General features: G+C 61.2%; 38 protein-coding genes and 3 pseudogenes (1 of these 41 running past the window's edge). 25 read left to right on the forward strand and 16 right to left on the reverse strand.

Annotation, left to right across the window (positions count from 1 at the left end; genetic code table 11):
• Positions 1 to 575, forward strand: partial view of a UDP-3-O-(3-hydroxymyristoyl)glucosamine N-acyltransferase gene (lpxD, locus tag ABIB91_RS17455; RefSeq protein ID WP_354164202.1) — the 3' portion only. It extends 493 nt beyond the left edge of the window; 575 of the gene's 1,068 nt are visible here — the last part of the coding sequence; the start codon falls outside the window, past its left edge; it ends in the stop codon at positions 573 to 575.
• Positions 572 to 1,033: a 3-hydroxyacyl-ACP dehydratase FabZ gene (fabZ, locus tag ABIB91_RS17460; protein WP_354059046.1), complete on the forward strand. Its 462-nt coding sequence runs from the start codon at positions 572 to 574 to the stop codon at positions 1,031 to 1,033. Before lpxD ends, fabZ begins: the two co-directional genes overlap by 4 nt.
• 6 nt (positions 1,034 to 1,039) lie before the next feature.
• On the opposite strand, the gene ABIB91_RS17465 is transcribed toward fabZ, so the two are convergent.
• A complete protein-coding gene (locus tag ABIB91_RS17465) occupies positions 1,040 to 1,384 on the reverse strand; it encodes a KTSC domain-containing protein (protein WP_354164206.1) in 345 nt (114 codons plus the stop codon).
• 175 nt (positions 1,385 to 1,559) lie between these two features.
• Between ABIB91_RS17465 and lpxA the strand changes: the two genes are divergently transcribed.
• From lpxA to lpxB, 3 genes are read left to right on the forward strand one after another with little or no spacing between them, the layout of a single operon-like run.
• The gene (gene lpxA / locus ABIB91_RS17470) at positions 1,560 to 2,351 is read left to right on the forward strand and encodes an acyl-ACP--UDP-N-acetylglucosamine O-acyltransferase (RefSeq protein WP_354164209.1); all 792 of its coding nucleotides are present in this window, start codon (positions 1,560 to 1,562) and stop codon (positions 2,349 to 2,351) included.
• A gap of 19 nt (positions 2,352 to 2,370) precedes the next feature.
• A complete protein-coding gene (locus ABIB91_RS17475; RefSeq protein WP_354164212.1) occupies positions 2,371 to 3,228 on the forward strand; it encodes an LpxI family protein in 858 nt (285 codons plus the stop codon).
• Entirely contained in the window at positions 3,225 to 4,409 is a 1,185-nt protein-coding gene (lpxB, locus tag ABIB91_RS17480) for a lipid-A-disaccharide synthase (RefSeq protein ID WP_354164215.1), read from the forward strand. The genes ABIB91_RS17475 and lpxB overlap by 4 nt, the downstream gene beginning before the upstream one ends.
• Before the next feature lie 218 nt (positions 4,410 to 4,627).
• Here the strand turns inward: lpxB and ABIB91_RS17485 are convergent, their stop codons facing one another.
• The 9 genes from ABIB91_RS17485 to gltX form a co-directional block, all read right to left on the reverse strand.
• Complete coding sequence (locus ABIB91_RS17485; RefSeq protein WP_198288288.1) at positions 4,628 to 6,757, reverse strand: sensor histidine kinase; 2,130 nt, start codon at positions 6,755 to 6,757, stop codon at positions 4,628 to 4,630.
• 240 nt (positions 6,758 to 6,997) lie between these two features.
• On the reverse strand, positions 6,998 to 7,765 hold the full coding sequence (locus ABIB91_RS17490) for an SDR family NAD(P)-dependent oxidoreductase (protein WP_354164218.1): 768 nt from the start codon (positions 7,763 to 7,765) through the stop codon (positions 6,998 to 7,000).
• The gene (locus tag ABIB91_RS17495) at positions 7,762 to 8,871 is read right to left on the reverse strand and encodes an ABC transporter ATP-binding protein (protein WP_219682189.1); all 1,110 of its coding nucleotides are present in this window, start codon (positions 8,869 to 8,871) and stop codon (positions 7,762 to 7,764) included. Before ABIB91_RS17495 ends, ABIB91_RS17490 begins: the two co-directional genes overlap by 4 nt.
• Positions 8,872 to 8,881: 10 nt before the next feature.
• A complete protein-coding gene (locus ABIB91_RS17500; RefSeq protein ID WP_354164221.1) occupies positions 8,882 to 9,739 on the reverse strand; it encodes a carbohydrate ABC transporter permease in 858 nt (285 codons plus the stop codon).
• Positions 9,732 to 10,655, reverse strand: coding sequence for a carbohydrate ABC transporter permease (locus tag ABIB91_RS17505; protein ID WP_354164224.1), 924 nt, complete (start codon positions 10,653 to 10,655; stop codon positions 9,732 to 9,734). Before ABIB91_RS17505 ends, ABIB91_RS17500 begins: the two co-directional genes overlap by 8 nt.
• On the reverse strand, positions 10,652 to 11,938 hold the full coding sequence (locus ABIB91_RS17510) for an ABC transporter substrate-binding protein (protein WP_354164227.1): 1,287 nt from the start codon (positions 11,936 to 11,938) through the stop codon (positions 10,652 to 10,654). Before ABIB91_RS17510 ends, ABIB91_RS17505 begins: the two co-directional genes overlap by 4 nt.
• 57 nt (positions 11,939 to 11,995) lie before the next feature.
• Positions 11,996 to 13,174 (reverse strand): ROK family transcriptional regulator, encoded by a 1,179-nt coding sequence (locus ABIB91_RS17515; RefSeq protein ID WP_354164326.1) that lies wholly within the window; start codon positions 13,172 to 13,174, stop codon positions 11,996 to 11,998.
• Between the two features lie 177 nt (positions 13,175 to 13,351).
• On the reverse strand, positions 13,352 to 14,656 hold the full coding sequence (gene gltA / locus ABIB91_RS17520; protein WP_007603656.1) for a citrate synthase: 1,305 nt from the start codon (positions 14,654 to 14,656) through the stop codon (positions 13,352 to 13,354).
• A 195-nt stretch (positions 14,657 to 14,851) separates the two neighbouring features.
• A complete protein-coding gene (gene gltX / locus ABIB91_RS17525) occupies positions 14,852 to 16,282 on the reverse strand; it encodes a glutamate--tRNA ligase (RefSeq protein WP_354164232.1) in 1,431 nt (476 codons plus the stop codon).
• A 67-nt stretch (positions 16,283 to 16,349) separates the two neighbouring features.
• Between gltX and ABIB91_RS17530 the strand changes: the two genes are divergently transcribed.
• The 16 genes and pseudogenes from ABIB91_RS17530 (at position 16,350) to ABIB91_RS17605 (ending at position 33,160) form a co-directional block, all read left to right on the forward strand.
• Complete coding sequence (locus ABIB91_RS17530) at positions 16,350 to 16,937, forward strand: NAD(P)H-dependent oxidoreductase (protein WP_354164235.1); 588 nt, start codon at positions 16,350 to 16,352, stop codon at positions 16,935 to 16,937.
• A gap of 79 nt (positions 16,938 to 17,016) precedes the next feature.
• Complete coding sequence (locus tag ABIB91_RS17535; protein ID WP_354164238.1) at positions 17,017 to 18,693, forward strand: glutamine--tRNA ligase/YqeY domain fusion protein; 1,677 nt, start codon at positions 17,017 to 17,019, stop codon at positions 18,691 to 18,693.
• A 19-nt stretch (positions 18,694 to 18,712) separates the two neighbouring features.
• Positions 18,713 to 19,098, forward strand: a pseudogene (locus ABIB91_RS17540) (YybH family protein).
• An 85-nt stretch (positions 19,099 to 19,183) separates the two neighbouring features.
• On the forward strand, positions 19,184 to 19,417 hold the full coding sequence (locus ABIB91_RS17545) for a DUF2171 domain-containing protein (RefSeq protein ID WP_007610829.1): 234 nt from the start codon (positions 19,184 to 19,186) through the stop codon (positions 19,415 to 19,417).
• Between the two features lie 95 nt (positions 19,418 to 19,512).
• Positions 19,513 to 20,730, forward strand: a pseudogene (locus tag ABIB91_RS17550) (ComEC/Rec2 family competence protein); the annotation flags it as partial.
• A 263-nt stretch (positions 20,731 to 20,993) separates the two neighbouring features.
• On the forward strand, positions 20,994 to 21,191 hold the full coding sequence (locus ABIB91_RS17555) for a hypothetical protein (RefSeq protein ID WP_354164242.1): 198 nt from the start codon (positions 20,994 to 20,996) through the stop codon (positions 21,189 to 21,191).
• Between the two features lie 750 nt (positions 21,192 to 21,941).
• Complete coding sequence (locus tag ABIB91_RS17560) at positions 21,942 to 22,109, forward strand: hypothetical protein (protein ID WP_354164245.1); 168 nt, start codon at positions 21,942 to 21,944, stop codon at positions 22,107 to 22,109.
• 231 nt (positions 22,110 to 22,340) lie between these two features.
• Positions 22,341 to 23,729 (forward strand): AAA family ATPase, encoded by a 1,389-nt coding sequence (locus ABIB91_RS17565; protein ID WP_354164248.1) that lies wholly within the window; start codon positions 22,341 to 22,343, stop codon positions 23,727 to 23,729.
• 789 nt (positions 23,730 to 24,518) lie between these two features.
• Entirely contained in the window at positions 24,519 to 25,514 is a 996-nt protein-coding gene (locus ABIB91_RS17570; RefSeq protein ID WP_354164251.1) for an ABC transporter substrate-binding protein, read from the forward strand.
• Positions 25,515 to 25,644: 130 nt separating this feature from the next.
• Entirely contained in the window at positions 25,645 to 28,209 is a 2,565-nt protein-coding gene (locus ABIB91_RS17575) for an ATP-binding protein (RefSeq protein ID WP_354164254.1), read from the forward strand.
• On the forward strand, positions 28,206 to 28,595 hold the full coding sequence (locus ABIB91_RS17580) for a response regulator (protein WP_354164257.1): 390 nt from the start codon (positions 28,206 to 28,208) through the stop codon (positions 28,593 to 28,595). Before ABIB91_RS17575 ends, ABIB91_RS17580 begins: the two co-directional genes overlap by 4 nt.
• Entirely contained in the window at positions 28,592 to 29,842 is a 1,251-nt protein-coding gene (locus ABIB91_RS17585; RefSeq protein WP_354164260.1) for an adenylate/guanylate cyclase domain-containing protein, read from the forward strand. The genes ABIB91_RS17580 and ABIB91_RS17585 overlap by 4 nt, the downstream gene beginning before the upstream one ends.
• Before the next feature lie 228 nt (positions 29,843 to 30,070).
• Entirely contained in the window at positions 30,071 to 31,150 is a 1,080-nt protein-coding gene (locus tag ABIB91_RS17590; RefSeq protein WP_354164263.1) for an ABC transporter substrate-binding protein, read from the forward strand.
• A 624-nt stretch (positions 31,151 to 31,774) separates the two neighbouring features.
• The gene (locus ABIB91_RS17595; protein WP_354164329.1) at positions 31,775 to 32,320 is read left to right on the forward strand and encodes an ABC transporter substrate binding protein; all 546 of its coding nucleotides are present in this window, start codon (positions 31,775 to 31,777) and stop codon (positions 32,318 to 32,320) included.
• Positions 32,320 to 32,640 (forward strand): ABC transporter substrate binding protein, encoded by a 321-nt coding sequence (locus ABIB91_RS17600; protein ID WP_354164266.1) that lies wholly within the window; start codon positions 32,320 to 32,322, stop codon positions 32,638 to 32,640. Before ABIB91_RS17595 ends, ABIB91_RS17600 begins: the two co-directional genes overlap by 1 nt.
• Before the next feature lie 316 nt (positions 32,641 to 32,956).
• Entirely contained in the window at positions 32,957 to 33,160 is a 204-nt protein-coding gene (locus tag ABIB91_RS17605; RefSeq protein WP_354164269.1) for a hypothetical protein, read from the forward strand.
• Positions 33,161 to 33,521: 361 nt separating this feature from the next.
• On the opposite strand, the gene ABIB91_RS17610 is transcribed toward ABIB91_RS17605, so the two are convergent.
• Positions 33,522 to 34,412 (reverse strand): MBL fold metallo-hydrolase, encoded by an 891-nt coding sequence (locus tag ABIB91_RS17610; protein ID WP_354164272.1) that lies wholly within the window; start codon positions 34,410 to 34,412, stop codon positions 33,522 to 33,524.
• A gap of 2 nt (positions 34,413 to 34,414) precedes the next feature.
• Positions 34,415 to 35,404 carry a Bug family tripartite tricarboxylate transporter substrate binding protein gene (locus ABIB91_RS17615; RefSeq protein ID WP_354164275.1) on the reverse strand — a complete coding sequence of 330 codons (990 nt, stop codon included), beginning with the start codon at positions 35,402 to 35,404 and terminating at the stop codon, positions 34,415 to 34,417.
• A 30-nt stretch (positions 35,405 to 35,434) separates the two neighbouring features.
• On the opposite strand from ABIB91_RS17615, the gene ABIB91_RS17620 reads away from it, so the two are divergent.
• Complete coding sequence (locus ABIB91_RS17620) at positions 35,435 to 36,370, forward strand: IclR family transcriptional regulator domain-containing protein (protein ID WP_354164278.1); 936 nt, start codon at positions 35,435 to 35,437, stop codon at positions 36,368 to 36,370.
• Positions 36,371 to 36,424: 54 nt separating this feature from the next.
• On the opposite strand, the gene ABIB91_RS17625 is transcribed toward ABIB91_RS17620, so the two are convergent.
• Complete coding sequence (locus ABIB91_RS17625) at positions 36,425 to 37,330, reverse strand: AraC family transcriptional regulator (protein WP_354164281.1); 906 nt, start codon at positions 37,328 to 37,330, stop codon at positions 36,425 to 36,427.
• Positions 37,331 to 37,456: 126 nt separating this feature from the next.
• Here ABIB91_RS17625 and ABIB91_RS17630 point away from each other — a divergent pair, with 126 nt between their 5' ends.
• Complete coding sequence (locus tag ABIB91_RS17630) at positions 37,457 to 37,936, forward strand: YybH family protein (protein ID WP_354164284.1); 480 nt, start codon at positions 37,457 to 37,459, stop codon at positions 37,934 to 37,936.
• Positions 37,937 to 38,420: 484 nt separating this feature from the next.
• Here the strand turns inward: ABIB91_RS17630 and ABIB91_RS17635 are convergent, their stop codons facing one another.
• Entirely contained in the window at positions 38,421 to 38,999 is a 579-nt protein-coding gene (locus tag ABIB91_RS17635) for a dioxygenase family protein (RefSeq protein ID WP_354164287.1), read from the reverse strand.
• 8 nt (positions 39,000 to 39,007) lie between these two features.
• The gene (locus ABIB91_RS17640) at positions 39,008 to 39,886 is read right to left on the reverse strand and encodes a tripartite tricarboxylate transporter substrate-binding protein (RefSeq protein WP_354164290.1); all 879 of its coding nucleotides are present in this window, start codon (positions 39,884 to 39,886) and stop codon (positions 39,008 to 39,010) included.
• Positions 39,887 to 40,108: 222 nt separating this feature from the next.
• Here ABIB91_RS17640 and ABIB91_RS17645 point away from each other — a divergent pair, with 222 nt between their 5' ends.
• Positions 40,109 to 41,068 (forward strand): LysR family transcriptional regulator, encoded by a 960-nt coding sequence (locus ABIB91_RS17645; protein WP_354164293.1) that lies wholly within the window; start codon positions 40,109 to 40,111, stop codon positions 41,066 to 41,068.
• A gap of 62 nt (positions 41,069 to 41,130) precedes the next feature.
• Positions 41,131 to 41,643: pseudogene (locus ABIB91_RS17650) on the forward strand (transposase); the annotation flags it as partial.
• 268 nt (positions 41,644 to 41,911) lie between these two features.
• Here the strand turns inward: ABIB91_RS17650 and ABIB91_RS17655 are convergent.
• A partial coding sequence (locus ABIB91_RS17655) for a transposase (RefSeq protein WP_354164296.1) occupies positions 41,912 to 42,400 on the reverse strand: 489 nt, incomplete at its 5' end.

The raw sequence follows: 42,400 nt of genomic DNA on the forward strand, positions 1-42,400 counted from the left end.
TCAAGATCGGCCGGGACTGCAATGTCGGCGCACGCACCGCCATCCAGTGCGCGCTGATCGGCAACGACGTACTGATCCACCCCGGCTGCTCGATCGGCCAGGACGGCTACGGCTTCATCTTCTTCGGCCCCGAGGGCCACCTGAAAGTGCCCCAGACCGGCCGCGTGCTGATTCAGAACAACGTGGAGGTCGGCGCCGGCACCACCATTGATCGGGGCTCCTTGCGCGACACCGTGATCGGCGAGGGGACCAAAATCGACAATCAGGTCCAGATCGGCCACAATGTGACCATTGGCCGGCACTGCCTGCTGGCAGCCCAGATCGGCCTTGCCGGCAGCCTCACCCTCGGCGACAACGTGGCGCTGGGAGCGAAGGTGGGCATCAACAATCACGTCAAGATCGGGGATGGAGCTCAGGTGACTGCCATGAGCGGCGTCAAGGACGACGTCCCTCCCAACGGACGTTGGGGTGGTTTTTTTGCCAAGCCGACCAGGCAGTGGTTCAAGGAAATTTTGGCGGTCGAGCGCCTGGCGCGCGACAGCAAGGCCGATCCGAAGCAGGAGGAACGGGAGTGACGGACGAAGCACCGATCAGGTTCGAGCTTGTGGACATCAACATGATCCTGCAAACGCTCCCGCACCGTTTTCCGATGCTGCTGATCGATCGCGTGATCAACATCCGCACCGATTACAGCGGCATCGGCATCAAGAACGTCACCTTCAACGAACCGCCGTTCCAGGGCCACTTTCCTGATCGCCCGGTCTACCCCGGCGTCATGATGATCGAAGCGATGGCGCAGACTGCCGGTGTGATCGGCATCAAGTCGGTCGAGGGCACCGACAAGCCGCGCGCGGTGTATTTCCTGACCATCGACAAGTGCAAGTTCCGCAAGCCGGTGCTGCCCGGCGATACCATCGAATACCACATGCGCTCGATCGGCCGCCGCAAGGCCATGTGGTGGTTTCACGGCGACGCCAAGGTCAACGGCCAGGTGGTTGCGGAGGCCGATGTCGGCGCCATGCTGACCGACTGAGCGGGATCAACTCCTCTGGATGCGCTGGCGTGCAGGACACGCGTAGCGGCCGCCGCTGACCTCGCGCTTGATGTTCTGGTTGAAGAACTGGCCCATGGACGGTGCGCCCAGCAGGCGCTCAACCGTGTCGACCGGCACGCCGCAATAGCGGTCATGAGCGCCGTGCACTGCCACGACGAGGGCCTGCTGCGCCCGGTCGTAACAGACCCGATGGAGCACCGTGCTGCGGGTAATGTCGCGGCATTCGAATGTCTTGAGATCGACGAGGCGGTGTTCGCCGGTCTCGATCGTCTCGGGCACGATCGGCGCGACGGCGAGCTGTGCGAATAGAAGTGCCAGGGCCCCGACCACGATACCTGAAGCTCCGCGTGAACTTGATGACGAACTGGGAAGGCTGCCTCATCCGGCACTTGAAACAGGGAGAGATCATACGTCACTGGACAGATCGGGCATAGTCGCGCTAACCAGCGGAAAACCGAGCGACTTCAACACCTAATCAGACCTTCTTGATGAGTCAGATTGCTTGATGAGTAAGATTGATCCCACCGCACGGATCGCGGACGGCGCCGTGATCGGCGAGGGCACCGAGATCGGACCCTATTGCATCATCGGTGCGCATGTCGTGATCGGCAGTAACTGCAAGCTGATCGGACAGGTCACCGTCATCGGCCACACCTCGATCGGAGATGGCTGCGTGATCTCGCCGTTCGCGGTGCTGGGCGGCGCGCCCCAGGATCTCAGCTACAAGGGCGAGCCCACGAAGCTTGAGATCGGCTCGGGCTGCACCATCCGCGAAGGCGCGACCATGAATGTCGGCACCATCAAGGGCGGTGGCCTGACGCGCGTCGGCAACGACGGCTATTTCATGAACAACAGTCATGTCGGGCATGACTGCATGGTCGGCAACAACGTGATCTTCGCAACCTCGGCGACGCTCGGCGGCCATTGCGAGATCGGTGACGCCGTCTATATCGGCGGCCTGTCCGCAGTGCATCAGTTCACCCGCATCGGCCCCTATGTGATGGTTGGCGGTGTCTGCGGCGTGCGCGACGACGTCATCCCGTACGGGCTGGTCAACGGCCAATATGCGGTGCTTGAGAGCCTCAACCTGATCGGCATGAAGCGGCGCAAGTTCACCAAGCAGCGGCTTGCGACCGTGCGCGCGTTCTATCAGAAGCTCTTCCATGGCCCCGCTACCTTTGCCGAACGCCTGGAGGCGGCGCGGCCGCTCGCCGGTGAAGATCCGGCGATCGGTGAAATCCTCGACTTCATCGGCAAGGGCAAGCGCCCGCTCTGTCTTCCCGCCATCGCGAAGTGATGATGGGATGGCCCCGGGCATGACATCGGCGGCTTCGGAAATTTCATCGACGGTCGGCGTCGTCGCTGGCGGCGGCGCAATGCCGTTCGCTGTTGCCGAATCGCTCGCCGCCCGCGGCATCACGCCGGTGCTGTTTCCTCTTCGTGGCGCCTGTGACCCGGCACGGGTGGAGAAATTCCGTCATCGCTGGATCTCGGTCGGCCAGCTCGGCCGCGCCATGCGGCTGTTTCGCGAGGAGGGCTGCCGCGACCTGATCTTCATCGGCACGCTGGTACGGCCTTCGCTCTCGGAGGTCCGGGTCGACTTCACGACGCTCCGGCTGCTCGGCAATGTCATCCGCGCTTTCCGCGGCGGCGACGATCATTTGTTGTCCGGCGTCGGGCGCATTCTCGAGCAGGGCGGCTTTCGCATGGTCGGCATCAAGGATGTCGCGCCCGATCTCTTGATGCCCGAGGGCTGCATCAGCCGCGCCTGGCCGAGCGACACCGGCAAGACCGACATCGAGCGCGGGCGCGCGGTGCTGACCGCGCTCGGTCCGTTCGACATCGGCCAGGCCGCGGTCGTGATCGACGGCCATGTGGTGGCGGTCGAGGACATCGAGGGCACCGATGCGCTGCTCGCGCGCGTGGCGCGCCTGCGCGAAGAGGGCCGCATCCGCGCCGCCACCGGGCGGGGCGTGCTGGTGAAGGTCCCAAAGAGCGGGCAGGATCTGCGCTTCGACCTGCCGACGATCGGCCCGCGCACCCTCGAGGGCGTCGCCGCCGCAGGGCTGGCCGGGATCGCCGTCGTTGCCGGCAACACCATCGCCGCCGAGCCGGAGGCGATGATCGCGCTCGCCGACGCCAAATATCTCTTCGTCATCGGCCTGCCGGCGTGATGCAAGGCCGCGATCCCAAGCGCAAGATCTTCCTGATCGCCACGGAGGAATCCGGCGACCGGCTCGGCAGCGCCTTGATGAAGGTGCTGCGCCAGCGCCTCGGCGACGGCGTGCAGTTCGTGGGCGTCGGCGGCCACACCATGGCGCGCCAGGGGCTGGAGACGCTGTTTCCGATCGAGCAGCTCTCGATCGTGGGCTTCGCCGCGGTCGTGCAGCAACTGCCGAAGATCCTGCGGCTGATCCGCGAGACCGCGGAGGCCGTGACCGAAGCCGCGCCGGACGCGCTCGTCATCATCGACAGCCCCGACTTCACCCACCGTGTCGCCCGCCGCGTGCGGGCGCGCAATCCGGCGATCCCGATCGTCGACTACGTCTCGCCGCAGCTCTGGGCCTGGCGGCCGGGGCGGGCGCGGACCATGCTCGGCTATGTCGACCATGTGCTCGGCCTGTTGCCGTTCGAGCCGGAGGAATATCGCAAGCTCGGCGGTCCGCCATGCAGCTATGTCGGCCATCCCCTGATCGAGCAATTGCCCTCGTTGCGGCCGAACGCCGACGAGCGGGCGCGCCGCGACGGCGAGCCGCCGGTGTTGCTGGTATTGCCCGGCAGCCGCCGCAGCGAGATCAGGCACCATCTCGACGTGTTCGGCGCGACGCTCGGCCGATTGCAGACGGACGGCCGCGCGTTCGAACTGATGCTGCCGACCATGCCGCATCTCGAAGCCAGTATTCGCGAAGGCATCGCGAACTGGCCGGTCAAGCCTCAGATCGTGGTCGGCGAGAACGAGAAGCGCGCCGCCTTCCGCATCGCGCGCGCGGCCCTGGCAAAATCCGGCACGGTGACGCTGGAGCTCGCGCTGTCGGGCATCCCGATGGTGACGGCCTATCGCGTCGGCGCGATCGAAGCCTTCATCCTGCGCCGCGCGATCCGCGTCTCTTCGGTGATCCTCGCCAATCTCGTGATCGGCAAGGATGTCATCCCGGAGTTCCTGCAGGAAGACTGCACGCCGGAGAAGCTGGCGCCCGCGCTCTCGGAGCTTCTGACCGATTCACCACTGCGCCGGCAGCAGGTGGAAGCGTTCGCCCAGCTCGATACGATCATGTCGACCGGCAACAAATCGCCGAGCGTGCTCGCCGCCGACATCGTGCTGGCGACGATGCGAAAGGGCAGGCGGGCTAGCTAGGACGTGTACTCACAAGCGGCCCTAGTCCGCTTGGATCCAGCCATTCCAGCATTCAAACCCTCGCTATCCGATTTGGCAAAGAGGCGTTAATCCGAGCTTGAAGCCACATTAGAATTGAGGTCGGTGTCTCCTTGTGGCGCCAGGGCTGACCTGCCTCGCGCAGCCGGTCGAGGACTCGTGCCCCTGAACGGACATCGCGGATATCCAAATTCTTAATATCAATGGCGCTGCGGTAGCCCAGCAACTGAATGGGATGATGTCCTCGCAGTGGTTAATAGCTTCTCCTGGCCTCTCAGAGCGTCCAGCAGTTCGTCGGCCGAGAAGGGCTTGATCAGGACAGTGAGACCTTGCGCGGAGATCAATTTCATCGTTTGCGACCTGATGTCGCCCGTCATCACGACGGCCGGTAGGTTCAAGCCAAGGGCGACACGCAGGCTCTTAATGGTCTCGATGCCATCCGATGAGCCACGAAGGTTGTAGTCACACAGCAGTACATCCGGGCGCAGACCCTGCTCTTTGATCAGGGTCAAGGCTTCGCTCGCCGTTGCGATAACGGTGGCGTCAATCCCTCTTGCCTTCAACGATCTCTGCAGCGCCGATCGCAGGGACGCCTCGTCCTCTATCGCGAGAACGCTGCCCAGGAAGGCACCACTGCAAGGGGGCACCAGCGACGCCGCTTCTGGCGCATTGGCGCCGGATCGAGCGCGCGGAACCTCGATGAAAAACCGTGTGCCCCTCCCTGCGATAGAACGCACCTCGACCTTGTGATCCAGCATTTCTCCAAGCCGCCTTACGATCGCGAGGCCCAGCCCAAATCCGCCCCGTTCCGCGCCATCAGTCCCCTGATAGTACTCATCGAATATGTGCGGAAGTTGATCTTCGGTGATACCGATTCCGCTGTCCCACACTTCGATGCGAACCTTGTCACCGACTCGTCGGCATCCAAGCAAAATTTGTCCCCGGTCAGTGTATCGGACTGCATTTGATAAGAGGTTGCGGATCATCTCCGCAAGCATTCGGCTGTCGCTGCGGACGATGAGCCCGGAACGTGCAACGCGCAGTCGGAGTCCTCTTTCCTGCACAGACGCGGCGAAGTCTCTAGCGAGCGGCTCGAAAATTTCAACTAGAGAAAATTCACTCACGGATGGACGCAGTTTTCCGGATTCCAGCTTGTTCACATCGAGCAGGCTGGAGAGGATGCTGGTCATGGTATCCAGCGATTTCCGAATGTCAGCGACAAGATTGTGCGCTTCACCGCTTGAATGGAGCGATTCAAGCGCTGCCTGCAGAAGCTTCAGGGTCTGCAATGGCTGGCGCATGTCATGGCTTGCCGCAGCAAGAAAGCTCGATTTGGCGCGATCGGCTAATTCTGCCGCTTCTAAAGCGCCCTGCAATCGGGACTCCCTTTCCAGAATGGCGTGATGGTGAAGCCTCCGCTCGCTAAACAGGGCAGCAAGAACAAGAGCACCTAATGTGATCGCCAGAATGGTAGCTTGAGCAGTCAGCACGCGATCTTCGATCGACAGACGTGCGTCCCCGAAAATGCCGATGGTGAAGATTGTCGTCCAGACGACCGTAGTCGAGCATAAGAACGTGGCAATCGCCGTGAACGCTGAACGAAGGCGAGCCGCGATCCAGAGCAGAAGTGGACAAAGTGCGCTGACCGCCAGCACCGCAGTCCAGGGCTCATTGCGCAAGAAAGCCAGCAGCGCGCATATGAGAGACACCACGCCGAGCGCAAGAACGCCCTCCGCAACTTCCCCCCGCGGCGGGGGAGCGCGCGCTAGCGACGCCAGGCCAATTGCGAGCGGCGTCACCGCAATCGTCCCTGTTGCGGCAGATGAAACCCAGTGAAGCCAGATCACCGCCGGGGACGCAGCCGACCCGTGAAACAGCGCAAATACTGCCGTACCACCAAGGCCGGAAAGGCTCGCTGCAATACCGGTCGCGGCAAATAGCGCAAGTACGCTGCGCAGTTCATTCAACTCGAATGGAGATCCACAAAAGCGGTGGATCAGGCCCGCGATGATGACGACTTCACCGGAGTTCGTGACAGCAAAGAACAACGAACTCCAGATGTTGCGATCGCCTAGCAGGTTAGCCGCAATCGTTGCAGCGACCACTCCGAGCACGACAGGCAGCTGTGCCGCAGGACCAAGCGCGATCAAAATCCCCGAAGCCACCCCCCCCGCTGGCCAGAATAGGGCAACACCATCGGCCGGGTCCAGCAATGCAAGGCTCAGCCGCGCGGTGAGAAAATAGGCGAGTGCCACTGCGAATGTCAAAAGAACGTCTGCGCCGCTTGCGAGCGGGCGGCGAGCCACCATCTGTTTTGCGGTAATCCCCAATGCCTTCCACCACTCGTCTGGGCCCATATCCCTGACGCGCAAAGCCTTCCGGGGCCGCCGCGACGTCGCCAACTCGGCGGCTCTAGCGAGTATAGGCCAGATTTCCGCTCAAGCCATCATGTTGTCTTGCATTAGTCTTCCTGTGGCCCAACTCGGACCCAAGGTGAGATACGCCAACCCGACTGCTATCGGATACGGAGCGGACCTCTATGAGGGAGCTCGGGTGTGTCAGTACACGCTCTAGCCGAGACCAGCGTCGACCTGAAAACATTGGCGCGTGATGCGCTGGCTCTCATCGGAGGCGAGGAACAGCGCCATGTTGGCGATGTCGTCGGGCGTTACCGCGTCGGGAATGGCCTGGCGGGTGCGCAGTTCGGCGATCGCCTGGTCGTCCGGATACCACAGCCGGCGCTGACGCTCCGTGATCACCATCCCCGGCGCTATCGCGTTGACCCGGATGCGGTCGGGCCCGAGCGACCGGGCCAGGGAGTTGGTGAAGCCGACGATCGCGGCCTTTGCCGCGGCGTAGACCGGCAGCCCTGGCGCGCCGCGCATCCAGGCAATCGACGACATGTTGATGATCGAACCGCCGCCTCGGGCCTGCATCTGTGGCACCACCGCTTGCGCGGCAAAGAATACGTGCTTGAGGTTGACGCCGATCATCCAGTCGAACTCGGCCGGGGTGACCTCGCCCAGCACCTGACGCTGATCATTGGCGGCGTTGTTGACGAGGACCGCGGCATCGCCAAGCGATCCGTGCACCTGCGCCATGGCGCCGCGCAAGGCGTCGATGTCGAGGAGGTCGCACGGCACGAACAAGGGTACGGTCCCGGCCGCGGCCTTCACTTCCGCGACCAGCGCACGGCCGGCTGCTTCATCGAGATCCAGGAACGCGACGCGCGCTCCTTGCGCCGCGAACGCCCGCACGAAGGCGGCACCGATGCCGCTGGCGCCACCGGTGATCAACACCACGCGATCCCTAAGACCGGCATAGCTCGTTCTTGTCATGCGATCAGTCGCTCCGTCTCGGGGTCGAACAGGCAGATGCGGCGGGTGTCGAGCGCGAACGGGGCGGCGGCGCCCGGTGTGGGGCGGATATCCGGCGTGATGCGCGCCAGCGCAGGCTCGCCGCCAAGCCGCAGCAGCACGATCGTTTCGGCTCCCGTCGGCTCGACCATCTCCACCGGCGCGTTGACGACGACGGGCGGATCGGCGGAAAATACGCGGCTGCCCTCGGCGATGCATTCCGGCCTGATCCCGACCACCACGTCTCGGCCGACAAAGGGGGCCGCCGCATCATATTGGCCAAGGCGGAGGCGGACCTCGTCCGGCCGTCCCGCGCCGATCACGACCACCGGCCCGCTGGCGTCAGCCTCCAGCCGTGCCGGCATCGTGTTCATCGGCGGCGAACCCATGAAACGGGCCACGAACAGATTGGCGGGATAGCGATACACGGTGTCCGGATCGGCAAACTGCTGCACCACGCCTCGATGCATCACGGCGATGCGCGTCGCCATCGTCATCGCCTCGATCTGGTCGTGGGTGACATAGACGATGGTGGCGCCGATGCGCTGGTGCAGACGCTTGATTTCCATTCGCATCTCGACACGCAGCTTGGCGTCGAGGTTGGAGAGCGGCTCGTCGAACAGGAAGAGCAGGGGATCGCGCACCAGCGCCCGGCCCATCGCCACACGCTGGCGCTGGCCGCCGGAGAGCTGCGACGGCTTGCGGCCGAGTAGCGGCTCGATCTGGAGCAGCCTTGCCACATTCGCCAGCGCCTTTTCCTGCTCCGCCTTCGCTACGTGGCGGCATTCCATGCCGAAGGTGATGTTCTGGCGCACCGTCATCGACGGATAGAGCGCGTAGGACTGGAACACCATGGCGATGTCGCGGTCCTTCGGCGGAATGTCGTTGACGACACGTCCGCCGATTTCCACGGTGCCTGAGCTCGGGAGGTCGAGCCCGGCGATGATGTTGAGCAGCGTAGACTTGCCGCAGCCGGATGGGCCGACGAGCACGGTGAATTCACCGCTCTCGATGTCGAGATCGATGCCCTTCAGCACCTCCAGATTGGCGTAACGCTTGGACAGGGCGCGAATGCTTAGGGCTGCCATGACGATCCGATCATTTCACGGCGCCGGCGGTGAGGCCGCGCACGAAATACTTGCCGCCGATCAGATAGATCAGCAGGGTTGGCAGGGCGGCGATCATCACCGCCGCGCTTTGCACGCCATGCTGCGGGATGTCGGCAACGGCGGCCGATAGCGCGATCAGTGCGGCGGTGACCGGCTGCTGCTGACCGGTCGTGAATGTCACGCCGTAGAGAAACTCGTTCCAGATATGCGTGAACTGCCAGATCACGGTGACGACCAGAATAGGCGGCGAGAGCGGCAGGATGATGCGCCAGAAAATGCGAAAGAACCCAGCGCCATCGATGCGCGCAGCTCTTATCAAATCCTGCGGGATGGCAGTGTAGTAGTTTCGGCAGAACAAGACGGTAAAGGAGAGTCCCTGGATCGTGTGGATCACGACCAGGCCCGTGAGCGTGTTCATCAGGCCCGTATCGCGCAACACGATGGTCCAGGGAAGCAAGCGCATCTGCTGGGGAAGGAAGAGGCCAAGAGTCACGATGCCGTAGATCCAGCTATCGCCGCGAAAACGCCAGAGCGAAATGGCGTAACCGGCGACAGCACCGAGCAGGGTGGAGAAGATCGTCGCGGGAATCGTGACCAGCGCGGAGTTCAGCATGTACGGCCGGATGCCGGCGCAGGTCTCGGCGACGCAGAAACCGCTCCAGGCCGCGGCGTAGTTGCTCCATGCCCATTGCTTCGGCCAGCCGATCATCGAGGCCTGCGCGATCTCCTCGTTGGTGCGGAGCGAGTTCAGCACGACAACGGCCAATGGCGCGAGCCATGCCGCAGCGATCAGCGACACCACGAAATAGATCAGAATCCGGCCTGGCGCGATGGTTCGCTCACGCATGGATCGCCCGCCGCCGCTGGACATAACGCCACGCTGCATAGGGCAGCAGAACCGCGAGAAGAATGAGCAACATGAGCACCGCCGCCGCCGCTCCCCGTCCGAGCAGGCTCCGCTGGAACATGAGGTCGTAGACGACGAGGGCCGGCAGCTGGGTGGCGATCCCGGGACCGCCGTTGGTGAGCGCGCGGACGAGGTCGAAGGTCGAAATCGCGAACTGCAGCTGGATGACGATGACGGTGATGGTGATCGGCCAAAGGGTCGGCAGGATGACCCGCCGGTACATTCGGATCGGTCCGGCGCCGTCGATTTGCGCGGCCTTGATCAGGTCGGCGTCGACGGAGCGGAGGCCGGCCAGGAACAGCGCCATGGCAAAACCGGAAGATTGCCAGATCGCGGCGATGACAATGGTCCAAATGGCCATGTCGCGGTCGATCAGCCAGTCGAACCGGAAGGTGGTCCAACCTAGGTCGCGAACCAGCTTCTGGATCCCGAGGCCGGGATTGAGCAACCAACTCCAGACCGTGCCGGTGACCACGAATGACACCGCCAGAGGATAGAGGAAGATCGACCGCAGCAGGTTCTCGCCGCGAATACGCTGATCGAGCAGGATCGCAAGAATGAGACCGGTCGCCAGGCTCAGTAATACGAAGGCGCTGCCAAACAGCAGCAGATTGTCCAAGGCAATCTGCCAGTTCCGCGATGCTGCAACCGAAGAATAGTTACGCAAACCGACCCAGCCCGAGACCGGGACCAGAGTGGACGGCGTGAACGATATCCAGATCGTCCACAGCGTAAACGCAATGAGATGCGCGGCGGACAGCAGCAGCGGCACCCAGATCGTCAAATATTCGGGCAGCCGGCGTACCCAGTCAGGGGCCGCCGGCCGGCGCGGTGTTGTCGAGACGGCGATGGTCAACGTGAGCTCTCGACGGCCTCGGCGAGGCGTATGGCCGCTTGCTCCGGCTTGATCGTCTTGTTCTTCACGTACTCCGTGATCACGTCGATCATCGCTGCGGTCATGCCGTTTTCCTGCGCCATGTTGTGCGCAAGACTGAGGACGGCCTGATTGCTGGCGATCGCGTCTTTGAGGGCTGCTGCGGTCCGCCGTTGACCGTCCGACCAGCCTTCGCCCGACAGATCGACATCGGTGCGCACGGGGATCGATCCCGTGATCTGCGAATACATGGTCTGGATCGCAGGATCCATGACGAGCTGGGCCATCAGCGTCTGGCCGGCCTGCAGGTCGGGCTCCTTCCGCTGCCAGAATATGAAGGCATCGGCATTCAACAGGAAGACCGGCTTGCTGTTGTCGCTCGGGCCGGGAGCGATCATGAAGTCCTCGAACTTGAAGCCGGCGTTGCGCAAGACGCCCTGGGCCCACCCGCCCATGATCATCATGCCCATGTCGCCCTCGACAAAGCGCTTCAGGTTGGTCGAAAAGTGCTGGGCGCCGACGTTGGGGTCCATCCAGTCGGCAATCTTGCGGACCTGGACGAAGGCAGCCTTTATCTCGGGGCCCTCCAGGGCCTTCTTGTCGAGATTCATGATGGCTGCGCGGTATGCGGCGGGACTGATGCCTGCCAAAGCGGCCTCGAATTTCTGGCCGTCGTCCGGGCGGGTGCCACCGTTGGCGATGGGATAGGGGACTCCGCCTGCTTTCATCTTCTCAGCGAGGTCGTTGAACTCAGCCCATGTGACGGGGACCTTGTCAGCCTTGGCCTTGTCCATCGCGCGTTTGGAAAGAAACAGCATGTTGGTGCTGTAGATCTGCAACGGCAGTGCAATCCACTTGCCTCCCGGTTTGTGCAATTTTGCAAGGTCAGGCGCGACAACCTTTTCGTAGCCGGCGGCAGCGACGACGGCATCGAGATCGACGGTTGGGGCAATCTTCGACCAGGCCGCGATCTCGGGGCCCTTGAGCTGCGAGCAGGCCGGTGGGTCGCCGGCCATGATCTGGGCACGCAGCTTGTTCATCATCTCGGTGGTGAAGCCGGGGACGGGCGAGTGCTGCCAAACCCCGCCTTTCTCTTCGAACTTCTTGCCGAGCGCCGTGATGGCGGCCCCATCGCTGCCTGCGGACCATTGCGAGATCGCAGTCAGACGCGGCTTGATCGCGCCTTGCGCGCGGGCAAATGCCGGCAGCGCAAGGGCAGCAGCGGATCCGGCGAGCAGTTGGCGCCTTGTTGTGGTGATCGGCATGGCAAGTTCCTCCCGGTGTGAACTCTTTCGCGCGAGAGCCGCGCGGCATCAGGTGTCTCAGGCGGCCTCGATCGATGCGCCCGGCATGCCGCCGCGGCAAGCGAGGCAGAAAGCCGCGAATGCCAGCGCCGCCCGCGGATCGTTGCCATTCGACGGCGGTACGAAAGCGAGCGACACTTGCGCGTGATTGCGGCCGCCCAACAGACAGGCGTCGATCCCCTCGACGAGCGCGCTGCGATCGTCCTCGGCGAGGAGCGACGGCCAGCCGCTGATCGCGACGCCCTTGCATGGCTTCACGTTCAGCGTGTTGCCGATCGCAAGTCCAAGCCGGAACAGCCGCTGGCGCAATTCCTGCCGCACGCGCGACGAGAGCGGTATCGCGGTCACCCATTCGCTGCCGAGTTGAAGCAACTCGGCTTCCGCGACGCCAAGAAGCTCGGCCAGGGCGGGAAGCGACGTATAGGCCTCGACGCAGCCATGATGACCACAGCGGCAAATTGGTCCGTCGGCTTCGAACACCATGTGGCCGAGCTCGACCGGCTGGAGGGCATCGTCCTCGACCGGATCATCCATCCAGGTGCCCGCAACGCCCTGGCCGACGAAGACGAAGAGATGTGCGCCGCTGAAGGGATAATTCTCCGTGCGGCAGCGGTGAAAGATGGCGTGCGCGACGACCGAATTGGTGAACTCGACCGGCACCCCGGCAAACGCCTCGCCGAACATCTCGTTGATACGCCCGATGTCGCAGGGAATGATCGGATTGCTTGGCGCGCCCAGCCGGCTGAGACCCGGAATGGAGACACCGATCTGTGCGAGGGGGATGCGTCGGCGCCGCGTCCACTCGCGCAGCAATGTCATCGCCTCGCGAAACGCCTGGCCTACGGCCGCGACGGTCGGCGTCTTCGGCAGCGGCACATGCCCGGTATAGCGCAGCTCATCCGACAGGCCCCCGACGCCGACGCTGAGCCGCTGGGTGGTCAGCTCAAACGCCGCGAGCGCCACCGCTTTATCGAGCGACACGAGGCCGGTCGGGCCACCGACGTAAGGGGCAGGGCGCCGGACTTCTTCGATCAGGCCTTCGGCCTTCAGGTCGAACAGGATGCGCGACAGGCTCGCTTCCGACAGGCGCACGGTCTTGGCCAGCGGCGGGCGAAACGACCCGCCTGACTGAAGCAGATGAGTCAAAATGGCAGCACGCGTCTGCCGCCGACTTCTCGGCTGCTCCGGCATTTCCATCCCTGTCGGCATTCTTACTTAGTGTAAGAATGCGCGCGGAGCATTTCGGCTGTCAAGCGATCGCCGACGCATTGCGCCGACTTGTTGTTGTGCGCGGCAGCAAGATTGTGTCGGCGCAAAACAAAAACGGCGCCATCCGGAGATGGCGCCGCTTCGAAAGCCGTGATGGGCTCGACCTTACTTGCGGTTGTTGATCGCGACGTAGTCGCGCTTGGTGACACCGGTGTAGAGCTGGCGCGGACGGCCGATCTTCTGCTGCGGATCCTCGATCATCTCGCTCCACTGGCTGATCCAGCCGACGGTGCGGGCGACCGCGAACAGCACGGTGAACATCGAGACCGGGAAGCCCATCGCCTTCAGCGTGATGCCCGAATAGAAGTCGACGTTCGGATAGAGCTTGCGGTCGATGAAGTACTGGTCGCTGAGCGCGATCTTCTCGAGCTCGAGCGCCACCTTCAGCATCGGATCGTCGCCATGGCCGGTCTCCTTGAGCACGGCGTGACACATCTTCTGCATGATCTTGGCGCGCGGATCATAGTTCTTGTAGACGCGGTGACCGAAGCCCATCAGGCGGACTTCAGAGTTCTTGTCCTTCACCTTGGCGATGAATTCGGGGATCTTGTCGACCGAGCCGATCTCGGCGAGCATTGCCAGCGCTGCTTCGTTGGCGCCGCCATGCGCCGGGCCCCACAGGCAGGCGATGCCGGCGGCGATGCAGGCGAACGGGTTGGCGCCGGAGGAGCCGGCGATACGCACCGTCGAGGTCGAGGCGTTCTGCTCGTGGTCGGCGTGCAGGATGAAGATTTTGTCCAGCGCGTCAGCCAGCACCGGGTTGATCTTGTACTCCTCGCACGGCACGGCGAAGCACATGTGCAGGAAGTTCTCGGCGAACTTCAGCGAGTTTTTCGGATACACGAAGGGCTGGCCGACTGTGTACTTGTAGGCCATCGCAGCCAGCGTCGGGATCTTGGCGATCATGCGCATGGAGGCGATCATGCGTTGCTTCGGATCGTTGATGTCGGTTGAGTCGTGATAGAACGCGGCGAGCGCGCCGACAGCCGCCACCATGATCGCCATCGGATGGGCGTCGCGGCGGAAGCCTTGGAAGAAGCGGGCCATCTGCTCGTGCACCATCGTGTGATGGATCACGCGATCGTCGAAATCCTTCTTCTGCGCGGCGGTGGGAAGCTCCCCGAACAGCAGCAGATAGCAGGTCTCGAGGAAGTCGCCGTTCTCGGCGAGCTGCTCGATCGGATAGCCGCGGTATTCCAGCACGCCCGCGTCACCGTCGATATAGGTGATCTTGGACTGGCAGCTCGCGGTCGAGGTGAAGCCCGGGTCGTAGGTGAACAGGCCGGACTGGCCGTAGAGCTTGCCGATATCGATGACGTCGGGCCCGACGCTGCCGCTGTGGATCGGAAGATCGAAATTCTTGTTTCCGACCGTCAGTGTGGCGGTCTTATTGCTTGGTTTTGCGTCCATCAGAGGTCCCCGATGTATGGTGAAACGGGCCGGACCCGGAGGCCCCGATGAGATATCGCGGGGCAGGCCGGATGTTCCAGAAGGTACGGCTGAGATGGGTATATTATTGCTGTGTGCGCTGCAAGATGGCGCCACGCATGGTCGACTTACGTCGTAGCCTGGTTCTTGGCCCCGGTCCTTAGCGCGGTCCTCGGCCTATTCCGTGGCCTGATCTTTAAGCCGGCCCAGGCTTTCCTGGCGTCCCAGGACGTCCAAAACCTCGAATATGCCGGGCGACGTCGTCCGTCCGGTCAGCGCCGCCCGCAGCGGCTGGGCGACCGCGCCGAGCTTGAGACTGTTTTCCTCGGCAAAGGCGCGCAGCGCGGCTTCCGTGGCGGCGCCGCTCCAAGTCTCGACTTTCTCCAGCGCGGAATGAAGCTGGCCGATCAGCTTGCGGTTCTCGGGCGTCAGCAGCGCTGCCGCCTTTGGATCAAGCTCCAGCGGCCGGTCGGCGAAGATGAAATAGGCGCTGTCGATCAGCTCGATCAGCGTCTTGGCGCGCTCCTTCAGGGCCGGCATGGCCTTCAGGAGCTGCGCGCGCGTGGCGTCGTTTAACTTGGCCTTAATCTCGTCGCGGCTGGGCACGACGTGGTCGAGCACGTCCTCGAACATCTTCACGAGTGATTGATCGTCGGCATTGCGGATGTAGTGGCCGTTGAGGTTTTCCAGCTTGGCGAAATCGAAGCGCGCTGCTGCGCGGCCGACGCTGGCGAGGTCGAAGGCTGCGATCATCTCCTCGGTCGAGAAGATTTCCTGGTCGCCATGGCTCCAGCCGAGCCGGACGAGATAGTTGCGGAGCGCGGCCGGGAGGTATCCCATGGCGCGGTAGGCATCGACGCCAAGCGCGCCGTGCCTTTTGGAGAGCTTCGAACCGTCCGGGCCATGGATCAGGGGGATGTGAGACATGCTCGGCAGCGTCCAGCCCATCGCGTCGTAGATCTGCTTTTGGCGGGCCGCGTTGATCAAATGGTCGTCGCCGCGGATGACATGGGTGACGCCCATATCGTGGTCGTCGACCACCACTGCGAGCATGTAGGTCGGGTTGCCATCGCCGCGCAGCAGGACGAGATCGTCGAGGTTTTCGTTCTGCCAGACCACGCGACCCTGGACCTGGTCTTCGATCACGGTTTCGCCGGTCTGGGGCGCGCGGAGCCGGATGGTGGGCTTCACGTCGGTTGGGGCCGTCGCCGGATCGCGGTCGCGCCACAGGCCGTCATAGAGGCGGGTGCGCCCCTCTGCGCGCGCCTTCTCGCGCATCGCGGTGAGCTCCTCGGCGGTGGCGTAGCAGCGATAGGCCTTGCCCTCGGCGAGCAGCTGCTCGGCGACTTCGCGGTGGCGGGCGGCGCGGCTGAACTGGTAGATGACATCGCCATCCCAGCCGAGCTCCAGCCATTTCAGCCCGTCGAGGATGGCGCCGATCGCCGCCTCCGTGGAGCGCTCCCGGTCGGTATCCTCGATCCGGAGCAGCATCTTGCCGCCGTGCTTCTTCGCATAGAGCCAGTTGAACAGGGCCGTGCGCGCGCCCCCGATATGGAGGAAGCCGGTCGGCGAGGGAGCAAAGCGGGTGACGACGGGAGAGGTGTTCATTGACCGCGCGGGATAAGGGAGGTGGCTGATTGGCGACCGTGTATCATAGGCGCGGGAGATTGTGCCAATGCTAATCCAGGTCGTTCATAGCCATCCGCTCGCGGACAGTTACAACCATGCACTGTTCCATACCATCGTCGAGACGCTGAAAACTCGACACGAAGTGATCGCGACTGACCTTTACCGCGAGGGGTTTTCCCCGGAGATGACCGAGGCGGAGCGGCGCAGCTACTATCACGGCCCCTATGCAGAGGACGCGGTGGCGAGCCTCATCGAGCACGTACGGCGCGTCGACGGCATTATCTTCTGCTTTCCGCATTGGTGGTTTTCGATGCCTGCCATGCTCAAGGGCTATTTCGACCGGGTCTGGGCGCCGGGTACGGCGTTCGCCCACGATCTGAAGGGTGGGCGCATCAAGCCGCTGCTGACCAACATCCGCCTGTTCGGCGTTGTGACGAGCTACGGCTCACCGTGGTGGTTGAGCCGGATCGTCATGCAAGACCCCGGCCGCAAGGTGTTGCTTAGGGCACTGAAACCGATGTGTGGATCCGGCGTTCGGTCGTTCTATTTGGCGCACTACGATATGGATCGCTCCACCTTGGCATCCCGGGCTGCCTTCATCGAGCGCGTGCGTGCCAAAATCGCCGAAGTTTGACCGGACGGTGGGCATGGGGCTTGGCCTAGGGGCTCGAATTTGGCAGAAGGGCCGCTGATTTCCCTACAGGATTTTCGTAATGACAGAACCGGTGGCGAACGAGGTTGGGCGCGATTTCATTCGTGACATCATCCAGGCCGACCTCGATCAGGCCAAATACAAGGAGATCGTGACCCGGTTCCCGCCGGAGCCGAACGGCTATCTCCATATCGGCCACGCCAAGTCGATCGCGCTCAATTTCGGCATCGCCCAGGAGTTTCCGGGCCGCTGCCATCTGCGCTTCGACGACACCAACCCGGTCAAGGAAGAGCAGGAATATATCGATTCCATCCAGGCAGACGTGCGCTGGCTCGGCTTCGACTGGGGCAAGAACCTGTTCTTCGCCTCGGACTATTTCGACCGCCTCTACGAATGGGCGGAGCAGCTGATCCGCGACGGGCTCGCCTATGTCGACGACCAGACCCAGGAGGAGATTCGTCTTGCGCGCGGCACGCTGACCGAGCCCGGCAAGAACTCGCCCTTCCGCGATCGCACCGTGGATGAAAACCTCGACCTGTTCCGCCGCATGAAGGCGGGCGAATTCCCGAATGGGGCGCGCGTGCTGCGGGCCAAGATTGACATGGGTGCGGGCAACATCAATCTGCGCGACCCCGTGCTGTACCGTATCCTGCATGCGCACCATCCGCGCACCGGGACCAAGTGGAGCATCTATCCGAGCTACGACTATGCGCACGGCCAGTCGGACGCGATCGAGGGTATCACGCACTCGATCTGCACGCTGGAGTTCGAGGACCATCGGCCGCTCTACGACTGGTTCATCGACAAGCTGCCGGTGCCATCGAAGCCGCACCAGTACGAATTCGCGCGGCTGAACCTGACCTACACGCTGCTGTCCAAGCGCGTACTGACCCAGCTCGTCCGCGAGGGCCATGTCGCGGGCTGGGACGATCCGCGCATGCCGACGATGGCGGGCATGCGCCGCCGCGGCGTGCCGCCGGCCGCCCTTCGCGAATTCGTCAAGCGCATTGGCGTGGCGAAAGCCAACAGCGTCGTCGACGTCGGCATGCTCGAGTTCTGCATTCGCGAGGAGCTGAACCGGACGTCACAGCGGCGGATGGCGGTGCTGAAGCCGCTAAAAGTCGTGATCGAGAATTATCCGGAAGGGCAGACCGAGGAGCTCGAGGCGATCAACCATCCGGACGATCCCTCTGCCGGCACCCGGAAGGTCACGTTCGGCCGTGAGCTCTACATCGAGCAGGACGACTTCATGGAGAACCCGCCGAAGAAGTTCTTCCGTCTGTCGCCAGGCAACGAGGTGCGGCTGCGCTACGCCTATTTCGTCAAATGCACCGGCGTGATCAAGAACGATGCCGGCGAGGTGGTGGAGCTGCGCTGCACCTACGATCCCGCGACCAAAGGCGGTAACGCGCCCGATGGCCGCAAGGTCAAGGCCACCATGCACTGGCTGTCGGCGGCGACATCCGTGCCCGCGGAAATCCGCATCTACAACCAGCTGTTTGCCAACCCGAGCCCGGACGCCTCGAACTTCGCCGCCGATCTCAATCCGCAGTCGCTGGAAATTCTAGCTGATGCCCGCGTCGAAGCATCGGTCGCCGAGAGCAATTCGACCGAGCCGATGCAGTTCGAGCGTCAGGGCTATTTCGTGCGCGACAAAGACTCGACGCCCGGCAAGCCGGTATTTTCCAGGACCATTGGTCTGCGCGACACGTTCGCGAAGGAAGTCGCGAAGGGCTGAAAAGGGCTGCGAGACCACAATGAGCGACGAAGCCGACGCCACCGTTTCCGCCATCATCGCGAAATGGCGCGCCGGCTTCGCAAGGCTCGACGCCGCGGCGCTCTCGTCTCTGTATTCGAAGAACGCCTTCTTCTTCGGCTCCAACCCAAAGCTCTATCGGGGCAGGGATGGCGTCGCAGACTATTCAACGGCCTGCCGCGCTGGCGCCAGCCGAGCGCGGTCTTCTCCGAGGTGTATGCGGCGCAGGCAGCTCCTGATCTCATCAATATGGCCGCAACCATCTCGTTCAATCTCGCCGGCGAACGCCCCGATTTCTCGGTCAAGATGAGCTGGGTCATCATGCGCGAGGACGGCGACTGGAAGATCGTCAATCACCATGCTTCGTCGCAGACGCCGCTGATCTGACCAGCGGGGCACACGGCTTCGTCATTCTCGTGAGAGAACGAATGTGCACCTCGCGCGTTGGGGTGGGCCCAACAAGGAACCCACCATGCAGAACATCGCAGAACACATGGAAGTCATCGGCGCCGACGGCGTCCACATCGGCACGGTCGACAAGGTCGAAGGCAATCGCATCAAGCTGACCAAGAAGGACAGCGGCGAGGGCAGCCACAAGGGGCATCATCACTTCATCGACAAGGGCCTCGTCGCCGACATCGAGGGCAACAAGGTCCGGCTGTCGGCCAAGGCGGATGTCGCGGTGACGATGGAAGAGGAAAAGTAGGGGGCGCGCCCTTTCGTTCCTGATCCGTACCGCTATCCGCCCGCCTGCACGTTCCGGTAGCTTCGGCCTTCGTTGCGTATCATCGAGTGCAGGGAATGGCGGAGCCGGGCCGGCCAGTACGGTCGCAGGGGATTGCGGGGACGTGGCCCGCGGGCCGCGCCGCGTCCGCGGGCGGCCTCGCGCCTGCAGGCCTCGACCTCTGGACATCGCTGGCCGAGACCCTCCGCGCGTGGCTACGCGCCGAGGCCGGCGCCGGGCGGCTGTTGCCGTGGGTGCCCGTAGCGTTTGGCTGCGGCATCGCGCTTTATTTCTCCGCCGATCATGAGCCGGTGCTGTGGGTCGTCGCTGCGACCGCCATCGCGCTCCTGCTTGGCGCGGCTCTGTTGCGGCGGAGCCGGCTGTTCGCCCCGGCCATCATGATCGCGGCGGTCGCGGCCGGCTTTGCCGTCGCGACCTGGAAGACGGCGCGCATCGCTCACCCGGTGCTGGCAAAGTCGCTCTATTCGGTATCGTTGTCGGGCTTCGTCGAAGCCCGCGACATCCGCGAGCGTACCGACAGGTTCGTGCTGCGCGTCACCGCGATGGAGGCGCAGCGCAGCGACGTCAGGCTCGAGCGCGTGCGCCTGTCGGTCCGCAAGGGCACGGCGCCGGAGGTCGGCAGCTTCGTTCAGCTGAAGGCGCGGCTGATGCCGCCACTCGCGCCGGTGCGGCCCGGCAGCTACGACTTTTCGCGTGACATGTTCTTCCAGGGCATCGGCGCCTCCGGCTTCGCGATGGGCGCCATCACGGTGGCGCCGCCGCCTGAGACCGGCGGCTTGCGGCTGCGTTACGCGGCCTTCATGCAAGGCCTGCGCGATGCGATCGATGCCCGCATCCGCGCGACGCTCGACGGCGACAACCGGGCGATCGCGACCGCGCTGCTCACCGAGCGGCGCGATGCGATCACCACGCCCGTCAACGATGCGATGTTCATCTCCGGGCTCGGCCACGTGCTCTCGATATCCGGTTATCACATGGCCGTGGTGGCCGGTGTCGTGTTCTTCGCGGTGCGCGCGCTGCTCGCTCTGATCCCCGGACTGGCGGCCGGCTTCGCCATCAAGAAATGGTCGGCCGCCGCCGCGCTGGTCGCCGCTGCGTTCTACCTGCTGCTGTCAGGCGCGGAGGTCGCGACGCAAAGGTCGTTCTTCATGACCGCGGTAGTGCTGATCGCGGTGATGGTCGATCGCCGCGCCATCACCTTCCGCACGCTTGCTGTCGCCGCGCTGATCGTGCTCGCGGTCGCGCCGGAAGCGCTGGTGCATCCGAGCTTCCAGAGATTGAACGCACCAAACGCGTGAGCCGTGTTTCCACCCGTAAAGCCATTGAATCGCTTGGTTTTTTTGGCGTGGTCATTGGAGACGCTGTGGACAAAAGCCGCTCAAAACTGGGCAAAAGTCCGGGATTGAAGACGTAGAGTCCCGGAAAAAGTCCCGGAATCGTTCGAGGCGTTCCGCATGCGTTCGGGTGCCTCATCGTGCCCCCTATAGGAACGGCTCAAACTGTGCAGGATTAGCGAGTTGCTCGACGAGAACTCATTATGGCTGATCAGGAAGACCGGCAAGCGATACAGATCCGAAGGCTTGTCCTCGATGTCCGGCAATCCGCGCAGCAAATCTCTGAAACGGTGAAACAGACCCGGCAAATCATAGAGCAAAGCCAGCAGATTCTAAGGCAATCGGAAGCCGCCGCGAACTTTCTTAGAAGCCGTCAAATTTCAAACCGAGGCACGACTTGAGCGGAACGAAACGAGGACGGCCTCGGTGCACCGCGCAGTTTCGCTAATGGAACTGATTGTAGATGGTGCCGTTATGGAGTTGGTTTTAATGGCTCAAGGAGCGCCCCATGACAGAGCGCCGCAAAGTGAAGCAGACCAGCTCACTTGAAGAACGGCTTGCCGAAGAAGCCAGGCGCCTCCGTGAAGAGGCCGAATTACTCCCCCATGGCCCACTGCGCGAAGCCGCGCTTCGTAGAGCGCGACAGGCGGAGACTGGCTCACACATGACCCAGTGGCTGACCTCGCCGGGGTTGCAAGCACCGAGATAATGCTCGGAACAACGATCTATTGTATTTAGGAACCTCGCCCATTGCGGGGTGATTCGATGCTCGAAACGATTTTGATAATGTCCGGCCTCGGGACGACGTTGATTGGCATCATAGTCGTGGTGTTTGAGTGGCGCGCGCTGGTCGGTTACTGGCGCGCCTCAAGGCGCGGGCATCCGTAAATTTCCTATCGACGAAAAGTATCGCCGTCCTTGGCGCGCGCGACGCGTCTAGGGGCGCCGCCGGTCTTGTCCCGACCCTCTTTTTTGAGGGCACCCTGAGTATTTTCCTCGCCGGCCGTATTTATTCCTACTGCACGATCGGCCCTAGCCGAGAGCACCCGCAGCTTTGCCGCGCCGGCCACCAAATAGCTAAGGGGCGGCTTTTAGTGTTTTGCCGCTGGATCCGCACTAGTTCTTGAACGCAGCCAACGGAGGTGAAGTGCATGACCGCAGGACAGCAGGTGATTGCCGACTACTACCGCATGTTCCCGCCACGTGAGCGCGAGCCGGATCGTGTTGTCGTCCGGGAGGAGTACGCGTTCTACGCTGTTGACGGCGAGCGAGTGATCTGCGGCCGTGCGCACCGATACACAGAGGAGAGGTACATTTGAGGATACTGTCTGCCCGACCCGGGCGAGCACCAATAGTCGGACATATCGACGTCGAGACATCACCCGGCATCAGACTCTACGGTCTACGCGTATCGCGCGCCGTGGATGGCTCATTCCGGGTTTTTGGACTCAGCAACGACCACGGCCGTACATGCGCCTTCGACCGTGACGCAGTCGAGGCAATCGCCGACGCAACAATTAAGTACATGACCGTGAATGGACCATCGCACAATGCCCGCCTCGCAAGCTAGACTCATCACGCCGTTTGAGTGGAAGGATCCGGCGACACTTGAGCCGATCGGCATGACGGCCGATGATCCCACATTTGAAGAGATCGATCCCGAGATATTCAAGATTGTCAGGCAGGCAATTGCCGCGCGCGATATTGTCGAGGCCGAGGCCACTCCGGCCACCGATCCCGCCAACGACAACAACAGCGGCGGCACCAGCAAGCCTGCCTTCGCCCTAACCCCATACGTGCCGCGGGACCCCACCAAACTCCCGCGCCGCGATTGGCTGTTCGCGCAGCATTACATCCGTAAATATGTCTCGGTGACCGTCTCGCCCGGCGGGCTGGGCAAGACATCCAACAGCATCGTTGAGGCGCTGGCGATGGTGTCCGGCAAGCCGCTTCTGGCGTATGATGGCGATGGTGGGCTGTCAGAACGGCTGCGTGTCGCACTGTTCAATGGCGAAGATCCGCGCGACGAGATGGAGCGGCGTATCGAGGCTACTCGCCTTCATTACAAACTGAAACCGGATGACATTGTTGGTCTATTCCTGGACGTCGGCCGGGAGCAGGAGCTTGTCCTTATGGAAGAAACCAGAAGGGGCGTCGATCCTTGCCAGCCCATCGTGGAGGCGGTGGTTGAACACATCATGGCGAACAAGATCGATGCCATGATTGTCGACCCGTTTGTGTCATCGCACAGGGTGAATGAAAACGACAACGGCGCGATTGATAGGGTCGCGAAGCTGTGGGGACAGATTGCCGATCGCACGAATTGTTCGATTGAGCTTGTCCACCACCTACGCAAGTTAAACGAGAATAAAGAAGCCACGATCGATGATGCCCGAGGAGCTGTGGCGCTTATCGGCGCCGCCCGTTCTGTGAGGCTGCTAAACCGAATGTCGCCGGAGCAGGCGAAGGAGGCGGGCGTTCCTCCGCAAGATACCTCCAGCCACTTCTATGTCATCAGCGGCAAAGCGAACATGACGAAGCAAGACAATCGCCGCACCTGGCGCAAGCTGGAGAGCGTTGGACTTGGCAATAGTGATGGCCTGCAGAAGCCTCAGGACCATGTTGGTGTTGTGACGCCATGGAACTGGCCCTCAAGAGCCGAGACCGCAGAGAAGGCTGTCGGCGATGTGGCGCCGAACCAGATGGAAAATATTCTGGTTAGGCTAAAAAACCAGACCTCCTTAGTCGCTCGAAACTCCAGTAGTTGGGCTGGCTTCCATGTGATGGACGCCCTCGGGCTGAACCGCGAGAGTAAGGGGGACCGCGATCATGCCGCGAAGATACTCGGCGGCCTGATTGCCAATGGAGCGCTGGTGGTCAGGGAGGAAGAAGACCACCGCCGTCACCCGAAAAATGTGGTCCGCCCTGGGCCAGGATAACTTTGCGCCAGTACCTGCGCCAGTGCGCCAGTAATTTCCCTTTTTGCACTTGCGCCAGTGCGCCAGTACCACCCTTAGGGGGACTGGCACAGCTGGTGCTGTGCGCCAGTGTAGGTACGTTAGAACTAGAGCACTGGCGCAAGCATCTTCCGGCCATCCGAGAGACTGCCCGCCAACTTTTGGCGGCCTGTCCCACTTGCCTTCCACTGATTTCCTTCGCGCCTGTTTTAGCGCGTAAGCGCTTGATTGCGTTGGCCACGGGGCCGATTTGCAACAGAGGGTAGGGGTATAGGCAACTTACTAGAAATTTCGCGCCGGAGACCGGCCGCTCAGTCATAGAGTTTAGGCCGCAAGTTTCCAAAAAGTGTCACGGGCAAAAAAAGTTGCGAAATCCGCGGCGTCGCGTGTGCAAGTTCAGCGGCGGTCTGCGGGGGTGACCGCGCCAGAAGCCTGACCTACCCCTCTGGGGGCCGCCACATCGGCCACCATGACAAGAGCTGGCCCGGGAAGTTCCGAACCATCTCGCCCTGTCCAAGGAAGACCTTAAGCAGAGCGACATGAAGAGGGAGTGGCTGGACGAGACCAAATGCCAGGTTTGCAGCGTCGCCCCCGAAACATTTTTTGGACCGGCTCGGGTTGCTGCACCGGTAACGATCCACTCCCGACGGGTGAACGCGTCCATTTGACCAGACGTGAGCGGTCCCAATTTGGGATAGCGAAGCTGGGTTCCCCCTATCAATGTACTCGTTTTAGCCGATACGATGCTGCTTCCCGACGATGAGGGAGCCCATGAAGCGGCGGGACGTTTTTGGTGTTATTGGCGGAGCAGCAGCGTGGCCGCTCGTGGTTTGGGCGCAGCAGCCCAAAAACGTACCGCGAATTGGCTTCCTGGTGACGGGTTCGCTTGAATCTCTCGAGGCGCGCGCAATCCTGAAAGCCTTCGATCAGGGACTGCGCGAATACGGCTATATCGCTGGTCAGAACGTGATCGTAGAGGTCCGAGCGGCGGACTTGAACGTCGATCGGTTTCCGGTTCTCGCAAGTGAACTGATACGCCTTAATGTGGATCTCATCGTCGCATCAAATTCGCTGGCCGCGCGTGCCGTGCAGCAAGCAACCAGCAATACTCCCATTGTCGTTCCGGTTATGGGCGATCCTGTTGGAGACGGGCTCGTTGCTAGTCTCGCTCGACCGGGAGGGAACATCACTGGGTTAACTTTCCTTGGACCGCAGCTTGTCCCTAAGCGCCTAGCCCTGCTCAAGGAAGCGCTACCCACGGCTTCGCAAGTCGCGGCATTATGGCATCCCGGCGCCTACGGCGAGCGCACGATGAACGACATGATGAACGAAGCAAACGAGGCGGCACTCACCTTGGCAGTGCACCTTCGACTTGTTGCTGTGCACGTCCCCGACGATTTGGATCGCTCGTTTTCAGCGGTTGCCGGAGAGCGTGCCGATGCCCTTCTCATATTTCCGAGCCCGATGCTTTTCAATCAACGAAAGCGCATTGTCGACCTCGCGACAGAGCATCGGCTTCCTATAATGGCCATGGGAAAAGAGTTTGTACAACTCGGCGGGTTGATGTCATATGGAGCGGACATTATCGACTCCAACCGGCGCTGCGTCGCCTACGTGGATAGGATACTTAAAGGCGCAAAGCCTGCTGACTTGCCGGTCGAACAACCCACCAAGTTTGAACTTTTCATCAACCTCAAAACTGCAAAGACATTTGACATCGAAATTCCTGCCGCGCTGCTCGCTCGCGCCGACGGGGTACTCGAGTGAAAGCAATTGTTCCCGGGTTGGTGGGAGCCGCCAAGCTATTGGTGAACGGCCAGGTCGGTTCGTCGCGGCTTAGGCGTTTTCGTGGGGCCCGCGGACGACAATCCCAATTCCTCTTGATAACGTGGCTGGGATGAGCATTTCCCTCCAACCGGACACGTCGGAAGGACCAACGCTGGCGGCTTCCGCCCGGCCGGACGCACCTGCTGTGCAGTCAGCGCCGCCGAAAGTCCGTGCCCGCCTGTTCGCCAAATACGTCGCGCTGTTCGTGGTGGTGGTGGGAGTCGCGCTGCTTTCGAACGGGATTTTCGAAGTTTTCTTCTATTACCGCGAGCACAAGGCGGCCCTGATCCGGATTCAGCACGAGCAGGCCGAGGCCGCCGCGGCCAAGATCGGCCAATTTATCAAGGAAATCGAAAGCCAGCTCGGCTGGACCACGCAGCTACCGTGGTCGGCGGGCTCGCTGCAGGACCGGCGTTTTGACGCCCTTAGGCTGCTGCGGCAGGTGCCGGCCGTTACCGAACTGTCGCAAATCGACTCGACGGGCAAGGAGCGTTTGCGGGTCTCGCGCCTCGCCATGGATGTCGTGGACTCCGGCCTCGACCTGTCCAAGGATCCGAAGTTCACCGAAGCGGTTGCCAACAAGGTCTATTACGGCCCGGTCTACTTCCGCCGGGACTCGGAGCCCTACATGACTCTGTCGCTGGCCGGCACGCGCAAGGACACCGGCGTCAGCATCGCCGAAGTCAATCTGAAGCTCATCTGGGAAGTGGTCTCGCAAATCAAGGTCGGCGAACGCGGGCATGCCTATGTGGTGGGTTCGGAAGGACGGCTGATTGCGCACCCAGACATCAGTTTGGTGCTGCGTAACACCGACATGTCGAAGCTGGTGCAGGTGCAGGCTGCCCAGGCCGGCAGTGCAAACGACGCCGATGCGCTGCAGGGCTCGCTGAATATTCAGGGCCAAGAGGTGCTGACAGCGTCCGCGCCGATCGTGCCGCTGGGCTGGACCATGTTTGTAGAGCTACCGGTCAATGAAGCCTATTCGTCGCTGTATCTGGCGCTGCAGCGCCTTTCCATCGTACTCGCCGGCGCATTGATCTTTGCCATTCTAGCCGGAGTTTTTCTGGCCCGCCGTATGGTTGGTCCGATCAGGGCATTAAGCGCTGGCGCGGAACGAATTGGCGATGGCGATTTCGCTCAGCGTATCTCGATCACGACCGGCGATGAACTCGAAAGTCTTGCGAATCAATTCAACAAGATGGGTACGCGGCTTCAGGAATCCTATGCGGACCTTGAGAACAAGGTCGAGCAGCGCACTTCGGAATTGAGCGAGGCACTGCAACAGCAGACCGCAACGGCCGACGTTCTCAAGGTCATCAGCCGCTCGACATTCGATTTACAAACGGTGCTCGATACGCTTGTGCAGTCGGCAGCACGACTGTGCGAGGCAGATGAAGGGCTCATTCTGCAACCCAGAGACGGTGCCTTCGGACTGGCGGCAAGTTGCGGGCTTAGCGTTAAAAAACGGAAGTTTCTGGAAGGCTATCGTTTCACGCCGGGCGGAGCAACCGCAGTTGGACGCGCTTTGTCCGAAGCTAAAACGACAGTACTCAACGATGGTCTTTCGCCACTGCGAGGAGATCCGGATCCAGCGCAATCCAGGATTGCTGTTCCGTTACTACGTGAGGGCGTGCCGATAGGCGTGTTCGTCCTGACGCGGCGGGAGAAGCGCCCCTTCAGCGAAAAGCAGATCGAGCTCATCACCACCTTCGCGGACCAGGCCGTTATCGCCATTCAAAACGTCCGGCTGTTCGACGAGGTTCAGGCGCGGACCAAAGAACTCGCACGGTCGCTCGAGGAGTTGCGCACTGCGCAGGACCGGCTGGTGCAGACCGAAAAGCTCGCTTCGCTCGGCCAGCTGACCGCTGGCATCGCCCATGAGATCAAGAACCCGCTCAATTTCGTCAACAATTTCGCTGCTTTGTCGGGGGAATTGATTGGGGAGCTGAACGACCTTCTGCAGCCGGCGGCGCTCGATGGCGAGACCCGCGAGGGAGTCGATGAACTCACCCTTATGCTGAAGGGCAACCTGGAAAAGGTGGTGCAGCACGGCAGGCGAGCCGATTCGATCGTCAAGAACATGCTGCTGCATTCCCGCGAAGGCTCGGGTGAGCACCGGCCCACCGACATCAACGCGATCGTAGAGGAAAGCCTCAATCTCGCCTTCCACGGCGCACGCGCCGAGAAGGCGGGCTTCAACATCACGCTCGAACGCGACCTCGATCCCGCCGCGGGCCAGATCGACGTCTATGCGCAGGAGATTACTCGGGTCTTCCTCAACCTGATCTCGAACGGGTTCTATGCCGCCGCCAAGCGCAAGGAGACGTGTGACGAAAACTTCGAGCCCATCTTAAGCGCCGTGACCAGGAGCTTGGGCAACAAGGTAGAGATACGGTTCCGCGACAACGGCACCGGCATTCCTCCCGAGGTGAGAAAGAAGATCTTCAATCCTTTCTTCACAACCAAGCCGGCGGGCGAAGGCACCGGCCTGGGACTGTCAATGAGCCACGACATCATCGTGAAGCAGCACGGCGGTACAATCGACGTCGCCACCGAGCCCGGCGCATTTACCGAATTCGTTATTACGCTGCCCAGAAGCAGGACCGGACCGACGGCTAGCGGAGGAAAAAATTGAGCGTTTACATACTGGTCGTGGACGACGAGCCCGACGTCGAGCCCATGTTCCGTCAGCAGTTCCGCCGCGATCTGAAATCTGGCCGCTTCGCAATGGAATTTGCCCCGTCGGCGGCCACAGCGCTGGCGCGTGCCGCCGAGGTCAGAGACCCCTCGCTGATCCTGATCCTCTCCGACATAAACATGCCTGGCATGAGCGGACTCGAGATGTTGCCAAAAGTCCGTGCCCAGCGCCCTGATGTGCCCGTGATCATGATCACCGCCTACGGCGATGCTGAAACGCGCCGCAAGGCCATCGAGAACGGCGCGGTCGGCCTGCTGACCAAGCCGATCGACTTCGCGCTGCTCCGGATCGAAATCGATAATCGACTGGGTCAAGCTGCATGACCGCGACTATCCTGGTCGTCGATGATGAGCCTGATCTCGAGACGCTGGTGCTGCAGAAATTTCGTCGCCAGATCCGTGAAGGAGGAATGGCGTTCGTATTCGCGCATGACGGCATCGAAGCGTTAGCATCGATCGAGCAGCATCCGCATGTCGACATGGTGGTATCCGACATCAATATGCCCAGGATGGACGGGCTGTCGCTGCTGGCCAAGCTGCAGGAGCACGAGGACAAGAAATCGACCATCATCGTCTCTGCTTACGGCGACATGAGCAACATTCGGACGGCCATGAACCGCGGTGCGTTCGACTTTTTGACGAAGCCGATCGATTTCGGCGACCTTGAAATGACGATCAACAAGACCCTCAGTCATGTCCAGACCATGCGTGATGCGCGCCGCCGCCAGCTCGAAGCGGAACGCGCTCACGCATCGCTATCACGTTATTTTTCGCCACAGATCGCGAGCCGTCTCGCGGCTATAGGCGACAGCGACGGTATGGAAGTGCACTGGCGGGAGATTGCGACTATCTTCACCGATATCACCAACTTCACCTCGCTGGTGGAGACCGTAGCCCCGGAAGTGCTGGGCGCACTGCTCAACGAATATGTGGGCGGTATGACCGACGTCGTGTTCGCTCATGAGGGCACAGTCGCCAAGGTCATAGGCGACGCGATCCAGGTGCTGTTCAATGCGCCAGGCGAACAGCCCGATTATGCACGACGAGCTATTGGCTGCGCTCATGACCTCGACATCTGGGCCCAAATGTTCCGAGAACGCTGGAAAAAGATGGGGGTCGATTTTGGTGCCACGCGCATCGGTGTCCATGCGGGGGCTGCGCTGGTCGGCAACTTTGGCGGCGGTCGGTTCTTCGACTACACCGCCTATGGCGATACCATCAATATTGCAGCCCGGCTCGAGGCCGCCAATAAGTATCTCGGCACCCGCATTTGCGTCAGCGCAGCGGCTGCCGCAGCCGCGGGGAATTTTCGGGGACGACCAATCGGTGAGACTATGCTGCGCGGGCGCAGCGAGCCGCTTCGCGCTTTTGAGCCGCTTCAGGACGTGGCATTCAGGGCGCCTTCCACCGCGCAATATGTCGAGGCCTTCGCCAAACTGGAGGCCGTTGATGCAACGGCGATGCCAGCCTTTGCTGCACTGGTCGGCCTACATGCCGACGACGCGCTGGCCGGATTTCATCTCAAGCGGTTACTCAACGGTGCCAAGGGCGCCCGCATTCAGTTTGAGTAGAAGTCCCGCACCGCGCTCAAAGATTGTCCACGCTTCAACAATTATTTGGCGCCATGGTAAGATCTCGATCGCAGCCGCGTCCACCTTCCTGTTTCCGTAGTCTCGCGATAACCGCTTCTGGCCCATCAGCGCAGCAGCCGCGCACCTCGTTGAGGTCAGCTTAGGAAGGCGAGGGCGGACTATAGTTGCTCCGCCAACTCCCTCCGCAGTTTGGCCCGAAGCGTCTTCTTGGGACCGCGCAACCGCGGCTTTCCTTATAAGCTGTTCCATTTTCCGCTTTTTAAGCGCAAGGTGCTGCGTCACCGGCAATCCCAACAGGATGATCACATGAAGCGGCGCGAGTTCGTCTCGTTACTCGGCAGCGCTGCTGCCGTTTGGCCGCTTGCAGCGTGGGCGCAGAAGCCGATGATGCCAGTCATTGGATTCATCAATGGCACATCGCCGCAGGGATATGGCCACTTCGTCGCGGCATTTCGCCGTGGGCTTGCCGAAACCGGCTACGTTGAGGGGCAGAACGTCGCGATCGAGTACCGGTGGGCGGAAGGCCACTACGATCGGCTGCCGGCGCTGGCGGCTGATCTGGTTGGCCGGCGCGTCGCCGTTATCGTCGCGACAAGCACCCCTGCGAACCTGGTGGCAAAGAAGGCAACCGCGCAAATTCCCATCGTCTTTACGACCAGCAGTGACCCTGTTGAGTTAGGCCTTGTTGCCAGCCTGGACCGACCCGGAGGCAACGTGACCGGCGCGGTCACGTTGAATGTCGAGGTGGTTTCGAAGCGGCTGGAGCTGCTTCATGAACTGCTCCCGAACGCAAGCGTTGTTGCCGCGCTGGTTAACCCGGTGAATCCAAACGCGAAAACGCAGTCCAGGGCCTTGGAAGCGGCGGCTCGCAGCATCGGGCTGCAACTCGAGACGGTGAATGCAACAACTGAAAGCGAGATCGATGTAGCTCTTGCCGAACTCGGGGAACGAGGGAGAAGCGCTCTTCTCGTCGACACGGATGCGTTTCTATTCAGCCGGCGCGCCCAACTCGTCGATCTGGCAAAACGCTACGCAATTTCCACGATTTTCGACAGGCGTGAGTATGCCGAGGCCGGAGGGCTGGTGAGCTATGGGGGAAATGTTGAAGATGTCTATCGTCTGGCGGGCACTTACACGGGGCGGATCCTGAAGGGTGACAAGCCGGCAGATCTGCCGGTAATACAATCCACGGCAGTTCAGCTGATCGTCAACCTCAAAACTGCCGCCACGCTCGGTATAAGCGTTCCGATGTCACTGCTCGCGCGCGCCAATGAAGTGATCGAATAGACCGCTTCTGGAGGGGCACAGCATGTCCGCGCTGGCGAGAAGGTTGAGGTCCAAAGAGTTGCCAAGCCTTGACCCGAGCTAAACGTGATTAAACCAGTCTGCTGCGCTTTAATCCGGATTTGCCCGGGGCCGACTTAGCTCAGAATACAGCAGCGGCTGCTTCCGTTAGGTGAGCCCAAGGGAGGCCCTGCAAGCTAGGCAGGGCTCTTTTTGCCCAAGCTGACCTTCTGCGACCCTTATTACGCCGAACTGCCGGAGGAGTCACTGCGGCCATTCCGAGTGCTCGCCAGCATTACGAGGAAGGGCAGCCACTTCCATTATTATTAGCTCCCGTCAATTGGGGCAGGGCACCGCAGCAGTAGCTCGGATATCACGAGCTCAGGGGCGAGGCGATCGAGCCGCATGTGACATGCACAGCTTGCAAACTTCAGCGCGAATTCACCTTCGAACCGGGTCCTGATATTATGCTCGCTGCCCTATTGCTCGGGCGTATCTAGGAGCGACAAATGCGACGGCGAGATTTCATTGGAGGAATTGCGGCTCTGTCGGCAACGTTGCCGGTTGCTGCGCGCGCGCAGCAAGTACCTTCGCAGCCGTTGATCGGATTCCTTAGTACGCGCTCTCCTGAAGAAGCGACGATTCACATGGAAGCCTTCCGCCGCGGGCTCGAAGAAATGGCATGCTGAAGGGCGTAGCGTCGCTATCGAGTATCGCTGGGCTAACGGCGATTACAGTCAGTTGGGACCCCTTGTCGCCGATCTGCGGAGCCGACCGCTTTCGATCATCATTGCCACCGGCGATCCGGCCGCACTCGCAGCTAAGGCGGCGGGCGTCGCCGTGCCGCTTGTCTTTGTCGTCGGCCAGGATCCGGTGCGCGCCGGTCTGGTCGCAAGTATGAGTCGGCCAGGCACGGCCACTGGTGTAAACTTCTTTACGGGCGATCTGGGCGCCAAACGGTTGGAGTTTCTCTGCACATTAGTCCCTTCGGCTCGTGTTGTGGGGCTTTTGCTCAACCCGGCCTTCGGAATGGAAGCCTTCGAGGAGTTCCGAGGGTCGGTGGTCAGCGCAGCTCAGTCGCTCGGCCGCGAGGTGATCGTGCAGAGCGCAAGATCGGATGCTGAGATCGAGTCCGGTTTCGCGGCCCTGAATAAGCTGGTGCCGGGGCGCTGATGGTGCAGAACGATCCATTCTTCGACTCTCGGCGGAGCAAGATCATTGCTCTATCGTCTCGTCAACGATTGCCCGGCATCTTCCACATTCGGGAGTTTCCGGCTGACGGAGGGCTAGTGAGTTATGGTGCCAGCCTCGCCGACGCCTACCGGCAGGTGGGCGTGTATGCGGGCAAGATCCTACGCGGAGCTAAACCGGTCGATCTTCCAGTCCTGCGGCCGACGAAGTTCGAGCTGGTCATCAACATGCGAACTGCGAAAGCATTCAGCCTCACAGTACCACCATCCATTCTCATAGAGGCCGATGAACTGATTGAGTGAGGTCGGGAGGCGACCGGATTTAATCTTTCACGAAGGAGCTGCCGAAACCGAGTACGTCTGGTTATCATGGCAGACCGGGAGTGCGCTGACATCAGGGTGCCAAGCAGAACTTTCTGACTGTCTGCCTGGAGCCCGCGCGGGGACATGGTGAAAATTGAGGGATTCCCAGCGCCCAAAGAGTACCGTGTGCTAACGCGATATGCCGTCTCCTGTCTAAAACATGTCAACGTTGCAGTCAGAAGTTTTCAGCAGCTTCGCGGAAATGTTCGGAGGTGCGAACGTTGATGCAGTGGCAGGGTTTAGATGGAGGACAGCCATGCGACCGCTTTCTTTGGCGTTTCTTGCCGTGTTTCCACTCATCTCGATACCCGCTGCCGCCCAGCAAACGGGCGCAACGTCCCAGGCTGGTGTGGACCAAAAGGTGCAAACTGAAGCCGATAAAGGCATCAAAACCGCAATTCCGGCGAGTCTGGCTATGTTGCCAATCAGGACAAGCCTGGCGCGGCTTCTCACGCGCTAGGGGAAACAACCAGCACAGTAGGAACTACCACCGGAAGCAGTACATCCAGTGGCCAATCAAGCACCAACAGTTCGCAGGCCGACTACAATGCTTCTCTAAAGGACGGCTCCGCGCCGAAAAAATAGCGTCAAACACTACCTTGAGGACAGGCGTCAAATCACGCTAGAAATCACTCATGATGCCAGCGCCAAGAATTGAAACCTGCGACCATCCTCAGCGGGTTTCTTCGTTCGTGCCGCGCGCGTGACCGCGCTGGGAGATGTCGACCCGGCTTCGAATATGCACGCAGTATGTGCACGGTGCTGAATTAGATAGTCATTTTCTCGGGGGAAGAAGCGGACATCGGCCAGCCGATCAGAGTCTAGATTGCAGGTTTTCGAACCGTAACGCTCTCGCCGATCTCGAAGCTCATCAAGTCCTCGCCGACCTCCAGCGGCCCCTCATAGATTTCACGCGTTGCCGCGATCAGCGCTTCGATGCTCGGGGCAATTACAGTCTGACTGGCGAGCATGACGAGGTGGGTGAAGGCGGCGAGCTTCGGCCGTGTCTGCGCAAACACGTATCCGGCTTCCTGCGGCGAGGTGTGATGATTGAGGATGCGCTGGATGTCGGCTTGGCCCAGCAGTTCCGCCGGAGCCATCGCAACCTCGTGTACCAGCAGATCGGCGCCCGCGCCGTAGCGGAGCAAGTTCATATTGTAGCGAGTGTCGCCGGAGATCACCGCGACCCGGCCTTCATATTCGATGCGAAAGCCATAGGCCGGCTTGATCGCGTCGCCATGGTCGACGGTGAAGGCGATGACGCGCAGGTCGCCGGCTTGATAGACGACCCCGTCCTCACCAAATTCTTTTACTGTGACTGCGACATGCTCGCGGGCGAGCTTTTCGTCCTCGACACGAATCTCGATATCGTGCGCATAGGCTGCTTCCAGATGATGCATGAGCCTCGCTGTGCCGACCGGGCCGATCACGTTGAATGGTCGCCGACGGTTGCCAAAATGCGAGCTTAGCCAGCCCGTCAGCCAGAGATCTGGAATGCCGACCGTGTGATCGGAATGAAAATGCGTGAGCAACAGCGCATCGATCCGGCCGATCGGAACGCCGAGCTGAAACAATCGCATGGCCGCGCCTCGGCCGGCATCGATCAGCACAGTGTGACTGCCCGCTTCGATCAGCGTGCTCGGGCCAAAACGATCAGGACGGGGGATTGGCGTCCCCGTCCCTAGGAGTGTCACGCGAAAATCCGATGTCACCGTTACTGGACCTTGATGCCGGCGTCGGCGACGACTTTGTGCCAGTGCGAAACCTGATCGCCGACCAGCCGGCCAAATTGCTCGGGCGTGCCGCCCGCCGGTTCGGCGCCGATCTTTGCAAGGGCCTCGCGCGCCGACGGCTTCTCCAGCACCTTGTTGATGGCAGCGTTGAGTCGCTCGACGGTTTCCTTCGGCGTGCCATGCTTGACCGCGAAGCCGGTCCAGTCCTCGACCACCAGTGAAGGATAGCCGGCTTCGACGATGGTCGGCACATCAGGGAGAAGTGGCACACGCTTCGGTCCGGTCACCGCAAGGGCCCGCAGCTTACCGGTCTTGATCAGGTCGACGACCGGCAACATGGTGATGAACATGAAGGCGTTGGTGCCGTTGAGCAGGTCGCCGATCGCTTGCGGGAATTGCGCATAGGGAACGTGCTGGGCACGCGCGCCGGTCTGCTGCTTGAATTGCTCGCCGATCAGGTGGGCGGGCGTGCCGAAGCCGCCGGACGAGAACGTCAGCTTGTCGGGCTGGCTCTTCAGCAATGCCACCAGGTCCGCGACCGTCTTGGCCTGCACCGAGGGGTTCACCACCAGCACGTTGTAAGAGACTGTCGCCTTGATGACCGGGTCGAAATCCTTGTCCAGATTAAACGAGATGTTCGGGACCAGCGAGGGTGCTGCAACCGACGGCACCGACATCGCATAGAGGCTGTTGCCGTCCGCCGGCTGGGTCAAGACATCGGTCGCCGCGATGGTGGTCACGCCGCCGGGCCGGTTCTCGACGATGACGCGCCAGCCTTCGGCTTCCGTCAGCTCCTTGGAGACGATGCGGCTGATGATGTCGGGCGGCGTACTGGCCGAGAACGGCGCCACGAAACGAATCGTCCCCGTGGGGAACGAGGTCTGCGCTGATACTTGTGATCCTGAGAGTGCGAGCAGGGCCAGGGTCGCGACGGACAATGAGGCGCTGCGGAAGAACAGGTGGGGTCTCATGGAAGTCTCCATCAAACGCTGAAATTTTCGATGCCAATTCCAAAGTGCAACCTGCAGGCACGCCACCTTCTGACGCGCTATCTGGATTTGCCACAAAAATCGACGTATGTTCCACACTGTGGAACGATGTGTTCCACAGTGTGGAATGGGGAATGGCGGGTGGCGGGTCCGAAAATCATCAAGAGCCTGGAGCGGGGCCTTCGTGTCCTGCAGGCTCTGCAGATGCAGCCCGATTCCTCGCTGCAGCAGCTTTACGTCTTCACTGGTATCTCCAAGCCAAGCCTGCTCCGCATTCTTCACACGCTGGCGCGGTCCGGCGTGGTCACCCGGCGGCTTGCGGATGGACGCTATCGCATCGGCGCGACGCTTTCGCGCGCGCCGTCACGCCGGGAGCGTCGCGATCGGATCGCGGAAGCCGCCGCTCCGGTGCTCGAGCGGCTGTGTCGGCGCGTTTCGTGGCCGTCGGATCTTATGGTGCCGGCAGGAGACCACATGGAAATCCGAGAGACCACCCGTGCGCGCAGCCCGATCCTGTTGCAAGAGGAGAGGGTTGGTCTGCAGGTGAACTGGTTGCTGACCGGTGTTGGACGAGCCTATCTGGCCTATTGTCCGGCCAAGGAGCGGCAGGAGATCATCGAGATGCTGCGGACTTCGAACAAGGCCGAAGATCGTCTGGCGCGAGAGCCCGCGCGTCTGAACACGATTTTCGCGGGGGTGCGAGCACGCGGCTACGCAACGCGCGACCCTACCCATGTCGGCGGCTGGTATGGCAAGCCGCCGCATGCTGACGGCTTGATCTCAATTGCTGTTCCCCTGCGCGATGGCGCGCGCGTTCTGGGCTCGATCAACATTGTCTGGCTCAGGACCGCCTTTTCGGTGGAGGTCTTCGCCGCCCGACATCTCGAAGAACTTCAGGACGCTGCATCGGAAATTGTCAGTTCGGTGCGAAGTCGCAGAGCGCGCTGAGGGCGGCTTTTGGTTCAGAACGGACCTCTAAGCCGTTGAGCAGTAAAGACGGTGTCAGCCTGAATGAGCGCCCGGGAACTTTGCTCGAAAGTCAAGCGGTCGCATCCCTCCGTGCCGTCTGAAAAACTTCACGAAGTTTGTTGGCTCACTGAACCCTACCTCGGTGGCAATTGCTTCAACCGAGAGGCCGGTGTGTGCAAGCAATCGTTTTGCTTCCAAGATCAGGCGTTGCTCTAGCAGAGCTTTCGGTGAGGAACCACACGCCATCATGCAAGCTCGGCGGAGTGACTTCGCTGAGCATCCAATAGCTTCCGCGTAATCTTCAACGGTCCGCGTTTGTGCGAACTTCGCGTCCACAGCTCGACGGAATCTCCGGAACGTCCTGCGATGACTATCCGTCATGGAGGGCGCGTCGCTCTTGCCGTAATAGCCTGCGATCGTCAGGAGCATTGCGTAGAGGAGGTGCTCGAGGATAGCGGCCGATAGCTTCGAGCCATCTGCTTTATGATATGCCCGCTTTATGGCCGACATGACGCTGACGACGCTCTCCAACGCATCAGGCCGTAGGTCCGTAACGTCTTCAGGAACGATATCATCGATCAAGGTTCCAAAAGCCGCTCCGTCCGCCGCTGAAGACGCGGGAAAGATGAATTCTGAGGTGAACAGCAGGATATCCGCCTCTAGTGTTTGTCCAAGGACAAACTGCTGAACCTGACCGGGGCGAGCATGGACAAGCGTACCCGCCTTGCACCTCACACGACGAAAATCGAGGAAGTGATTTCCCCTGCCGGCAGTAAATAGCATCAACAGATGGAAACTGGGCCGCTGTGGCGAGGCAAAGTGGGCTGGCGGTACGCGTCCTAAAAGCTCAGACAAGCGCAATGATTCAATGCCAAGCGTCGGAAACTTGGGATTGTCGTAATCGACTCCGAATACCGACTGTTCCGACAAACCTTTCACGGCGCACACGCCTGTCCATTTTTGACCATCGATTGGTATCAGCTTGACCTGTCACGGCACAACGGGGGCAGGCATGATAGATCGCAGAACCCCCGGGCCTAACTGCATCGTTTTCAGGAGAAAGTAATGATCTGGAGCTTTTCCTTACGGCAATTGGTGATCGCCACCGGCCTCATTTTCATTTTCGGAACGGTCAATCTCCACGCAGAGCAGAACTCCGACATCGAAGCTGTCACTGCGGCCAATCTTGCCTTCGATACGGCCCTTTCAGCTCGCGACATCAATGCGATGGAAAGGGTTTGGGCGGCTGAGACCTACGTCATCGCCGTGCATCCATCCAGCAAAGTCTTGATTGTCGGATGGGATGCGGTTCGCAAGAGCTGGGAGGGCACTTTTGCTCGCTTCGCCGAAATTTCAGTGTCGATGAAAGAGCCGCAAATTCATGTGGCCCAGAACATGGCATGGATTGTCGGAATTGAGAGTGCTGAAGGGAAGTTCAAGAACGGGGATGCCGTGAGCTTCACGGCCTTCACGACCAACATGTACGAAAAGCGGGATGGACGTTGGTTCATGGTGTTGCACACCACGTCACGAGTTCCGCAATAGCGCAACAACACGTCCGCAGCGGCAAACCTGTCAGACCGCGCAATTCAGCTCATGGCCCATCACGACATACTGCGCTGCCGCACGAATTTGGTCGCTATAGGAGCAAAGCGGACGTAGTCACCAGTCGCATGATGCCGCCGGGTCTATAGGTACACGGCCGAGCGCGAGAGCCAGACCCAAAATATAATCTGCGGGCGTTATTGTTGCGCTTTCCGTAGCCCGAGTGAGACTTAGCGCTAGACGAAGTGGCAATCCATGCCAGTCTTTATAGCTTGGTTCGCGTCGGTTGCCAGCAGGTTGACGCGTCGCCTGAAGTCTGGTTGTGGCGCCGAAGGCCAAGATCGCCATCGTGTCCGGCACGCCGACAGTCGAAGCCAGACCGGACATTGGCAAGAAGCGAGCAAATCGACGCCAATGACCCGATGCGGAGATCCGGTCCTCCCCTAAACTCGTGAAGCTTCGAAGTATTAGTGTTTAGCAGCCTCTAGCCCCTTGACAGCACGATATCGAAATTTAGCACGCGGTAATCGCATCCATCTTCCGATGGAACGGGCTTTGCGATTAGCAAATCCGGGCGTAGCACGGCGTTGAGCAGTCTGTCGCAGGCATTGAGCGGCTCGTCAGGAAAATACATTTGGGTGATCAGCCGCTCGAACCGTCCGTGAATCTCGAAGTGAATGTGCGGCGGGCGCATCCAGTCCGGTCCTGCGGGATACGCGCCGGGCTTGACGGTCTTGATCCGATAAACCCCGTCGTCATCTGATCGAATGCCAACGCAACCGACAAAGCCGGAATCCAGCGGCGCGGGATTGGGGTCGTTGCCGTGTGCGTAACGACCGAAGGTGTTGGCCTGCCACACGGTGATGGGGATACTGCGAACGGGTTCGCCGTCGAGATTGAGCACTCTTCCGGTGACCTCGATGATCTCTCCCTGGGCGTGCTCTTCGACACCCTTGACCGAGGTCAGGTCGGCTTGCATCACCGGCGTATGTCCCGTTGGGAAGTAGGGACCGAGAAACTGATCCGGCGTCCGGTGCCGGCGCATGCCGGTCGAGTTGTCCATGACGCGCCTCAATCTTCTGGCGTAAAGCCGGAGGCCTGCACGATCGGTCCCCAACGGTCGAAATCGGATTTGATCAGCTGCGCAAATTCCTTCGGCGTTTCGCCGGCGGGATCCATGGCAAGCTTGGCCAAGGCCATCTTAAAGGCCTCGGTGTTCACCACCGTGCGGATCGCCTCATTGAGGCGGCTCACCGTTGCGGCAGGCGTGTTTGCCGGGACGAAGACGCCAATCCACTCATTGGCCTCCAGCGCAGGATATCCAGCCTCACGGACCGTCGGCACATCGGCAAGCTGTGGCGATCGCTGCGGCCCGGTTGTAGCCAGTGCCCGGATGGCGCCGGACTGCACGTGTGGCAACGCGGTGCCGATCGGATAGATCGTCGCGGCAATGCGACCGCCGATCAAGTCCTGGATGCCGCCCGGGCCGCCATAAGGCAGGTGCACGAAAGCGAACCGGCCGGCCTTGGCCAGGCTCACGCCGGTGAAATGCAACATCGATCCGGCCGCCGCCGTGCCGTAGGTCGCCAGCCTGGGATTGGCCGCGCACCATGTCACGAAGTCAGCCAGCGTCCTGACTTCGGCCGGCACCATCGGGCCGACGGTGATCAGAAATGGAAAGGAGCAGACGGTCGTGACCGGAGCGAAATCCTTGAACGCGTCATAGCCAAGCGACTTGTAAACATGGGGGAATACGGCGACGCTGGAGGCGGGCGTCAGGATTATCACCGTGCCATCAGCCGAACTGGTTTTCAGCGCGCCGAGTGCAAGCCGGCCGCCGGCACCGGGGCGATTGTCGACGATGAAAGAAGATGAGTATCCCTTCATTCCATCGACCAGCATTCGGGCAATCACGTCGATCGCGCCGCCGGCGCCGAAGCCCACCAGCATGCGCGACGCGCTCTCGGCGGACGCGCTGCGGATTGCGTCGGGGAAAATGGCGGCGAGGCCGCCGGTGCACGCCAGCGCTATGAGTCTTCGCTTCGTGATCATGGGATCGTCCTCGTCTCCGGCCCCGGCCCTCATCAAACCGCTGTCACTTTGGTCCACCGGGGTGTTATCTGGTAGACCGAAAATTGCGGCATCCCTGTAACCCCAAGGTTAAGGCTCGCCATGGACTGGTCGGATCGAATTGGCCAGCGCATCAAGTTGCGCGACCTCCATATCCTGATGGCGATCGCCGATACCGGCAGCATGGCGAAGGCAGCCGCCAGGCTGGGAATCTCCCATCCCGCTGTCTCCAAGGCGATCTCCGAAATCGAAGGCGCGCTCGGCGTCCGGTTGTTCGATCGCGGTTCGCAGGGCGCCGAGCTCACGTCCCATGGCGAGGTGTTGCTTCGCTGCGGCATCAATGTCTTCGACGAGATGCAGCAAGGGCTTCGCTCGCTTGAGCATTTGTCCGATCCAAACTCCGGCGAGGTGAGATTGGGGTGCACCGACATCATCCTGCATAGCCTGGTGCCGTCGATCGTGCGGGAATTTTCGACGAAACATCCCGGGGTCCAGCTCGATGTGAAATTGACCAATCCGGGCGAACATCAGATCCTGGAGCTACGTGAGCGAAGGATCGATTTGCTGATTACGAGAGCCACGGTACTGAAGGACGATTTCCATTCCGAAGTTTTGTTCGATGAGCCCCTTGTCTTTGTTGTGGGGGCCCACGGTGAATTGGCGCGAAAGCGCCGAATCTCCCTCACGGACATCATCATGGGCAATTGGGTGTTGCCGCCTTATGACAGCGCGCCAGGCGCGATCGTCGGCGAGGTATTTCGAGCTAATGGTTTTTCACCACCGAAGCCACGGGTCAAAACTATCGCCATTCAGCTCACGGTATCGCTGATTGCAAGCGGACAATTCGTCGGAATTCTTCCCGCATCGGTAGCGGCACTGAGCGCGCATCGGGCCGCGTTAAAAGTTCTGCCGCTAAAAACCGCTGGTCCCCGGATTTCGGCCGAGATCGTATTCCTGAAAAATCGAACGCTCAGCCCGCCGGTCGAAGCGTTCATCAACTGTACGCGGGAAGTCGCGAAATCGCTTGTTCGCGAGCCTTATCAAATGTATGGCTGCTATTGACCCTGGCTGTGAAAAGCCACGAGTCGGCTACTATTCCTCCGCTTCCTGATTGGAGGATACGGATGGGACGCTTCGTTGGAGGCGCGGACAGATCCAGCTGACGCTCTTCGGATTCCCTGGAGGATTGGGTAAGCGAGGACCACGCGGTCCATGTGATTGATGCGTTCGTCGAGGCGCTCGACCCGCATGGACTGGGGTTTGAGCGTGTGATCGCCAAGAAGACGGGTCGGCCCTCCCATCATCCGGCAGTCCTTCTGAGGCTTTACATCTACGGTTATCTCAATCGGGTGCAATCCAGTCGCCGCCTGGAACGTGAGGCTTGCCGCGATATCGAGGTGATGTGGCTGATCGGGCGCCTGGCTCCCGATCACAAGACAATCGCGGACTTTCGGAACGACAATGGCGCGGCGATCCGGAAAGTTTGCGCGAAGTTCGTTGCCCTATGCCGGCAAATGGGCCTGTTGCAGACCCCAAGCGTCGCAATCGACGGCAGCAAGTTTAAGGCGGTGAACAAGCGCGACCGCAACTTCACGCATGCCAAGATGGCGAGGCGGATGGCGCAGATCGAGGAAAGCCGTGCTTGCCCCGCGCGATGAGCACCGAGCCGCACGAGAGCCGGGCGGTGGCCAGGGCAGGCGGTGATCATGACGTTTTCGGTGCGGTGGAGCCGCTGGTGACCCTATATCCGGCGACCGAAGAAACTGAAGGGCCGATCCGGTGATGTCCGCTTTTCAGTGGATTGTGTTGCAAAACTCGTTTCTGACTTGGGGGCGAGCTTGGCTTTGGAGTTTCGGCGGTTTTTTTGGTACGGCGTGTCGGCGGTTTCCATTTTGCTGGTGGATTTCAGCACAGGACTGCCAGTTGTGGCGGGAGACGGCAGATTAGCTTGGCCAGCCGCCTCAGGTTCTGCGCGGTGGCTGTGAGCAGCACTTCGTCCCTGACGCCATTCAGGCCCCGCAACCGAAGCCGGTCGAGCCTGAGAATGCGTTTCATATGAGCAAACCGCATCTCGACCTTTTTGCGCTCGCGGTGCGATTGCTCGAAGGCTTCCGTATTGGCCAGCGCACGGACATGATCGCGCACATCTTCGTTGACGTCACGGGTAATTTTGCGCACGACCGCTGTCGTGCATTTGGGCTTCAAGGCGCAGCCAGAGCAATCGCTCTTGCTGGCCCTGTAGTAAACGATGTGACCTTGATCGATATTGCCGGTGCTGGTCAGTTCCGCGCCACCCGGACAAACATAGACATTGCGCTTTTTGTCGAAGACGAAGTCCGCTCGGCTAAAGGTGCCATCGGGGCGTGCCGACTTGTCCCACACCGGAACGTGCGG

This window comes from Bradyrhizobium sp. JR4.3, assembly GCF_040547695.1.
Taxonomy (GTDB): Bacteria; Pseudomonadota; Alphaproteobacteria; order Rhizobiales; family Xanthobacteraceae; genus Bradyrhizobium; species Bradyrhizobium canariense.

Bases quoted from the DNA above. Each gene is read 5' to 3' on its own strand.
- lpxA (WP_354164209.1), top strand. From the start codon at position 1,560: ATGAGTAAGATTGATCCCACCGCACGGATCGCGGACGGCGCCGTGATC.
- ABIB91_RS17475 (WP_354164212.1), top strand. From the start codon at position 2,371: ATGACATCGGCGGCTTCGGAAATTTCATCGACGGTCGGCGTCGTCGCT.
- ABIB91_RS17490 (WP_354164218.1), bottom strand. From the start codon at position 7,765: ATGACAAGAACGAGCTATGCCGGTCTTAGGGATCGCGTGGTGTTGATC.
- ABIB91_RS17495 (WP_219682189.1), bottom strand. From the start codon at position 8,871: ATGGCAGCCCTAAGCATTCGCGCCCTGTCCAAGCGTTACGCCAATCTG.
- ABIB91_RS17500 (WP_354164221.1), bottom strand. From the start codon at position 9,739: ATGCGTGAGCGAACCATCGCGCCAGGCCGGATTCTGATCTATTTCGTG.
- ABIB91_RS17510 (WP_354164227.1), bottom strand. From the start codon at position 11,938: ATGCCGATCACCACAACAAGGCGCCAACTGCTCGCCGGATCCGCTGCT.
- ABIB91_RS17515 (WP_354164326.1), bottom strand. From the start codon at position 13,174: ATGGAAATGCCGGAGCAGCCGAGAAGTCGGCGGCAGACGCGTGCTGCC.
- gltA (WP_007603656.1), bottom strand. From the start codon at position 14,656: ATGGACGCAAAACCAAGCAATAAGACCGCCACACTGACGGTCGGAAAC.
- gltX (WP_354164232.1), bottom strand. From the start codon at position 16,282: ATGAACACCTCTCCCGTCGTCACCCGCTTTGCTCCCTCGCCGACCGGC.
- ABIB91_RS17530 (WP_354164235.1), top strand. From the start codon at position 16,350: ATGCTAATCCAGGTCGTTCATAGCCATCCGCTCGCGGACAGTTACAAC.
- ABIB91_RS17535 (WP_354164238.1), top strand. From the start codon at position 17,017: ATGACAGAACCGGTGGCGAACGAGGTTGGGCGCGATTTCATTCGTGAC.
- ABIB91_RS17545 (WP_007610829.1), top strand. From the start codon at position 19,184: ATGCAGAACATCGCAGAACACATGGAAGTCATCGGCGCCGACGGCGTC.
- ABIB91_RS17555 (WP_354164242.1), top strand. From the start codon at position 20,994: ATGGCTGATCAGGAAGACCGGCAAGCGATACAGATCCGAAGGCTTGTC.
- ABIB91_RS17560 (WP_354164245.1), top strand. From the start codon at position 21,942: ATGACCGCAGGACAGCAGGTGATTGCCGACTACTACCGCATGTTCCCG.
- ABIB91_RS17565 (WP_354164248.1), top strand. From the start codon at position 22,341: ATGCCCGCCTCGCAAGCTAGACTCATCACGCCGTTTGAGTGGAAGGAT.
- ABIB91_RS17570 (WP_354164251.1), top strand. From the start codon at position 24,519: ATGAAGCGGCGGGACGTTTTTGGTGTTATTGGCGGAGCAGCAGCGTGG.
- ABIB91_RS17575 (WP_354164254.1), top strand. From the start codon at position 25,645: ATGAGCATTTCCCTCCAACCGGACACGTCGGAAGGACCAACGCTGGCG.
- ABIB91_RS17585 (WP_354164260.1), top strand. From the start codon at position 28,592: ATGACCGCGACTATCCTGGTCGTCGATGATGAGCCTGATCTCGAGACG.
- ABIB91_RS17600 (WP_354164266.1), top strand. From the start codon at position 32,320: ATGGTGCAGAACGATCCATTCTTCGACTCTCGGCGGAGCAAGATCATT.
- ABIB91_RS17605 (WP_354164269.1), top strand. From the start codon at position 32,957: ATGCGACCGCTTTCTTTGGCGTTTCTTGCCGTGTTTCCACTCATCTCG.
- ABIB91_RS17615 (WP_354164275.1), bottom strand. From the start codon at position 35,404: ATGAGACCCCACCTGTTCTTCCGCAGCGCCTCATTGTCCGTCGCGACC.
- ABIB91_RS17620 (WP_354164278.1), top strand. From the start codon at position 35,435: ATGCCAATTCCAAAGTGCAACCTGCAGGCACGCCACCTTCTGACGCGC.
- ABIB91_RS17630 (WP_354164284.1), top strand. From the start codon at position 37,457: ATGATCTGGAGCTTTTCCTTACGGCAATTGGTGATCGCCACCGGCCTC.
- ABIB91_RS17635 (WP_354164287.1), bottom strand. From the start codon at position 38,999: ATGGACAACTCGACCGGCATGCGCCGGCACCGGACGCCGGATCAGTTT.
- ABIB91_RS17640 (WP_354164290.1), bottom strand. From the start codon at position 39,886: ATGCTGGTGGGCTTCGGCGCCGGCGGCGCGATCGACGTGATTGCCCGA.
- ABIB91_RS17645 (WP_354164293.1), top strand. From the start codon at position 40,109: ATGGACTGGTCGGATCGAATTGGCCAGCGCATCAAGTTGCGCGACCTC.